Raw genomic sequence first — 55281 nt, forward strand, 5'->3', positions numbered from 1 at the left:
AGATAGGCATTCTCCGCCCGCAGATATGCCAGCTCCTCGAGCAGCTCCTCATGGGAGCGCTCACCATCGGAGGGAGGCTCGGGCGGTGGAGATGGGGGCTTCTGGGGCATCGGGCGGCGTCCCGTACGTTTCGGTTCCAAGGCGATTAGGCCACCACTATGGTACTGGCGCTCCCATCTGCCAATAGCGCCAGCGGCACGGATATCAAACAGGGCCTCGGTCTGCCGGATCGACAAGCCGTCGCGCCACATCCTTTCCAGCACCTCGCGCTTGAACGCTGGGCTGTAGTGACGGCGTGTCTGGCACAATCCTGAAGGCCCATGCTGCCGGTACTGCTCCACCCATCGCCTGACCATGGAATAGTCCAGACCAAAGTGGTGGGCGACCACTTCTAGGCCGACATCCCCATCCAGGTATTGCTGCACCACTTGCAACTTAAAGTGGTCGCTGTACTGGTTCCTCATAGAAACACCCCGAAGGTTGGATTGGGTGTCCAACTTTCGGGGTGCAGTTCACGATGGCCGGGCGCTGTCGTGTCGTCGGGTCAGTCGTCGTGCTTGGGCAGGGGGGCCAGGTGGCGGCTCAGGGGAAGCACGTCACTGGGCTCGTCACCCGGGTCGAAGCTGACTCGTGCCACGGCGGCCTTGCGCAGTGCCGGCCAGCCCTCACGCAGCTCCTCGGCCGTCACGGCCAGGGCCCGCTCGGCGATGCGGCGGTGCCGGTCGAAGGTGTTATCACCATAGGCGAGGGTGCGCCACAGGCGGTTGGTACGTCCGGCAAGGCTGGTGTCGCGCTGCATCAGCTCGTCGTGCACGGCCTGGCGGTAGGGGGCCAGGTCCTCATCGTCGAGTGCCTCGAGCCGCTTGGCGAAATCGTCCAGGAAGGCATCGATGCGGGCCTGGATCGCCTCGCTTCCGGTGTCGGGGGACTGCACCAGCAGGCTGATACCCGGCGCGTCCAGCATCGGCGAATAGCCCGCGTTGACCACGTAGCCGAGTTGCTCCTCGGTGCGCAGGCGCTGGTAGAAGGGGGTCTCCAGCAGCTGGCCCAGCACCGCCAGTCGCGCCTGGCTGTCGAGCGAGCGGTCCGGTCCCTGCAGGTAGCGCAGTACCAGCGACTCCTCCCGGGTGGTGGCCGGGGTCAGGGCGGGCAGGTCGTCCGCCCGCAGGGGGACGAGATCCGGAATCTCGTCGGCTGCCAGGGACGGAGAGAGCGCCTCGGCGACCAGCCGGGCCTCGCGCTCGGCGAGCGCGGCGTCGAGGTTGCCCACCGCCATGGCCTCCAGGTGCAGCTCGGCCAGGAAGCGCTCGCGGAAGTCGCGCAGGTCCTCCACGCCCAGCTCGCGGCTCGCCTCGAGCAGGACATCGGTGGGCCACTGGGGACGCACCAGGGCCTCGGCCAGGGTGCGGTGGGCCTGCCGGTAGAGGGCATCCTGGGGGGCGTTGCGCCATTCGCGCTGCAGGCGGTAGAGCACCCGGTCGAAGCTCCCCGCGTCGATCTCGCCCTCCTGCAGCTGGGCGAGCACCCGGGCAATCAGCCGGTCCTGGCGGTCCCGCCAGCCGGAGAACGACAGGGTGATGCCCCGGGCGTGGGCATAGGCCTCGAAGTCATGGCCGGCCAGGCGTGCCGGGTAGAGGGTCTCATTGAGGCTGTCGCCGAGCCAGCCGGCGAGCAGGCGGGAGAGCGCCGCCTCGCGGGCCTCTTGGCTGGCGGCGGGGTGCTGCAGGCTGATGCGCCACTCCACCTTGGGGGTGTCGAAGCTGGCATCCGCCTTGTGCCAGAAGCTGAAGCTCGGCTCCTCGATGCGCTTCTCGGGCACCTCGTCCTGGCCGTCGAGCAGTTCGAGGTCCTCGGCGATGTAGGGATTGGGCTCAGGCAGGGCGAGGCCCGCCAGCGGTTCGGCGTCGGTCGCGGCCTCGACCTCGCGCCATGGCGCATCGAACCAGGGCGAGACCTTCTCGCCCTCGACGTCCGGGCCGCTGTAGAGTCGCAGCAGCCGTTCGGGCCGCAGGCCATCGAGCCAGCGCACGATCTGGTCGCGATCGAAGCCGTCCATGCGGTAGGGCGCGACGTTGACATCCGCCAGCGGATAGCGTGACAGGTTCATGGCCAGCCGCATGGCATCGCTCTGCGGCGAGCCATGCTGCTGGAAGCGGAACTGCTGCTCGGCCAGGCGTGCCTGCTCCTCGTAGCGCCAGGCTTCCAGGCCGGCGTCGCGGATCTGGTCGATGGCGGCGAACAGGCTTTCCTGGATGCGGTCGAGCCGGTCGGCGCCGGCCGGCGTCAGACTGATGTCCACGGCGAACAGCGCATGGCGACCGTCGCCGCGGGTCACGCCCGCGGAGAGGCCATCGGCCCAGCCGGCCTCGCGCAGCACCGCGAGCAGGCTGCCCTCGCCCTCGTGACCGAGCAGGTGGGCCAGGTAGTCGGCCGGCTTGTGGCGGTAGGCCTGCTGGGGGTCGGGCACCGGGAACAGGAAGCTGACCCGCTGGCTGTCGCGCACCGACTGCATCTCGGCAGCGCGGGGCAGGGTCTCTTCCGCCACCAGCGGCGCCTCGATGACCGGGCGGGAGAGGCCGCGGTCCGGTATCTCGGCGAAGCGCTCGGTGACCAGTGCCTCCAGGTCATCGAGGGGCTGGGGGGCGACCACGGCCAGGTGCATCACGTTGGCACCATAGTGGTTCTCGTAGAAGTCGATCACGCGCTCGCGCAGGCTCGGCTCGCCCTCGGGGCGGTCGGCCAGGGTCTCGCGGCTGCCCACCGAGAAGCCGGTGGTCGGGTGGTCGGGGTTGAGCAGCTCGTTGAGCACGTCCTGGGCGCGGCGCCCATCCTCGCGGAGTCGGGCCTGGTATTCGGAGTGCACCACGTTGCGCTCGCTCTCCAGCCGGTCGGCGTTGAACAGCGGGGCGACGAAGAAGCGGCTGAACCGGTCCAGGGCCCCGGGCAGCGCATCGGGCTCGATGTCGAAGAAGTAGTTGGTGTCGTGGGGGGCGGTGAAGGCATTGTGGCTGCCCCCGTGGCGTGACAGGTAGGCCTGGTAGGCATCCGACTCGGGATAGGCGTCGGTGCCCAGGAACAGCATGTGCTCGAGGAAGTGGGCCAGGCCGGCCAGATCCTCCGGGTCCTGGGCGCTGCCCACGCCCACGTTCAGCGAGGCGGCGGCCTGGTCGGCCTCCGGGTCGCTGACCAGCAGCACGCTGAGGCCGTTGTCGAGGGTCAGCGCACGGTAGTCGCGGTCGTCGTGGGGGCTGACCCGCGGCGAGACGACCTTTTCGATGGCCGCCTCCGCCTCTGGCGCCTCGGCCCGGGCGGCCAGTCCCGTCATCAGGGACGCGGCCACGGCGAGCCAGGCGAGCAGGCGGACCGGCTGGCGGAAGGGGGCAGGCAAGGGCTGTGTCATCATCGCTCCTGTGGGACGGGGTGGCGCAGCATGGGCCCGATGGGATGGGCGCAGGCCGGATCCTGGTTGGCGGGGTCATTCACACGTCTTGATACCGGAAAGGCGCCAAACAGTTCCCCGGGAGCGGGCGCAAGAAGCGCCTGCGCTTCCGCCATCGGGGTCTGGGGGTCGAGCCAGCGTTGGGCCTCGGCGGGGTCGATCACCGCTGGCAGTCGGTCGGTGAGCGGGGCGAGCAGTGGCCCCGTGGGCACCGTGATCAGCGCCATGGAATCATTGTACTCGCTCAGGGTGGTATGGAAGCGGCACCAGAGTCCCGCCAGCAGCAGCGGGCCCCGGTCGACGCGGGTCACCAGGAAGGGCTGCTTGAAGCGTGGCTGCGGCTTCCACACGTAGATGCCGCTGGCCGGCACCAGGCAGCGGCGCGCGCCGAAGGCCTCGCGGAACATGGGGCGGGCCGTCAGTGCCTCGGCCCGGGCACAGTGGGGCGCATGGTCGAGCACCTTCAGCCAGGGGGGCGTGAGCCCCCAGAAGGCATTCACCAGGCGCGGCCGCCCCCCTTCCAGGCGCACGATCGACAGGGGGCGACGCGGCGCCAGATTGGCGCCGGTGACCAGGGTGGTCTCGGCGACCAGGTCGGGCAGCAGGCGCTCGAGCTCGAGGGGGGCGATGTGCAGTCGGCCGGCCATGGGGTCTCCGGGGTGGTGGGGCGTCAGGGTAACCAAGTCGACCCGGCGAGAAAAGCGGCGAACGGGCGGTGATCCTGTCCCCGGCTTGCATCGTCATTCGTGTGGGATATCCTGTCGAAAACAGTGTTCGATGAGAGTATCCTTGTCGCCCGACCCGCGATGCCCGCGACTCTTCCTGCGAGGAAACCGATGGCCCGTCCCAGACAGCATGCCCCCGAGGCACTCCATGCTCAGGTCATGGCCGCATGCGATGCCTGGCTGCAGGAGCATCCGGCCCACACGCTGTCGCTGCGTGCCCTCGCCCGGGAGGTCGGCTGTGCGCCGAGCACCCTGCTCAAGCTCTACGGCAGCTTCGGGAACCTGCTGCAGCACGTCAACATCGAGACCCTGGCGCGCCTGCGCGGGGTGATCGAGCCGCTGCTGGCCGACATCGCCCCCGAGGAGCGGCTCAAGGCGCTGGCCAGCGCCTACTGGCAGTTCGCCCGCCAGGATGCCTATCGCTGGCAACTGCTGTTCGACTATCCCCTGGCCCAGGAGGGGGAACTGGACCAGCGCCAGAACGAGATGATCGAGGGCCTCTTCCTGCGCGTCGAGGCGACCCTCAAGGAGTACCAGCCGGCGCTGGACGACCTTGAGGCACGGCGGCTGAGCCGCACCCTCTGGGGCAGCGTCCATGGCCTGGTCCAGCTGGGGCTCAACGAGCGCCTCGGCTACTGGCAGGGTGAGCCGCTGGAGGTGCGCGAGCTGCTCGACCAGCTGCTCGCGACCATCCTGGCCGGCCTCAGGCACGCGCCCGGCGTGACGTGATGACCCCCTGGCTATGGGGGGTCACGAGCCTGGCGGTAGTGGCGGGGAGCTGGCGACTGGCCAGTGCGCCCCGCCCCTTCCTGCGCTGGCTGGTCTTCCTGCTGGTCCATCTCGTCTATCGGCTGCGATTCCGCGGTCGACACCACATTCCCCCGCGTGGCCCGGCCATCGTCGTCTGCAACCACGTCAGTTTCATGGATGCCCTGGTAGTGGGCGGGGCAAGCCCCCGGCCGCTGCGCTTCCTGATGGACAAGCCGATCTACGAGTCGCCCTGGCTCAACTGGCTGTTCCGCCTGGTGGGGGCCATTCCCGTGGATGCCGACCGTCGCGATCCGGGCAGCGTGCGCCATGCGCTGGTCGAGGTCAGCCGCGCGCTGCGCCAGGGCGAGGTGGTGATGGTGTTTCCCGAAGGACGCCTGACGCCGGACGGCGAGATGCACCCCTTTCGCCGCGGCCTCGAGCTGATCCTGGCCCGGGATGCGGTGCCAGTGGTGCCCGCCGGGCTGGCCGGCCTCTGGGGCTCCTGGACCTCGCACCATGGCGGTAAGGCGCTGACCCGGCCGCCTCGCCGGTTCCGGGCGCGGGTGGCCCTCTTCTTCGGTGAGCCCATGCCGGCCGGCGAGGCGAGCCGGCGCAACGTCGAGGCACGGGTGCGGGCACTCAAGGCCGAGGCCGAGGGCTGGGCCGACAGCGCGCGGAGGTAGGGGTCAGCCGCGGCGCGGGGGGCGCCGCACCGGCTGCCAGCAGCGTGCCGCGGTGATCAGGTTGTCGCGGACCTCGAGGATCTCCATGCGCACGCTGCCGATCTGCAGGCAGGCCGGCCCGTCGGGGAAGGACTCCAGGTGCTCGAGGATCACGCCATTGAGGGTCTTGGGGCCATCCGTGGGCAGCAGCCAGCCCAGCGCCTTGTTGATGTCGCGGATGTTGGCGGTGCCGTCGATCACGTGGCTGCCGTCTTCCTGCGGATGGATCTCCTGGTCCAGGCCCGCCACGTCGGTGGTGAACTCGCCGACGATCTCCTCGAGGATGTCCTCCAGGGTCACCAGCCCCTCCACATCGCCGTACTCGTCCACCACGATGCCGATGCGCCGCTTCTGCTTCTGGAAGTTGAGCAACTGGGTATGCAGCGGGGTGGACTCGGGGATGAAGTAGGGCTCGCGGGCCTCCTGGACGATGGCCGCCTTGGTCACCTCGCCGCGGGACAGGAAGCGCGCCGCATTGCGCAGGTGGAGCATGCCGATGATGTTGTTGATGTCGCCCTTGTAGACCGGTACCCGGGTGTGCTGGCTGGTGCGGATGCGGGCCAGGATCTCCTCCAGGTCGTCGTCCAGGTCGAGGCCCATCACCTCGTGGCGCGGCACCATGATGTCGTTGACGGTGACGTTCTCGAGGTCGAGGATCGACAGCAGCATCGCCTGGTGGCGGCGCGGGATCAGGGTGCCGGCCTCGTGCACCACGGTGCGTAGCTCGTCGCGGGTCAGGTTGTCGGCGCCCCCGTCGATGTTCCTGACCCCCAGCAGGCGCAGCAGGCCATTGGAGATCGCGTTGACCAGCCATACCAGCGGGTAGAGCAGCTTGAGCAGCGGCTCGAGCACCAGCGAGGCAGGGTAGGCGATGCGCTCCGGCTTCACCGCCGCATAGGTCTTGGGGCCCACCTCGGCGAAGATCAGGATCACGATGGTGAGGATCAGCGGGGCGATGGCCGGGCCGGTCACCTCGCCGAAGAAATGGATGGCGACTACCGTGGCGATGGCCGCGGCCAGGTTGTTGACCAGGTTGTTGCCGATCAGGATCACGCCGATCAGCCGGTCGGGGCGGGCCAGCAGACGCAGCACGCGCTGGGCGGCGCGCTCACCGCTGTTCGCCTGGTGGCTCAGGCGATAGCGGTTGATCGACATCATCCCGGTCTCGGAACTGGAGAAGAAGGCGGAAAGACAGATGAGCAGAAACAGCAGGCCGAACAGCAGTCCCAGCGGGAAGTCGTCACTCAAGTCGAAGGGTCCTCAAAGGCGTATCAGGCTCGAGTTGTAGGGGGTCGGTCATCCGGTGTCAAGGCGCGTGCCGGCGTCAGCCGCGGTCGAGCAGGATCTCCAGCACGAACTTGCTGCCGAAGTAGGCGATCAGCAGCACCAGGCAGCCCCCCAGGGTCCAGCGGACCGCCCGCATGCCTCGCCAGCCCAGCCGGTGGTGGCTGAACAGCAGGGTGGCGAAGATCACCCAGGCGGCCAGCGAGAGGATCGACTTGTGGGCCAGGTGCTGGGCGAACATGTTGTCGAGGAACAGGAAGCCGCTGACGATCGACAGGGTCAGCAGGACCATGCCGGCCCAGATCAGCTCGAAGAGGATCCGCTCCATGGTGGTCAGCGGCGGCAGCGACTGGACCACGCCGCGGATATGGTGGTGGCGCAGCGCCTGGTTCTGGACGCCGAGCAGCACCGCCTGGATGGCGGCGATGGCCAGCAGCGCGAAGGCCAGCGCGGAGCTCAGGGCGTGCAGGGCGATCCCCGGTGTCATGCCGGCTCCACGCTCGGGGCTCGGCAGGCCGACGGCCAGCAGCAGGGTCAGGCCGGCCAGCGGCAGCAGGCCGGTGGCGACGTTGAGCACCGGCTTGACGAGGCTGACCACCAGCAGCACCAGGACGGCCAGGCCGCTGGCCAGCACCGCGCTGGTCGAGAGCCCGGGCAGCAGGGAGTCGCCGCGGACCAGCAGCGCAGCGGCCAGGGGCAGGTGGCAGAGCAGGCCGAGCAGGCCCAGGACTCGCACCAGCATGGCGCGGGGCGGCACTCGCCGGGCCAGGGTCAGCCCCTGCCAGGAGGCGGCACCGAGATAGAAGATGAAGGCCATGACGGCAAGTGATAGCGGCTGCATCGATCGCTGTCCGTGCGCCTTCGCCAGCGCTGGTGGTAGGGAATGGAGCCGCTACTATACCGAATCCGCTTGGCCGCGCACAGCATGTCGGTGCCCCTCGCGGGGCCGGGAATGCCCGCCATGCATGGAGACTGGCGGCCACAGGGCGTATAATTTTCGACCATTGCAGGGAGCCCCCGGTCGGTGCCGGGTAGGCTCTCCGGCCATCGTGAGTGGAGAGGCCCATGTTCCAGAATCTCAGCGAGCGTCTGTCGCAGACGCTCAAGTCTATCAAGGGTCAGGCGCGCCTGACCGAGGACAACGTCAAGGACACCCTGCGCGAGGTGCGCCGGGCGCTGCTCGAGGCCGACGTGGCCCTGCCGGTGGTCAAGGCGTTCATCGACCGCGTGCGCGAGCGCGCGGTGGGGCAGGAGGTCTCCCAGAGCCTTTCCCCGGGGCAGCAGTTCGTCAAGATCGTCCAGCAGGAGCTCGAGGCGATCATGGGCGAGGCCAACGAGGGGCTGACCCTCAAGGGCACCCCGGCCGTGGTGCTGATGGCCGGCCTGCAGGGCGCGGGCAAGACCACCTCGGTAGCCAAGCTCGCGCGCTACCTGCGTGAGCGGGAGAAGAAGAAGGTGCTGGTGGTCTCCGCCGACGTCTATCGGCCGGCGGCCATCGACCAGCTCGAGACCCTGGCCCGCGAGGTCGAGGTCGACTTCTTCCCGTCGCGCTCCGACCAGAAGCCCGTCGACATCGCCGAGGCGGCGATCAAGCATGCCAGGATCCAGTTCCATGACGTGGTGATCGTCGACACCGCCGGTCGCCTGGCCATCGACGAGGCGATGATGGCCGAGATCCAGGCGCTGCATAAGGCCGTGGTGCCCGCCGAGACGCTGTTCGTCGTCGATGCCATGACCGGCCAGGATGCCGCCAACACCGCCAAGGCCTTCCACGAGGCGCTGCCGCTGACCGGGGTGATCCTCACCAAGGCCGATGGCGATGCCCGCGGCGGTGCGGCGCTGTCGGTGCGCCACATCACCGGTAAGCCGATCAAGTTCATGGGCGTGGGCGAGAAGGTCGATGCCCTCGAGCCCTTCCATCCGGACCGCGTGGCCTCGCGGATCCTCGGCATGGGCGACGTGCTGTCGCTGATCGAGGAGGCCGAGCGCACCGTCGACAAGCAGAAGGCCGAACAGCTGGCCAGGAAGGTCAAGAAGGGGCAGGGCTTCGATCTCGAGGACTTCCGCGACCAGCTCCAGCAGCTCAAGAAGATGGGCGGCATGGGCGGCCTGATGGGCAAGCTGCCGGGGATGGGCCAGATGGCCGAGATGGCCCAGGGCCCCGGGCCCGAGAAGGAGCTGGGCAAGCTCGAGGCGCTGATCAACTCCATGACTCCCCAGGAGCGGCGCAAGCCCGAGATCATCAACGGCTCGCGCAAGCGGCGCATTGCCGCCGGGGCCGGCCTGCAGGTGCCGGACCTGAACCGCCTGCTCAAGCAGCACAAGCAGATGCAGAAGATGATGAAGAAGGCGGGCAAGAAGGGCGGCATGCAGAAGATGATGCGCGGCATGTCCGGCATGATGGGCGGCCCGGGCGGCCCGGGTGGACCCGGTGGCATGGGGGGCATGGGCGGTCCCGGCGGCATGCCGTGGCGCTGAGCCTGCCCGCCGCGGGCCGGCTCCCGCAAAAAGGTTTCCAAGTCGGGCGGTTTTCCGTAGAATGTCGCGTCTTCACTGGCAGGACCGCGATCGACGCGGTCATCGTCGTGACCGAATGACCCGAAGCCGGGCCGTCGGCCCGCTTCCCGTAGCAGATCGTCGAGGGCCAGCAGGGTATCGGTACCTCGGCCGAAACATCCGCAACTTCAACCGAAGGATAATCAACGCATGGTTACCATTCGTCTGGCACGTGGTGGCGCCAAGAAGCGTCCCTTCTACCACCTCACCGTGACCGATTCTCGCAAGTCCCGTGACGGCCGCTTCATCGAGCGCCTGGGCTTCTTCAACCCCGTGGCCCGTGGCCAGGAAGAGCGCCTGCGCGTCGACCTGGAGCGCATCAGCCACTGGCAGAGCCAGGGTGCCCAGCTCTCCGACCGCGTCGCCGAGCTGGTCAAGGAAGCCCGCAAGCAGGCCTGAAGGGCCTGACTTGCCGGCTGCAACGGTCCAGGGGTCGTCGATGAGCGAAAATGCGCAAGCGCAGCCCGCCGACGATCATGTGGTGCTGGGCACGCTGACCAGCCCCTACGGTGTCAAGGGCTGGCTTAAGGTGTACTCGTACACCAGCCCCATGGAGGGCATCCTCGACTACGCGTCCTGGGTGCTGCGCCAGGGGACGACGCTGACCCGGGTGGGCGTCGTCCAGGGGCGTCGCCAGGGCAAGGGCCTGGTGGCCCGGCTCGAGGGAATCGACAGCCGCGAGGCGGCCGAGGCCCTGGCCGGGGCCGAGATCCTGCTGCCCAAGGCGGAACTGCCCGCGCTCGAGGCTGATGACTACTACTGGTATCAGCTGGAGGGTCTCCGGGTGGTGACCCGCGAGGGACTGGCGCTTGGACACATCGCCTATCTCTTCGAGACCGGCGCCAACGACGTCATGGTCGTCAAGGGCGAGGTCGACGAGGGCATCGAGGCACGCGAGCGGTTGCTGCCCTACCTGCCCGGCGAGGTGGTGCTGGACGTGGACCTCGAGGCCGGCGTGATGACCGTCGACTGGGATCCGGATTTTTGATGGCACCAGGTTTGACGGAAACCGGTCTGATGGCACCCGATTCGACGTCGGCCGACATGTGGATCGGGGTAGTATCGCTGTTTCCCGAGATGTTCGAGGCGATCACTCGCCATGGCGTCACGGGCAGGGCGGTGGAGAAGGGGCGCATCGCGCTCGAGTTCTGGAACCCCCGGGACTATGCCACCGACCGGCATCGCACCGTGGACGATCGCCCCTATGGCGGTGGCCCGGGGATGCTGATGAAGGTCGACACCCTGCGCTCGGCCATCCACGCCGCTCGCGAGCGGGCCGAGGCGGCCACCGGGAAACGGGCGAAGGTCATCTACCTGTCGCCCCAGGGGCGCCGCCTGGATCAGCGGGGCGTGCAGGAACTGGCGTCGGGCCCACCCCTGGTGGTGGTGGCCGGACGCTACGAAGGCATCGATGAGCGGGTGGTGGAAGCCGACATCGATGAGGAGTGGTCGATCGGCGACTATGTGCTCAGCGGCGGCGAGCTGCCGGCCATGGTGCTGATCGATGCCGCGGCAAGGCTGGTGCCCGGAGTGCTGGGCCATCAGGATTCCGCGGTCGAGGACTCCTTCAACGACGGACTGCTGGATTGTCCGCACTATACGCGCCCGGAGGAAATCGATGGGCGGCGGGTGCCGGAGGTCCTGCTCAGCGGCCACCATGGCGCCATCCGGCGCTGGCGGCTCAAGCAGTCCCTGGGGCGGACCTGGCTCAGGCGCCCCGACCTGCTGGAAGGCAGGACGTTGAGTGCCGAGCAGTGCGAGCTGCTCGAGGAGTTCATCGAGGACTACGCGCTGACCAGCCGATAGGTCAGGGCGGAGGTGCAGGACGCCACGACGCCCCGAGCGGGCAGGCGGACCTGTGTCACCAACGCATTCCCGCGCTCTCGAGCTCGACTCGGGCGCCGGGATCACGGTTCGCCGGCGACCCAAGCCGACCGGCGGATCAGGTTATCAAGGAGTCAATGTCATGAGCAGCAAGAACAAGGTGATCCAGGCGCTCGAGAGCGAGCAGATGAGCAAGGAAGTGCCGGTCTTCGCCCCCGGCGATACCGTGGTCGTCCAGGTCAAGGTCAAGGAAGGCACCCGTGAGCGCCTCCAGGCCTTCGAAGGCGTGGTCATCGGCAAGCGCAACCGCGGCCTGAACTCGGCCTTCACCGTGCGCAAGATCTCCCACGGTGTCGGTGTCGAGCGGACCTTCCAGACCTACAGCCCGCTGGTCGACTCCATCGAGGTCAAGCGTCGCGGTGACGTGCGCCAGGCCAAGCTGTACTACCTCCGCGAGCGCAGCGGCCGGTCTGCCCGCATCAAGGAAAAGCTGGCCTGAGGCGAGCGCCTCTGCCGGCCCGTGGTGCCGGGGCCCCAGGCCCCGCACCCCTTGCGAAACCCCGTCACCGCTCCGCGGGGCGGGGTTTCGTGCTGCTGGGGCATGTCCGGGAGCCGTATGGAAACCACCATGGATGCGGGCACGCTGGTCGATGCCTTTCTCGACGGCCTGTGGCTGGAGCGGGGCGCGAGCGCCAATACCCTGGCCGCCTATCGCCATGACCTGAGTGCCTGGCAGGCTCGCCTCGAGGGCGTCGACCAGCGGCTGCTGGCACCGGCCGGCGGGGTGCTGCCGGCCTGGCTCGACGAGCGTCGCGACGCCGGTTACAGCCTGCGCAGCAACGCCCGTCTGCTCTCCAGCCTGCGGGGGTTCTACCGCTGGGCGCTGGCCGAGGGGCTCGTCGACCACGACCCGCTGGCCGAGGTTCGCCTGCCCCGGGTGCGCCCCTCGCTCCCCGATACCCTGGAGGAGGCCGAGGTGGAGCGCCTGCTCGCGGCCCCGGACCTCACCACCGACCTGGGCATGCGCGACAGGGCCATGCTCGAGGTCCTCTACGGGGCCGGGCTGCGGGTCTCTGAGCTGGTCGGGCTGACCACCGACGCGGTGAACCTGCGCCAGGGCGTGGTCCGGGTGCGGGGCAAGGGCGACAAGGACCGCCTGGTGCCGCTGGGCGAGGAGGCCGTGGCGTGGCTGACCCGCTACCTGCGCGGCGCCCGCGGCGCGCTGATGGTCGACATCACCCGGCCGGCGCTGTTTCCCGGGCGCGCCGACCGCTGCCTGACGCGCCAGGCCTTCTGGCACCGCATCAAGGCCCATGCGCGTACCGCGGGCATCGACCGTCCGCTGTCGCCGCACACCCTGCGCCACGCCTTCGCCACCCATCTGTTGAATCATGGGGCCAACCTGCGTGTCGTACAGCTGCTGCTCGGTCACAGCGACCTCTCGACCACGCAGATCTACACCCATGTGGCGCAGGTGCGACTGGAAGCCCTGCACGCCGACCATCATCCTCGAGGCTGACTCATGAGACGATCGATCCTTACCCTCGGCGGCGGACTGCTCGCCGCCTCCCTGGCCCTGCTGCCCGCCGCCCAGGCCGACCCGGCCGAACAACTGGCCGAGACCCTCACGGTCAATGGCCAGTCCATGCCGGTGGAGCGCGTGCGCGAGACGCCGCTGGAGGGCTTCTTCGAGGTCCGGCTGGAGAGCGGGGAGACCTTCTACAGCAACGCCGAGGGCAGCCACTTCCTGGTCGGCGACCTCTACGAGAACGGCGAGAGCGGCCTGGTCAACCTCACCGAGCAGGGGAACAATGCCGAGCGCAGCGGGCGTCTCGCCGCGGTGCCGGAGAGCGAGCGGGTGGTCTTCCGCGGCGCCGACGAGAGCCGCGCCACCCTCATGGTCTTCACCGACACCACCTGCCCCTACTGCCGTCAGCTCCATGAGGAGGTGCCGCGCCTCAACGAGATGGGTATCGAGGTGCACTACCTGGCCTTCCCGCGCAGCGGCCTGGGCTCGCCGGGGGGGCGGGAGCTGCAGCAGGTGTGGTGCGCCGACAATCCGGCCGAGGCCATGTCCGCGGCCAAGCGCGAGGAAGCGCTGTCGGGTGCCGCCGACTGCGACAATCCGGTCGAGGAACAGTATCATCTGGGCATGGAGCTCGGCGTCCAGGGCACGCCGGCGATCGTGCTGCCCGATGGTCGCCTGGTACCCGGCTATGTGCCGGCGGAGCGCCTGGCCGCCATGCTCGGCCTGAACGAGTGATGACCGACGTCGACGAACGTCGGCACGGCGGGCCCGGACGGGCCCGATCCACGCTGAGACACACGCCAGAACGAGGGGAATGACATTGAAACCGGTGAGAGTGGGAATCTGTGGCCTGGGGACCGTCGGTGGCGGAACCTTCAACGTGCTGACGCGCAATGCCGACGACATCGCCCGGCGGGCGGGGCGTCCGATCGTCATCGAGCAGGTCGCCTTCCGCAGCCTCAATCCCGACTGTGACACCACCGGCATCCGGACCACCTCCGACGTCTTCGAGGTGGCCACCAACCCCGACATCGACGTGCTGGTCGAACTGATCGGGGGCTACGACGTGGCCCGCGAGCTGGTGCTCACCGCCATCGAGCACGGCAAGCACGTGGTCACCGCCAACAAGGCGCTGATCGCCGTGCACGGCAACGAGATCTTCCGCGCCGCCCACGAGAAGGGCGTGATCGTCGCCTTCGAGGCGGCGGTGGCCGGCGGCATCCCGGTGATCAAGTCGCTGCGCGAGGGCCTGGGCGCCAACCGCATCGAGTGGGTGGCCGGCATCATCAACGGCACCGGCAACTACATCCTGACCCACATGCGCGACGAGGGGCGTGCCTTCGAGGACGTGCTCGCCGAGGCCCAGGCGCTGGGCTATGCCGAGTCCGACCCGACCTTCGACGTCGAGGGCATCGACGCCGCCCACAAGCTGACCATCCTCGCCTCCATCGCCTATGGCGTGCCGCTGCAGTTCGACAAGGCCTACACCGAAGGCATCTCGCGCATCACCGCCGACGACGTGGAGCAGGCCGACAACCTGGGCTACATCATCAAGCACCTGGGCATCTCCAAGCGCACCGAGGCGGGCCTCGAGCTACGCGTGCACCCGACCCTGATTCCCAAGGAGCGCCTGCTGGCGAGCGTCCATGGCGTCAAGAACGCCATCGCCATCATGGGCGATGCCGTCGGGCCGACCCTCTACTACGGGGCCGGTGCCGGCGCCGAGCCCACCGCCTCCGCGGTGGTCGCCGACCTGCTGGACGTGGCGCGCGACATCGCCACCGACCACCACTACCGGGTGCCCTACCTGGCCTTCAGCGGCATCGGCGAACCGGAGTGCGACCTGCCGATCATGCCCATGGAGGACATCATCACCGCCTACTACCTCAGGCTGCTGGCGGTGGACCGTCCCGGCGTGCTGGCGCGGGTGGCGACGATCCTCTCCGAGCAGGGCATCTCGATCGAGGCGCTGATCCAGAAGGAGGCCACCGAGGGCGAGCTGGTGCCGATCATCCTGCTGACCCATCGCACCCGCGAGAAGCAGATGAACGAGGCGATCCGCCTGATCGAGTCGCTGGCCGACATCGCCGGACCGGTGACGCGGATTCGCGTCGAGTCGCTGGACGAGCAGGAGTAAGCCATGCGCTATATCAGCACCCGCGGGCAGGCGCCCGCGCTCTCCTTCGAGGAGGTCGTGCTCACCGGAATGGCCAGCGATGGCGGCCTCTACGTGCCGGAGGAGATTCCGATGCTTTCCCATGACGACCTGGCGGCCATGGCGGGGCTCTCCTATGCCGAGATCGCCTTCCGGGTCATGAAGCCTTACGTCAACGGCGAGATCGACGATGCGACCTTCCGGGGCATCGTCGAGGAGGCCTATGCCACCTTCAGCCACGACGCCGTGGTGCCCCTCAACCAGCTCGACGCCAACCACTTCCTGCTCGAGCTGTTCCACGGCCCGACCCTGGCCTTCAAGGACGTGGCCCTGCAGCTGCTCGGCCGCATCCTCGATCACTTCCTGCAGAAGCGCGGCGAGCGGGCCGTCATCATGGGGGCGACCTCCGGCGACACCGGCTCGGCGGCCATCGAGGGCTGTCGCCACTGCGACAACCTCGACATCTTCATCCTGCACCCCCACCAGCGGGTCTCGGAGGTGCAGCGCCGCCAGATGACCACGGTGCTGGCCGACAACGTCTTCAACGTCGCCATCGAGGGCAACTTCGATGACGCCCAGGCCATGGTCAAGGCGAGCTTCGCCGACCAGGGCTTCCTCGACGGCACCCGGCTGGTGGCGGTGAACTCCATCAACTGGGCGCGCATCATGGCCCAGATCGTCTACTACGTCGCCTCGGCCGTGGCGCTGGGGGCCCCCCACCGGGCGGTGAGCTTCTGCGTGCCCTCGGCCAACTTCGGCAATGTCTTCGCCGGCTACATGGCCAAGCGCATGGGGCTGCCGGTGAAGCAGTTCATCATCGCCACCAACGCCAACGACATCCTGCACCGTACCCTGGCCGACAACGACTTCTCCAAGCAGGAGCTGGTGGCCACCCTGGCGCCCTCCATGGACATCGTGGTGTCATCCAACTTCGAGCGGCTGCTGTTCGAGGCCTACGAGCGCGACGGGGCGGCGGTGAAGGCCCTGCTCGAGCGCTTCCAGAGCGAGCCCTCGGCGCTGGCCGAGGCGCCGCTGGCCAGGCTGCGCGAGTCCTTCGCCAGCCACAGCGTGAGTGATGCCACCATCCTGGAGGTGATCCGCGAGGCGCATCACCGCACCCAGGAGATCCTCGACCCGCACACCGCCACCGGCTACCGTGCCGCCGAGCAGGCGCGTGCCGATGCCGCGACCCCGGTGATCACCCTGGCCACGGCCCACCCGGCCAAGTTCGCCGAGGCGGTGGTCAAGGCCGGCTTCCCGGGGGTGCTGCTGCCGCCGCACATGGACGACCTGCTGGAGCGCGAAGAGCGCTACAGCGTGCTGCCGGCGGAGCTTTCTGCCGTGCAGCGGTTCGTCGTCGAGAACCGCCGCTGAACCGCATGCCTTTAGTGCAGCGTCATCACTAGCGAGGGGCGCCGGGGATAGGCCGAAGAGGAGGTCCTATGCCAGGGATGGCATCGGTAGCGCCCAGGGATGGGTTCACAGCGCCTCCTCGCAGGCCTGTCGCCGGATCAGCCCCGAGCGGGCTGCTGCCCCCTGTTCTCAACCGTCCGCGATAACCCGCAGGAGTCAGGCTTGGACGCCGTCACCGATCCCATCGAGCTGCAGGGGCGCTTGCGCCCCCGCATCCAGCCCAGGCCCCGTGATGAGGGGCTCTATGCCCGTGCCCGCGAAGAGGGCCTGACCGAGCTTCAGGCCCGGGTGCTAGCAGGGCGGATCAAAGGCTACCAGGGTGAACTGGCGCCGCTGGTCTCGCCCAGCCTGCGCCACCTGGCCCATCCCGAGAAGCTCGCCGACGCAAGGCGTGCGGCGGAGCGCATCGCCCAGGCGGTGGTGGATGGCGAGCATATCGGCATCCTCACCGACTACGACGTGGACGGCATCACCTCCCACGTGGTGATCCGGCGCACCCTGGTCGAGCTCTTCGGGGTGCCCGAGGCGCGCCTGCACAGCCTGATCGGCCACCGCATCCATGACGGTTACGGCATCAGCCTGCCGCTGGTGGAGCGCACCCTGGCGCTCTCGCCGCGGCCGAGCCTGGTGATCACCGCCGACTGCGGCAGCTCCGACGAGCCCCGCATCGCCCGGCTCCGGGACGCCGGCATCGAGGTGGTGGTCAGCGACCACCACGCCCTGCCGGTGGAGGGCCCGCCGGCCTCGGCCTACGCCGTGGTCAATCCCACCCGAGATGACTGCGCCTATCCCGACCCGACCATCGCCGGCTGCATGGTGGCCTGGCTGGTGATGTCGCTGACTCGCGGCGTGCTGATCGAGTGGGGCGTGCTGCCCGAGGCGACGCCCAAGCTCTCGCCCTGGCTCTCCTACGTGGCGCTGGGCACGGTGGCCGACTGCGTCTCCCTGGGCGGCAGCGCCGCCAACCGCGCCGTGGTGACCCACGGCCTGGCGCTGATCAACCGCATGGAGGCCGCCTGCTGGCGTGCCATGGCGGCACGCCTGGGGGCCGACAGCGTGCCCTTCGATGCCGAGACCCTGGCCTTCCAGATGGGGCCTCGGATCAACGCCCGTTCGCGGCTCGACGATCCCTATGCGGCGCTGCACTTCATGCTCGCGGCGGATGACGCCACGGCGGCGCGGCATCTGGAGACGCTGGATCAGGACAACCAGTCGCGCAAGGCGATCGAGGCCGAGATGGCCGAAGAGGCCAGGGCCCTGGCGCTGCCGGCCCTGACGGCCGACGAGCCTGCCGTCGTCGTCTTCCTGGCGTCCGGGCATCCCGGCGTGCAGGGCATCGTCGCATCAAGGCTGGTGCAGGCCTTCGGCCGACCGGCCCTGGTGCTGACGCCGGCGGCGGCCCCCGGCATGCTCACCGGTTCCGGACGCTCCATCGAGGGGCTCCACCTGCGCGACGCCCTGCAGCGGACCTTCGAACTGGCCCCCGAGGCGCTGCCGCGCTTCGGGGGCCACCGCGGCGCCGCCGGGGTGGGGGTGCCGCGCGAGCACCTGGCGGCGTTCCGTACGGCCTTTCTGCACGCGGTGAGCGAGCAGCTTGGTGATACCGAGCTCTGTCCGCGGATCTTCACCGACGGCGAACTGGCCCCCCATCAGCTCGGCCTTGCCACCCTGGACGAGCTCGAGCGGCTGGGGCCCTATGGCCGCGAGTTCGATGCCCCGCTGTTCCAGGGCGAGTTCCTGGTCGAGGCGCTGCGACCGGTGGGGGCCGATGGCAGCCACCTGATGCTGGAGCTCTCCGCCGGGGCCACGAGCCTGAAGGCGATCTGGTTCCGTGCCCTGACCCCTGGGGAGGTGCCGCCCTTCGGCGTCGGCGACCGGCTGCGCTGTGCCTTCAAGCTCAATCGCAACCGCTGGCGGGGGCGCGAGAGCCTTCAGCTGATGGTCGAGCACGCCGAGCCACTATAAGGAAAGAGAGATGGATCCCCAGGAACTGCCCACCGACCCCCATCGCGCCCATGAGGACGTGATGGCGATGCTGGTCGGCACGCTCTTCGTCGCCCTCGGCGTCAGCTTCTATACCCAGGCGATGCTGCTCACCGGCAGTACCGCGGGCCTGGCCTTCCTGCTGCAGTACGTCACCGGCTGGCGCTTCGGCCTCGGGTTCTTCCTGATCAACTTGCCGTTCTACTGGCTGGCCGTGCGTCGCATGGGCTGGTCGTTCACCCTGCGCACCTTCGTGGCCATCGGCCTGGTCTCGGTGTTCTCGGAGCTCACCGCCGGCTGGATCCGCATCGAGTGGCTGCAGCCGCTCTATGCAGCCCTGATGGGCGGCAGCCTGATCGGCATCGGCATGCTGGTGCTGTTCCGCCACCGCACGAGTCTCGGCGGCATCAACATCCTCGCGCTCTTCCTGCAGGACCGCTACGGCTGGCGGGCGGGCTACGTCCAGCTGGGCATCGATGCGCTCATCATGCTGGTCGCCCTGCTGGTGCTGCCGATGGAGCGGGTGGGCCTCTCGGTGCTGGGCGCCGTGGCGCTCAACCTGATCATCGCGCTGAACCACAAGCCGGGGCGCTATATGGGCGTCAGCTGAGGCGTGGTGACTCAGTAGTTGGGCCAGACCCCGGGGGTGGCCAGCTCCAGCAGGTGACCGTCGGGGTCACGGTCTAATATAGAGGCAGACTCTCCCGGGAGAGCGATATCACGAGCACTGGTCTCAATAGTTGGGCCAGACGCCCGGCGTGGCCAGCTCCAGCAGGTGACCGTCGGGGTCACGGAAATAGAGACTCTCTCCCCCTCGTGGCCAGTGGGTGCGCCCCTCGATGGCGATGCCGTGGTCCTCGAGCTGGCCCTCCCAGGCCGCGAGTTCGCGGGCGGCGATGGCGAAGGCGAGGTGCACCCGGCCGCGGCCGTCGTGGGGCGGGATGGTGCCCATCTCGTCCGGCAGCACCACGGTCTCCAGCGTCTCGCCGTGCAGGAAGAGCAGCAGCACCGAGCCGGCCCCGGCGTCATAGGCGGTGAAGCGATGGTCGGCGTTGAAGGGGTCGAGCCCCATCACGCCCTCGAAGAAGCTCCGCGCCCGGGCCATGTCCTCCACGTAGAGCGCGGTCTCCAGTACACCGTTGAGCCTGGGCATGGCCACCTCCGATCCCGGTATGCGCCTTCAGTCTAGCAAGGGTCAGCGCTGGCTCCCCCAGAACCACCAGGCGATCAGGGCGATCGATGCCAGGCCGGCGAGATTGACGATCCAGTTCATCACTTGGCCTCCTCGTGTTGGTGGCTGCCGTTGTCGCCGCCCGCGACCTCGGCGGAAGGGCGGAACAGGCGCAGCCGGTTGGCGTTGCTCACCACGGTGATCGAGGAGAGCGACATGGCGGCCCCGGCGATCATCGGCGAGAGCAGGGTGCCGGTGATGGGGTAGAGCACCCCGGCGGCGATGGGAATGCCCAGGGTGTTATAGCCGAAGGCGCCCACCAGGTTCTGCTTGATGTTGCGCAGGGTGGCCCGGCTGATCTCGATGGCGGCGGCCACGCCGTGCAGCGAGCCGCGCACCAGGGTGATGCCGGCGCTCTCGATGGCCACGTCGGTGCCCTGGCCGATGGCGAAGCCCACGTCGGCCCGGGCCAGGGCCGGGGCGTCGTTGATGCCGTCGCCCACCATGCCGACGACCTCGCCCTCGCCCTGAAGGCGCTCGATCTCGGCGTGCTTGTCCTCGGGCAGCAGGCCGGCGCGGAAGTCGTCGATGCCGACTTCCCGGGCGATGGCGCCGGCGGTGTGCGCGTTGTCGCCGGTGAGCATCACCACCTTGAGGCCGTCGGCCTGCAGGCGCTTCACGGCCGCGATGGTGTCATGGCGCAGCGGGTCGCTGATGCCGAACAGCGCGGCCAGCCGGCCATCCACCGCCAGATAGACCACGGTGCGCGCCTTCTCTTCCAGTTTTCCGGCAATGTCGCGGCCGCTGGAAAGGTCGATCCCGGCTTCCTCCAGCAGGCGGGCATTGCCCAGCAGCAGCGCCCTGCCGTCGGCGGTGGTCGCCTTGACCCCGCCGCCGGTGACGGTGTCGAAGTCCCGAATCTCGCCGGGCTCGGCCTGCCGTTCTTCCGCGTGCGCCAGCAGGGCGGCCGCGAGGGGGTGCTCGGAGCCGCGCTCCAGGGCCACCACCAGGCCCAGCACCTCCCGCTCGTCGCCCTCGAGCACCTCCGATTCCGTCACCTCCGGCTTGCCCTCGGTCAGGGTGCCGGTCTTGTCCACCACCAGGGTGGTGAGCTTGCTGGCGGTCTGCAGGGCATCGCCGCTTCTCACCAGCACGCCATGCTCGGCCGCCTTGCCCACGCCGATCATGGTGGAGATCGGCGTGGCCAGGCCCAGGGCGCAGGGGCAGGCGATGATCAGCACCGTGGTGGCGGTGACCAGCATATGGATCACCCGTGGCTCGGCACCGAAGTTGAACCAGGCCAGCGCGGTGATCACGGCGATGATCATCACCGAGGGCACGAAGACGCTGGACACCTGATCGGCCAGCTGGCCGATGGGCGGGCGGGAGTTCTGGGCGCTGGCCACCTGCTCGGTGATCTGGCCCAGACGGGTGTCGGCACCGACGCGGGTGGCGCGATAGACCAGCGAACCCTTGCCGTTGACCGTGCCGGCACTCACCTCGTCGCCCTCGCCCTTGGTCATCGGTAGGGGCTCGCCGGTGAGCATGGACTCGTCGATATGGCTCTGCCCCTCGGTCACCTCACCGTCCACCGGCAGGCGTTCGCCGGGGCGCACGCGGATGTGGTCGCCCTTGCGCACCTCGTCGATGTCGACCTCGCGCTCCTCGCCGTCGCGGATCACCCGCGCGGTACGGCTCTGCAGGTCGAGCAGTCGCTTGAGGGCATCGCTGGTCCGGCCCCGCGCCCGTAACTCCAGGGCATTGCCCAGCAGCACCAGGCCGATGATCATCGCCGAGGCCTCGAAGTAGATGCCGCGGGCCACCTCGGGCAGCCAGGGCCCGAAGGCCACCACCGCCATGGAGTAGAGCCAGGCGGTGCCGGTGCCCATGGCGATCAGGGTATCCATGTTGGCCTGGTGGTGCCGGAAGTTCTTCCAGGCATTGACGAAGAAGTGGCGGCCCGGGAACACCATCACCGCCAGCGTCAGCAGGCCGATCACCAGCCAGTAGAGCCGCCCGGCCCCCACGGGGTGGGGGTGGAAGACGAACATGCTCGCCATGAGGGGCACGGCCAGGGCCAGCGACCAGGCACTCCCCTTCAGGCGGCGGCGATACTCCCGCGCGTCGCGCTCGGCGCGGGCCTGCTCGGCCTCGCGCATGTCGACGATGGGCTCGGCACCGTAGCCCACGTCCTCCACGGCACGGACCAGGGCATCCGGGTCGGCGCTGCCGCGCACCTGGGCGGTATGGGTGCCGAAGTTGACCTCCGCGCCGACCACGCCGGGCGTGCGCTCCAGGGCCTGCTGGACGCTCTTCACGCAGCTGGCACAGGTCATGCCGCTGATCGACAGCCGTCGGGTGGTGGCGCGCGCCCCGCTCTCTTCCGCCTCTGGGGCCTTGTCATGCTCCTGACCGGATGGGCACTCGGGCCCCGGCTCGGGGGATGACTGGGCCTCTGCGTCAGCAGCGTCCGTGGGCCGAGCGGGTGGGTAGCCGGCCTCTTCCAGCAGCCGGTCCAGGGTGGTGTCCTCCAGGGCAGTCTCCACCGCCAGGCGCTTCTCGTCCGGGAAGCCGACCACCTCGGCCTCCGGGTCCTCGGCCTGGATCGCCTTGCGCATCCTGCCGACACAGCCCTGGCAGCTCATGCCCGGCACGCGGCGCTCATGGTGCCATCGGCCGGCTACCGGGTAGCCGGCCTCGGCCAGCGCCTTGTCCAGGGCGTCATCGGTCAGGGTGGTGGTGACCTCGAGGCGCTTCTCGGACGGCATGCCGGTGACCTCGGCCTGGGCGTCCCGGGCCTGGATGGCCCGGCGCATGGTGGCCACGCAGCCCTGGCAGTTCATGCCGGGCACCTGGCGTTCCAGTGGCTGTCTGGCGTTCATCGGGTCTCCTCGCCGGTCTCGTGGCCGGCAGTGAGCGGTTCGGGAAAGCTCTCGATCAGGCGGCAGAGGCTGTGGCCGTCGGGGGTGCCGTCGGGCATCTCCTCCCAGGCGGCAAGGGCCTGCTCCATGCGCGAAGCCAGGGATTGCAGCTCGCGGATCCGGTCACGGATCTGCGGCAGCCGGCTGGCCAGCAGGTCGCGCACCATGGGACAGGGCGAGTCGCCATGGTCGGCGTGGTCGAGGATATCGCGGATCTCGGCCACGCCGAACCCCAGGGTGCGGGCCCGCTGGATGAAGCGCAGCCGGTCCAGATCCTTCTGTCCAAACAGCTGGTAGCCGTTCTCGGGGTGGCGCTCGGGATGCAGCAGCCCCTCGCGGATGTAGTGGCGCACGGTTTCGGCGGTGACGCCGGCCAGCCGTGCCAGTTCGCTGACCTTCATGGCGGTGTCTCTCGGCGATGTCATGGCGCAAGTGTAAAACCCTTGTGTTACCCATAGGTCAAGGGGCAGTGGAGACGCGCCTGCCGAGCTGCACGTATGTTGTCTAAGTTAATGAAAGTTCAAGGAATGAAACAGTTGTTCGACCAAAGTATTAGCGTTTTTTGTTTTCAAACGGCCGTTTGTGCTTGATCCCGGGTGGCGGATTCGCAAACACTGCGGGTACGCCAGAAGGATCAACGACAAGTACCCAGCATCACCTACCCGAAAGGATGTCGAGCCCATGCACAACAAGTTCAACAAGCTCTCCCTCGCCGTGGCCCTTGCCTCCACGGCACTGATCGCCAGCCAGGTGTCCGCCTCCGGCTTCCAGGTCCGCGAGCAGAGTGCCAAGACACTGGCCAACGCCCTCTCCAACGCCACCGCCGGTGCCGAGGACGCCAGCTTCATGGCCTACAACCCGGCCGCCATCGGCAATATCGACGGCAACCAGGTCGTCGGCGGGGTGGCCTATATCGATGCCAATTTCGAGTTGCAGGATGCCGAGGCCAGCAGCGTCGGTGGCACCCCTTATATCTCTAACGCTTCAAATCAAGGGGGCGAAAGCGCTGTGGTGCCGGCCTTTGCCGCCAAGACGCAGCTGAACGAGCAGTTCGACCTGGGCCTGGCCATCTACGCGCCCTATGGGCTCTCCACCAAGTACGACGAGGACTGGATCGGCCGCTATCACGCCATCGAGACCGAACTGACCACCATCGACTTCCAGCCGACGCTCAACTATCGCGCGACCGAGCGCCTCAATTTGGCCGTGGGGCTGCGGGCGCAATATGCGGATGCCACCTTGTCACAGGCCGTTGACACGGGGCTTAATCCATTAACTGGGCAAAGCGCTAACCCTAATGGGGATTTTGATGCCTTAGCTGAGGTAACAGGCGACGACTGGGGCTATGGCTATACGCTCGGCGCACTCTTCCAGGTCACCGATCAGACCCGCCTGGGGATCAGCTATCGTTCGGAAATCGATCTGACCCTGGAAGGTGAGGTGGACTACAGCTCTGATAACCCTCTGGTGGCAGCAGGTCTCCCGGGTAGCCAGGGGGGAACCGCAGACTTGACCACTCCTGCCAACATGAACCTGGGCATCTATCACCAGCTGACCGATCGGCTGGCACTGATGGCCAATGCCGAATGGACCGAGTGGAGCAGCTTCGACGAGCTGGTGGTCGAGTTCGAGGATGGCTCTAGCAATCCGACAACCGAGAACTGGGATGATACCTGGGCCTTCTCGGTGGGCGCCAACTATGCACTGACCCCGCAGTGGCTGCTGCGTGCCGGCCTGGGCGTCGACGAGAGCCCGATCCCCAGTGCCGAGTACCGCACCCCGCGGGTGCCGGATGCCGATCGCCAGTGGGCCACCTTCGGCGCCACCTGGATGCCCAGCCCGGAGCTCGGCATCACCGCCGGCTACATGCATGTCTTCGCCGACGATGGCGATATCGACCAGCAGGCGACCGCCACCAACGAGAATGCGAGCAGGGGCAACCTCTCGGGGACCTACGAGGTTTCGGCGGATGTCTTCGCCCTGTCCGTGGACTACCGCTTTTGAGCATCGATCCTGTACCCGACCTCGAGACCCGGCTTCGGCCGGGTCTTGTCGTTCTGGACGTCCGTCGGCGTGGGCATGGATGCGGCGCGGCGGCACTTTCGCTACAATAGGCGCCTTTTCCGTGCCGTCGGCGGCCCTGGCGCCGAGCCCGCGCCGCGGCGGCCATCGTTCCATCGCAGACTCGGATGAGCCCCATGCTGGAAACCAACCCGATTCACCACCTCATCAAGGACCTGTCTGAGCGGACAGACGTCCTGAGGGGGTATCTTTGACTATGCCGAAAAGAAGGATCGGCTAGAGGAAGTCACCCGCGAGCTCGAGGATCCGGACGTCTGGAGCGACCCGGACAATGCCCAGAAGCTCGGCAAGGAGCGGGCGACGCTGGAGGCGATCGTGGCCACCATCGACGAGCTCGGCCAGGGGCTTGGCGACAGCCGTGACCTGCTCGAACTCGCCGAGATGGAGGAGGACGAGGGCACCGTCGCCGAGGTCCAGAAGGAGCTCGAGGGGCTGCAGGCCAGCCTCGAGAAGCTCGAGTTCCGGCGCATGTTCTCCGGCGAGATGGACGAGAACAACGCCTATCTCGACATCCAGGCCGGTTCCGGCGGTACCGAGGCCCAGGACTGGGCCAACATGCTGCTGCGCATGTACCTGCGCTGGGCCGAGCACCACGGCTTCAAGGCCGAGATCATCGAGGTCTCCGCCGGCGAGGTGGCAGGCATCAAATCGGCCACCGTGCACATCCAGGGGGAGTACGCCTTCGGCTGGCTGCGCACCGAGACCGGCGTGCATCGCCTGGTGCGGAAGAGTCCCTTCGATTCCGGCGGCCGTCGGCATACCTCGTTCGCCTCGGTGTTCCTGTCGCCGGAGGTGGATGACAGCTTCGAGGTCGAGATCAATCCCTCGGACCTGCGCACCGATACCTACCGTTCCAGCGGCGCCGGTGGGCAGCACGTCAACACCACCGACTCGGCCGTGCGCATCACCCACGAGCCCACCGGCATCGTGGTGGCCTGCCAGAGCCAGCGCAGCCAGCACGCCAACCGCGACTTCGCCATGAAGCAGCTCAAGGCGAAGCTGTGGGAACACGAGATGCAGAAGCGCAATGCGGCCAAGCAGGAGGCCGAGGACTCCAAGGCCGATATCGGCTGGGGCAGCCAGATCCGCTCCTATGTGCTGGATGACCAGCGCATCAAGGACCTGCGTACCGGCGTGCAGTCGAGCAGCTGCGACAAGGTGCTGGACGGTGACCTGGACCAGTTTATCGTCGCCAGCCTCAAGCAGGGCCTCTAGCCCTGCCGCTCATGGCGGGGCGAAGGGCCCCGCCTTGGCGGTGTCCTTCCCTCGCCGCCGTTTTCCGCCCCAGCCCAACTTGATGACAGGTAGCCCTATGGCCAACGAGAGCCCCTCACCGGATAGCCCGCAGAACGACGAGAACCGTCTGATCGCCGAGCGGCGTGCCAAGCTGGCGGCGCGCCGCGAGCGTGCCGCCGAGACCGGCGAGAGCGCCTTCCCCAACGACTTTCGCCGCGACAGCCTGGCGGCCGAACTGAGCGGCGAGCTCGGCGACCGGGAGAAGGCGGACCTGGAGGCCCTGGACCGCCGTGCCGCGGTGTCCGGGCGGGTCATGCGCAAGCGCGGGCCCTTCATCGTCATCCAGGACCCGTCCGGTACGATCCAGCTCTACGTCGACAAGAAGGGGCTGCCGGGCGAGGTGCTGGAGGATGTCAAGGGCTGGGACATCGGCGATATCGTGGCGGCCCGCGGTCCGGTGCACAAGTCGGGGAAGGGCGACCTCTACGTGATGATGGTGGAGGCCAGGCTGCTCACCAAGAGCCTGCGCCCGCTGCCCGACAAGTTCCACGGTCTCACCGACATGGAGGCGCGCTACCGCCAGCGCTACGTCGACCTGATCATGAACCCCGATTCGCGCAGGGTGTTCGAGACCCGCGCCGGGGTGATCAGCGCCATGCGACGCTTCTTCGAGGATCGCGGCTTCATGGAGGTCGAGACGCCCATGCTGCAGCAGATTCCCGGCGGCGCCACGGCACGTCCCTTCGTCACCCACCACAATGCGCTGGATATCGACATGTACCTGCGCATCGCGCCGGAGCTCTACCTCAAGCGCCTGGTGGTGGGCGGCTTCGAGCGGGTCTTCGAGATCAACCGCAACTTCCGCAACGAGGGGCTCTCTACCCGCCACAACCCCGAATTCACCATGATCGAGTTCTACCAGGCCCATGCGGACCACAACGACCTGATGGACCTCACCGAGGAGATGCTGCGCAGCGTGACCCGCAAGGTGCTGGGCACCACCACGGTGGTGAATACCGTGCGCAACGGCGAGGGCGAGGTGCTGGAGACCTTCGAGTATGACTTCGGCCAGCCGCTGCGGCGCATCACGGTGTTCGATGCCATCCTCGAGTTCAACCCGGAGATCCATGCCGAGGCCCTGGCCGACGAGGCCGCCGCGCGCCAGATCGCCGAGCGCCTGGACATCGACGTCAAGGACGGCTGGGGACTGGGCAAGGTACAGATCGAGATCTTCGAGAAGACCGTGGAGCATCGTCTCCAGCAGCCCACCTTCATCACCGAGTACCCCACCGAGGTGAGCCCGCTGGCGCGGCGCAAGGATGCCAACCCCTTCGTCACCGAGCGTTTCGAGTTCTTCGTCGGCGGCCGCGAGATTGCCAACGGTTTCTCGGAGCTCAACGACGCCGAGGATCAGGCCGAGCGGTTCCGCGCCCAGGCCGCGGAGAAGGAGGCCGGCGACCTGGAGGCGATGTACTACGACGCCGACTACGTGCGGGCGCTGGAGGTCGGCCTGCCGCCCACCGCCGGCGAGGGCATCGGCATCGACCGGCTGGTGATGCTGTTCACCGACAGCGCCTCCATCCGCGACGTACTGCTGTTTCCGGCGATGCGCCCCGAGGTGGAGTGATCGGGAGTCGGAAGTGTTGGTAAGGGGCGGCCCGAGCACCCATAATGATCGTCGTTTCGACGTCGAGGAGACCGTGATGAAACTGCTCAACCGTTCCGCCCTGAGCGTCAGGCCGACCCGGCATTTCGTGGAATGGATCAATGCGCTCGAACCCACGATGGAGGGCGACGACCTGACCCTGGCCGACGTCGAACGCGAAAGTACCGTCTACCTGATCCCGGAGATGGACGCGCCCGAGGCTCTGGAGGCCTTCGTCCGCGAGCGCTACCTCGAGATCCTGGAGACCGAGCTGCGCGCCTGGGAAGAGGACGAGCGTCAGTGGCCGGAAGCCCTGGACTGGGCGCTCTTCCAGCGCTTCCTGCAGATCGAGCACAGCTACCTGGCCATCGACCTCGACGACGAGGCCGCGCTGGAGATCTCCGAGGTGGATGATGCCCTCCTCCTGGAGACGGACCAGGACTGACCCTCCTGTCCGACAGCGAACATGGGAAACCGGCTTCGGCCGGTTTCCGCGTTATGGACCCCGCAGTGATGGAAGCAGGATGAGCCGACTCTTCGCGACCCGCCCCGGCGACGACGGCCTGCCGGGCCCCGAGCGGCGCCTGGCGGTACTGGCGCTGATCCTCGGTACCCTGATGGCGGTGGTGGACACCACCATGGTCAACATCGCGCTGCCCTCCATGGCGGCCGACCTCGGGGTGTCCGCCTCCCGGGTAGTCTGGGTCACCAACCTCTTCCAGGTCGTCTGTGCCGCCTTCCTGCTGGTCTTCGCCGCCCTCAGCGAACTGGTCAGCCGCCGGCGGCTCTATGCCGCCGGGGTGGCGCTGTTCACCCTGGCGGCCCTGGGCAGCGCCCTGGCGCCGAACCTGGAGACCCTGCTGTTGTTCCGTGCCCTTCAGGGCCTCGGGGCCGCGGCGACCCTCTCCATCGGCCCGTCGCTCTACCGCTCGATCTTCCCCTCGCGGCTGCTCGGCAGCGCCCTGGGGCTCTCCGCCCTGGTGGTGGCCGGTGGCTACGCCGCGGGACCGACCATAGGCGGGCTGGTGCTCTCCGTGGCCAACTGGCCCTGGCTGTTCGCCCTGCACGTGCCCCTGGGACTCTGCGCGTCCTGGCTGGCCTGGCGGGCCTTGCCCCGGGAGGCGGGGCGGCGCGACGGCTTCGACTGGCGCGGGGCGCTCTGTTCGGTGGCCATGCTGGCCGGGCTCTTCCTCGGCCTGGATGGCCTCGGCCACGGGGCGCCGGCCTGGCAGGTACTCGGCTGGCTGGCACTGAGCCTGCTCAGTGGTGGGTTCTTCCTGCATCGCCAGCGTCGGGCCCGCCACCCGCTGCTGCCGCTCTCGCTGTTTGCCGAGCGACGCTTCACGTTGGCGGTCTCGGCCTCGGGGCTTGCCTTCGTCGGCCAGGGCCTGGCCTTCGTGGCGCTCTCCTTCCTCTATCAGCAGGAGATGGGCTTCACGCCACTGGAGACCGCCTGGATGTTCACGCCCTGGCCGCTGGCGATCATGCTGGTGGGCCCCCTGGCCGGGCAACTGGCGGACCGGGTCAACCCCAGCCTGCTCTCCAGCGGTGGCCTGGTGCTGCTGCTCCTGGGGCTTGCTGCCCTGGCCGGGCTCGATGCCGAGGCCGGCGTGGTGGACAGCCTGTGGCGCACGGCGCTCTGCGGTCTTGGCTTCGGGCTCTTCCAGCCGCCCAACAACCGCGAGATGATGGCCAGCGTGCCTCGCGAGCGCAGTGCCAGCGCCTCCGGCGTGATGAGCACGACCCGCACGGTGGGCCAATCGCTGGGGGTGGCCCTGGTGGGCGCCTTCCTGGCGGCCGGTGCGCCGGTGCAGGCGACCCTCTGGGTCGGGGCGGGGGCCTGTGTGCTGTCGCTCGCGGCCAGCCTGGGGCGGGTGTCGCTGGCCGGGCGGGCCCAGCGCGAGGCGCGGCGTGCCGAGCCGCTGCGGGCGTCGTCTGACCCGGACTGAAGGCGTACAATGGCCCCATCATTCACCCAGCATCGGAACCCCGACATGAGCATCCAGGCCACCATCGAAGACAAGCTCAGGGCCCTCGAGCCCGCCTTCCTGGCGGTGGAGAACGAGAGCCATCGGCATAACGTGCCGCCGAACTCCGAGACCCACTTCAAGGTCACCCTGGTCGCCTCCCGCTTCGAGGGGCTGATGCCGGTCAAGCGACACCAGCAGGTCTATGCGCTGCTCGCCGACGAACTCGCCGGCCCCGTCCACGCCCTGGCCCTGCATCTCTTCACCCCCGGGGAGTGGGAGGCCAGCGGCCGCTCCCGCCCCGACTCCCCCGACTGCCGGGGCGGCGGCAAGTCGTGACCCCGGAGCCGCAGCGCCTGCAGTACCTGGAGGCCATGGGCCTGACGGCCTGGGTCTCCCGCTATCGCCTGCCCAATGCCCTGCCCACGCCGCCCTGCGAGTGGGAGAGTGCCGCGCCGGTGGCCGAGGAGCGCCGCGCCCCCGGGGAGCGGCTGCATGCGCTGCTCGACGAGGCCGCGGAGGCCCAGGTCGCCACCCCGCGACCGGCCCCTGCCGAGCCGGAGCCTCGCCACCGCCCCCCGGCCGGCAAGGCCCGGGCGCTGCTCGGTGACCTGGTGCCCGCCGACGAACAGGAGGCGACGCCCGAGACGCAGGCCCCGGCCCCCGTGCGCCATGGCGAGGCGCTGCGCTTCACCCTGCAGGTCGCCTGCCTGGATGGCCGCTGGCTGGTGCTGCTGCCCCGGGAGGCGCCGCCCGGCAGCGTGGAGCTGCGCCTGCTGCGCCACCTGCTGCAGGCCGCTGGCGTGGTGCCCGAGCAGATGCCGGCCTTCGAGGCCTTCCGCTGGCCCCAGGTGGAGGGATTGCCGGTGGAGGCGCCGCTGGAAGAGGCCCGGGAGGGTCTCCAGGCCTTCCTGGCCGGTCGGCAGCGGCGAGGCTGGGTACCGGAACGGCTGCTGGTGTTCGGCGAGGACGAGACCCTCGCGGAGATCCTGACCCTCGCCGACGACCACTGCCCGCTGCTGGCGCTGCCGGCCTGGCAGGGGCCTGCGCTTGGCGAGCTGGCCGGTAGTGCCGAGGCCAAGCGTGCCCTCTGGCCGCGGCTGGCCGGGTGGCGCGACGCCTGGCAGGCGAGTCGTGAGCCCGGCTGAGGTGGTGCGTCGCCTGGTGCCGGCCGACCTGGCGACGCTGTCGGCGCTGGAGCTGGCCGCCAGCTCCGCCCCCTGGAGCCCGGATCAGCTGCAGGCGGCACTGGACGACTCCGACACCCGGGTGTTCGGCATCGAGCGTGAGGCGTGCCTGATCGGCCATGCGGTGGTGGTGCGGCTGCCCTTCGATGCGGAGCTTCAGGCGATCCTGGTGGCCAGGGAGGCGCGTGGCCAGGGGGCGGCGGGACGCCTGCTGGCGGCGGTGATCGAACAGGCGCAAGGCTGGCGCAGCGAGCGCCTGCTGCTGGAGGTCAGGGCGGGCAACGCCGCGGCCCTGGCGCTGTATCGGGGGGCGGGGTTCGGCGAGGATGGCCGGCGCCGTGGCTACTACCCGGCAGGCGCTGCCGGCCAGCGGGAGGATGCGCTGCTGATGTCGCTCCCGCTGGCCTGAGGCCGCCTCAGTTGCTGGCGGTCGTCTCGACCTCGTCGAACTTGCCCAGCAGGGCGGAGAGGCGGCGCTCCCACTCCTCGCGTTCCTGCTTCAGACGGGCGTTTTCCTCGCGCAGCTCCTCGGCTTCCATCCTCATCAACTCCAGGGCCTCGACGGCGCTGGTGACCTTCTGTTCGAGCTGGTTGAAGAGTTCGATACTCATCCTGTTCTCCTGACGACATCCTGCTGGTGGGGCGTGCCCGATGGGGGTCCTTCAGCGCGCAGCGTAACGCCGCGCTCGGGGCTCAGCAAGCGTCGCCGTGGGGCGACCCCGCGCCAGCCGGATGCCGGCGGTAGAGCCGCCCGGTGCTGTCGCCCGCACGCACCTCGCGGTGCAGTTGCCAGCTGGCGGGGACCTCGGGGGCGTGCGCCGACTCGGTTTCCACGTAGATCAGCGCCTCCTCGGTGAGCCAGCCGGCCTCCAGGGCGCGGCAGCAGGCCCCGGCGAGCCCCTGGCGGAAGGGCGGGTCGAGAAATACCAGGGAGAAAGGGGTGGGGTCGTCGGCGAGGAAGGCCAGGGCATCGGCGGTGATCAGGCATCCGCGCTCGGCGGCCCCCAGGGTCGCAAGGTTGTCGGCCAGCTGGCGCGCCACCCGGGCGTCGCCCTCGACGAACACCGCCTGCCGGGCGCCCCGCGAGAGGGCTTCCAGGCCGAGTGCCCCGGTGCCGGCGAAGAGGTCGAGGACCCGTGCCCCGGGCGTGACGGCGGTGAGCCAGTTGAACAGCGTCTCGCGCACCCGGTCCGGGGTGGGGCGGAGCCCCGGGTGGTCGAGCACCGGCAGCTGACGGCGCCGGTACTCGCCGCCGATCAGGCGCAGTCGGCCGGGGCGCTTGGCCTGGGCGGCAGCCGGCCGGCGGGGCTTGCGGGAGGGGGGGCGGCGTCGTGTCATGGGGGCGGATTGTAACCGCCGGCTTGTCCACAGTCATGGTGCGCGATGGTAGGATGAGACGATTCGTTCATCCGTGAGGCGTGATCCCCCCATGTTCGGTATTTTCAAGCGCAAGAAGAAGCAGGAAGGGCAGCAGACGACACCGGAACAGGAGGCCGAACGCCGGTCGGACGAGCAAGCGGCAGACGACGCCACCGAGCCCGCGCCGCAGGCGGAGGCCAGCGACGAGGACCACGAGGTTACCTCCGGCCGCCAGCCGGCGGAGACGAACGAGCCGGCCCGGGACGCGGCCGCCGAATCCGCCCCGACGCCAGGGGAGGCGGCCAGCGCTCCCGCCTCGACGGTGGAGGCCGGGCCGGCCGTCGAGACTGCGCCCGAACCCGAACCCGAACCCGAACCCGAACCCGAGCCGGCTCGGCCCAGGGCGGCCCTGCAGGAGAAGCCGAGCGCCGAGAAGACGGGCTGGTTCGCGCGCATCCGCGCCGGGCTTGGCAAGACGCGGGCCAACCTCACCGACGGCCTGGCCGACCTCTTCATGGGCCGCAAGCAGATCGACGACGACCTCATGGAGGAGCTCGAGACCCAGCTGCTGATGGCGGACGTGGGCATCGAGGCCACCACCGAGATCATCGACCGGCTCACCGACCGGGTCTCGCGCAAGGAGCTCAAGGAGCCACAGGCGCTCTACCGGGCCCTGCAGGAGGAGCTCGCGGCGATGCTCGAGCCGGTCACCCGGTCGTTGGCGCTGCCGCCCAAGGGTGAAGGCCCCTTCGTGATCCTGGTGGTGGGGGTCAATGGCGTGGGCAAGACCACCACCATCGGCAAGCTGACCCAGCGCTTCCAGCGCGAGGGGCGCAGCGTGATGCTGGCCGCCGGCGACACCTTCCGGGCGGCGGCGGTGGAGCAGTTGAAGGTCTGGGGCGAGCGCAACGACGTGCCGGTGATCGCCCAGCACACCGGGGCCGACAGCGCCTCGGTGATCTTCGATGCCGTGTCGGCCGCCAAGGCGCGGGGCGTCGACGTGCTGATCGCCGACACCGCCGGCCGCCTGCACAACAAGGCCCACCTGATGGAGGAGCTCAAGAAGGTTCGCCGGGTGATGGGCAAGGTCGACGCCAGTGCCCCCCATGAAGTGATGCTGGTGCTCGATGCCGGGACCGGCCAGAACGCCCTCGCCCAGGCCTCGACCTTCAACGAGGCGGTGCCGGTCACCGGCATTACCCTGACCAAGCTCGACGGTACCGCCAAGGGCGGTATCATCTTCGCCCTGGCCCGCCAGCTCGGCACACCGATCCGCTTCATCGGCGTCGGCGAGTCGCTGGATGACCTGCGCCCCTTCGTGGCGAGCGAATTCGTCGATGCCCTGTTCGACCGCGAGCCGGTGTCGCCCGGGTCATGATCGCCTTCGAGCACGTCGGCAAGCGCTACGGAGGGCGCTTCGAGGCGCTCGCCAATATCGACTTCCGGGTGCATCGTGGCGAGATGGTCTTCCTCACCGGCCACTCCGGCGCGGGCAAGAGCTCGCTGCTGCGCCTGATCATGCGCCTGGAGCGACCCAGTCGCGGCAAGGTGCGGGTGGCGGGCCATGACATCGACCGCCTGCACCACAGCCAGATTCCCTTCTATCGCCGCCAGATCGGCGTGGTCTTCCAGGACCACCAGCTGCTCTTCGATCGCTCGATCTATCACAACGTGGCCCTGCCGCTGGAGATCCAGGGGGTCGAGCATCGCGAGGCGGCGCGTCGGGTGCGGGCGGCGCTGGACAAGGTGGGGCTGCTGCACCGCGAGGCCGCGCTGCCCATCGAGCTCTCCGGCGGCGAGCAGCAGCGGGTCGGCATCGCCCGGGCGGTGGTCAACAAGCCGGCGCTGCTGCTCGCCGACGAGCCCACCGGCAACCTCGACCCCCAGCTCTCCGCCGACATCATGGCACTGTTCGAGGACTTCAACCGCATCGGGACCACGGTGATGGTCGCCAGCCATGACCTGGCATTGATCGCCCGGCTGCGACATCGCACCCTGCGGCTCCACGAGGGGCGTCTGGTCGCCGACGAGGAGGTCGCATGAGCCGCGAACCCGCCCCCTCGCCCCGCGGCGCACGCACGCACCGGCCGTCAGGCGGCGTCCGCTGGCGGGCCTGGGCGCGTCACCACCGCGCCATGGCCGTCGACAGTGCCCGCCGCCTGCTGCGCCGGCCACTGGGCAGCTTGCTGACCATGCTGGCCATTGCCATCGCCCTGGTGCTGCCGGCAGGGCTCTGGCTGACCCTGGACAGCGCCCGCCTGCTCGACGCCGAGCTTGAGGAGAGTGCGACCCTCACCGCCTATCTGGAGGCCGGGGTCGGGGAGGGCGAGGCCGGGCGCATCGAGGAGGCCCTGGCCGCCCAGGCGGGGGTGGCCGGCACGCGGTTGATCACCGCCGCCGAGGGGATGGCCGAGTTCGAGCAGGCGCTGGGGCTGCGCGATGCCCTGGCGAGGATCGAGGGCAATCCCCTGCCGGCGAGCGTGGTGGTGCGCCCCGGGGACCCCGACCCCGAGGCGGTGCGCGAGCTCGCCGAGACCCTCGAGGCCGTGGTTGGGGTCGAGGAGGTGCGCCTGGACCTCGCCTGGCTCGAGCGCCTGCGCCACCTCGCCGAGCTGGGTCAGCGGGTCACCCTGGCCCTGGGCGTGCTGTTCGGGCTGGGCGTGCTGCTGGTGGTGGGCAACACCATCCGGCTCGCCGTGGAGAATCGCCGCCAGGAGATCGAGGTGGTGACCCTGATCGGCGCCACCCATGCCTTCGTGCGTCGCCCCTTCCTCTACAGCGGGGCCTGGTTCGGGCTGGGCGGCGGCCTGCTGGCCTGGGGCCTGCTGACGCTGGGCAGCGACTGGCTCTCGGCGCCGGTCTCGGCCCTGGCGGCGAGCTACGGGGCCAGCTTCCACCTGCCGCGGCTGGGCCCCGAGGGGTCTACAATACTGCTTGCCTGTAGTACACTACTTGGCTGGCTGGGTGCCTGGATCGCCGTGAATCGGCACCTGGCGGAGATCCGGCCTCGCTGAGGCGAGTGCCGGTCGAATCCACGGGATATCGGGCATCAGCCGGAACTTTCGTCGGTCTTCACCGTCATATGCGGCAACCATGCACAGCCTTATGGGTTTCGAAGGAGACAACCTGCACATGAGCACCAGTCTTCTGCCGGTGGGTCAACTCTCCCCGGGTCATGACCTGAACGGTTACATCCAGGCGGTCAACGGCATCCCCATGCTGACCGTCGACGAAGAGCGCGAACTGGCCTTCCGCCTGCACGACGAGGGCGACCTCGAGGCGGCGCGGCGCCTGGTGCTCTCGCATCTGCGCTTCGTCGTTTATATCGCGCGCAGCTATTCTGGCTACGGCCTGCCCCAGGCCGACCTCATCCAGGAAGGCAATGTCGGCCTGATGAAGGCCGTCAAGCGCTTCGACCCCAACCAAGGCGTGCGGCTGGTCTCCTTCGCCGTGCACTGGATCAAGGCCGAAATCCACGAGTTCGTGCTGCGCAACTGGCGCATCGTCAAGATCGCCACCACCAAGGCCCAGCGCAAGCTGTTCTTCAACCTGCGGGGCGCCAAGAAACGCCTGGCCTGGCTGAACAGCGACGAGGTCGAGGCCATCGCCAAGGACCTCGACGTCAAGCCCGAGGTGGTGCGCGAGATGGAAGGGCGACTGTCGGCCCACGACGCGGGCTTCGATGCCGCGCCAGGGGAAGACGACGAGTCCGCCTACCAGGCGCCGGTGCACTTCCTCGATGATGCCAGCGCCGACCCGGCCACCCAGCTCGAGGACAGCGACTGGGAGCAGGATGCCACGCACCGTCTGCAGCAGGCCCTGGAGGCCCTCGACGAGCGCTCCCGGGACATCCTGCAGCGTCGCTGGCTGGGGGATGACAAGGCCACCCTGCACGAGCTGGCCGACGTCTACGGCGTCTCCGCCGAGCGTATCCGCCAGCTCGAGAAGAACGCCATGAAGAAGATCCGCCTGCAGATTGGTGACGCCCTGGCGGCATGACCTCCGCGGTGCCCGCATCCGCATGACGACGCCCCGACCAACGGTCGGGGCGTCGTGCGTTATGCCGCACGTTGCCGTCAGGCCGTCTGAGGGGTGTCGCGCAGCAGCTGGGCCGAGAGGAGCGCCCACTGGTCGTCCCAGTGCTCGGTAGGACGGTGGCGAAAGTCACTGCGCACGTAGCGCGAGATCTGCCCCTCGAGCTGGGCCAGCAGCAGGTTGGCGGCCGCCGAGACCGGCAGCGAGGGGCGCCGCCCCTCGCGCAGCTCTGCCTCGCGCAGCACCTGCTTGAGCTGGGTCTCGAGGCGCTCGAAGAGCTGGTGGATGCGAAGGCGCAATCGTGCCGTCTCCCCGGTCAGGGCGTCGCCGCCCAGCAGGCGGGAGAGGCCCGGGTTCTTCTCGGCGAAGGCCAGCACCAGGGTGAGGATCTGGCCGCAGCGTGGCACCGCCTCCGGCACCTCCTCGAGGATGCGGCCGATGCGCTCGAAGAGGGACTCCTCGATGAACGCGATCAGCCCCTCGAACATGCGCGCCTTGCTGGGGAAGTGGCGATAGAGTGCGGCCTCCGAGACGCCGACCTGGCGGGCCAGGGCGGCCACGGTGATGCGCTTGCCGCTGTCCTCCTCCAGCATCAGCGCCAGGCCCTGCAGTATCTGCTCACGGCGACTGGGGGTTCGTGTTTCCTGCGTCATGTCGTTATGTTCTTGTCGGTCGGGTGAATCGGGCCGGAGGGCTCAGCCGGCGTTCGGGTCCTGGGGGATGTCGGTGATCAGGGTGCCCACCCCGGCGTTGGTGAAGATCTCCAGCAGGGTGGCATGGGGCACCCTGCCGTCGATGATATGGGCGCTCCTCACGCCGCCCTTCACGGCGTCCAGGGCGCAGCGGATCTTCGGCAGCATGCCACCATGGATGGTGCCGTCGGCAATCAGGGCATCCACCTGGCCGGTGGTCAGCCCGGTGAGCACCTCGCCCTCGGCGTTCATCAGGCCGGCCACGTTGGTCAGCAGCATCAGCTTCTCGGCATCCAGGGCCTCGGCCACCTTGCCGGCCACCAGGTCGGCATTGATGTTGTAGCTGCGGCCCTTCGCATCCACGCCGATGGGGGCAATCACCGGGATGAAGTCGCGGGCGGCGAGCATCTCGATGAGGTCGGTGGAGATGTGCTCCACCTCGCCCACGTGGCCGATATCGATGATTTCCGGCGCGGTCATCTCCGGGCTCTGGTGCTCCACCTTGAGCTGGCGCGCGCGGATCTGCGCGCCGTCCTTGCCGGTCAGGCCGATGGCCTTGCCGCCGCACTGGTTGATCAGGTTGACGATGCCCTTGTTGACCAGCCCGCCCAGCACCATCTCCACCACGTCCATGGTCTCGGCATCGGTCACCCGCATGCCGTTGACGAACCGTGACTCGATACTGAGCTTCTCCAGCAGCTCGCCGATCTGCGGTCCCCCGCCATGCACCACCACCGGATTGATGCCGACCTCCTTCATCAGCACCATGTCGCGGGCGAAGGAGTCGATCAGGGTGTCCTCGGTCATGGCGTTGCCGCCGTACTTCACCACCACGGTCTTGCCGGAGAAGCGCTGGATGTAGGGCAGTGCCTCGGAGAGCACCTCCACCACCAGGCGCGGGTCGCGGGTCTGTTCGGTCATCGGTCGGGTTACCTCTCCTGTCTATGCGGCGAACCGCCCCTCAGAGGGGCAGCTCGAGCTCGGGTGACACCTGGGCGAGGGCGTCGGCGAAGCGGCCGCGGATGCGTGCGAGGGCGGCGTCGTCCTTGCCCTCGAAGCGCAGCACCAGCACCGGCGTGGTGTTGGAGGCGCGGCACAGGCCCCAGCCGTCCGGGTAGTCGACGCGGATGCCGTCCAGGGTCGTCTTGATGCCCTCCTCGCCGAAGTCGCCTTCACGAGCCAGACGGTCCACCAGCGCGAACTTGGTCTCGTCGGTGACCGTGATGTTGATCTCCGGAGTGCCGACGTCCTGGGGGTAGCGGGAAAAGAAGGTATCGGCATCATCGCCCTGCTTCGACAGGATCTCCAGCAGGCGGGCGGCGGCGTAGAGCCCGTCGTCGAAGCCGTACCAGCGCTCCTGGAAGAAGATGTGGCCGCTCATCTCGCCGGCCAGCAGGGCGCCGGTCTCCTTCATGCGTGCCTTGATCAGCGAGTGACCGGTGCGCCACATCTCCGGTGTGCCACCGGCTTCCTCGATCACCCGGGTCAGGTTGCCGGTGCACTTGACGTCGAAGATCACGCGGGCGTCGCGATTGCGCGACAGCATGTCCTCGGCGAAGGCCATCAGCAGGTGGTCGGGGTAGATCAGCTTGCCGCTCGGCGTGATCACGCCGAGGCGGTCGCCGTCGCCGTCGAAGGCCAGGCCGATGTCCGCGCCGGTCTCCTGCACGGTGCGAATCAGGTCCTGGAGGTTCTCGGGCTTTCCGGGGTCCGGGTGGTGGTTGGGGAAGGTGCCGTCGATCTCGGCGAACAGCGGTATGGTCTCGGCGCCAAGGCGCTCCACCAGCGCCGGGCCGAGTTCGCCGGCCACGCCGTTGCCGCAGTCGACCACCGCCTTGATCGGGCGGGCGAGGGTGACGTCGCCGAGGATGCGCGTGAGGTAGGCGTCGCGCACATCCTCCTGGCGCGCGCTGCCCCGGCCTTCGCTGAGCTCGCCGCTCGCCAGGCGGGTGTGCAGTGCGGTGATGGCATCGCCGGAGAGCGTCTCGCCGCCCAGCACGATCTTGAAGCCGTTGTAGTCCGGCGGGTTATGGCTGCCGGTGACCATCACGCCCGAGGCCGTGCCGTCGAGCACGTGGGTGGCGAAGTAGAGCACCGGGGTGGGGACCATGCCGATGTCGACGACGTCGCAACCCGAGGACAGCAGGCCGCGGGTCAGGGCCGCCAGCAGGCGGGGGCCGGAGAGGCGGCCGTCACGGGCCACCACCACGGTGGACTCGCCGCGGGACCGGGCCTCGCTGCCGATGGCGCGACCGATCTGCTCGACACCGGCCTCGGTCAGGGTGTCGTCGACGATGCCGCGGATGTCGTAGGCGCGGAAGATGGAGGCGGGGACTGCCTGGCTCGCTGCTTGGGTCATGGGGTCCGTCCTTATGTGGCGTATCGAGTGGTGTGCTGCCGTCCCTGGGCGTCAGTGACGACCGGAGCTGCCGAAGCCGCCGGTGCCCCGGCGGCTGGTATCGAAGGCCTCGACGACCTGCAGGTCGGCATGCACCACGGGAACAAGCACATACTGTGCCAGCCTCTCGAAGGGCTCGATGGTGAAGGGCGCGTCGCCACGGTTCCATGTGGAGATCATCAGCTCGCCCTGGTAGTCGGAATCGATCAGCCCCACCAGGTTGCCAAGCACGATGCCATGCTTGTGGCCCAGCCCCGAGCGGGGCAGGATCATCCCGGCGAGGGCCGGGTCGGCGATGTGGATGGCAAGCCCCGTGCGCACCAGCTCGCACTGACCGGGCGCCAGGGTCAGGGGGGCGTCGAGCAGGGCGCGCAGGTCCATGCCGGCGGCGCCTTGGGTGGCGTAGTGAGGCAGATGATCACGCACGCGCTCGTCGAGTAGCTTGACGGCGAGGCGCGGGCGGTCGGGGAAGGAGGGCATCGGGGATCCTCGGGTGTTCGGTGTCAGGAGGCGTGGCGGGGCGGCAGGCAGGCCAGGGCGCGGCGCACCACCGCCAGGGCGAGCAGCGCCTTGGGCTGGGGGGCGAGGCTCTCGCTGCCTTCACTGTCGCCTTCCCGCCACAGCAGCAGGGCGGCGTTGTCGTCGCTGCCGAAGCCGAGCCCGGCCCGGGAGACGTCGTTGGCGACGATCATGTCGAGCCCCTTGCGGGTCAGCTTGTCACGGGCGTAGGCCTCCAGGTCGCGGGTCTCGGCGGCGAATCCCACCACCAGAGGGCGCTGCGCCTGGGGCAGGGCGGCCACGGAGGCGATGATGTCGGGGTTCTTCACCAGGCGCAGGGTGAGGCCCTCCTCGCCCTCGACCTTCTTGATCTTGTGCTCGGCGGCCGCCTCGGCCCGGTAGTCGGCCACGGCGGCGCAGCCGATGAAGATATCACTGTCGGCGGCCAGCCGCTGGGCGGCCTCGTGCATCTCCCGGGCCGTTTCCACGTCGGTGCGCTCGACGCCGTCCGGTGTCGGCAGGACGACCGGGCCACTGATCAGCCGCACCCGGGCGCCCAGCGAGGCGGCGGCGGCGGCCAGGGCGAAGCCCATCTTGCCGGAGCTGTGGTTGGAGAGGTAGCGCACCGGATCGAGCGGTTCCCGGGTCGGGCCGGCGGTGATGGTGACGGTCAGGCCGTCGGCCTCCCGTGGCGCCTTCGGCTCGGCCGACGTATCGTGCGATGCCCCGGGGGGCGCGGCATCGGGCGCCATAGAGAGCGCGGCATCGGGCGCCATGGAGAGCAGCGCCGCCAGGATCGACTCGGGCTCCAGCATGCGCCCCGGTCCCACGTCGCCGCAGGCCTGGTCGCCGCTGTCCGGCCCCAGCAGTTGCCAGCCGTCCTCGGCCAGCTGGCGCGCGTTGCGCTGGGTGGCCGGGTGGCGCCACATGGCCTGGTTCATGGCCGGGGCCATCACCGTCTCGGCCTCGCTCGCCAGGCACAGGGTGGTGAGCAGGTCGTCCGCCAGGCCCTGGGCGAGGCGCGCCATCAGGTCGGCGGTGGCCGGGGCGATCAGGATGGTGTCGGCCCAGCGGGCGAGCTCGATATGCCCCATGCCGGCCTCGGCCTCGGGGTCGAGCAGCGAGGTGCGGACGGCTTCTCCCGTCAGGGCTTGCAGCGTCAACGGGGTGATGAAGGCCTGGGCGCCCTCGGTCATCACCACCCGCACTTCGCAGCCGGCCTGGGTGAGCAGGCGGGCGAGCTGGGCACTCTTGTAGGCGGCGATGCCGGCGCTGATGCCGAGCAGCACGCGTCGGTGGGGGAGTGTCGACATGGCGGTATCCGAGCGTGAATCCGGTCGCCTACCTTACCACCGGTGCCCGACCTTGCGTAGCCGCCGCGCCGTCTACACTGACAGTCACGGGCGTCAGGCAGGGAGGCAGGGATGTCGATTCGGGACTGGCCGGAGGGGGAGCGCCCCCGGGAGAAGCTGCTGGCGCTGGGGGTGGAGGCGCTTTCCGATGCCGAACTGCTGGCGATCTTCCTGCGCGTCGGCGTGGAGGGACGCTCGGCGGTGGACCTGGCCAGAGACCTGCTGTCCGCCTTCGGCGGGCTTCGCCAGCTGTTGGAGGCCGACCAGGCACGCTTCTGCGCCGAGCGCGGCATGGGCATGGCCAAGTACGTCCAGCTCCAGGCCACCCTGGAGCTGTCGCGGCGGCATCTCGCCAGCCAGCTCGACCGGGGCGATGCGCTCACCTCGCCGTCGCTGGTGCGTGCCTACCTCGCTGCCCAGCTGCGCCATCTCGGCCACGAGGAGTTTGCCGCGCTCTTCCTCGACAGCCAGCATCGCGTGATCCGCTACGAGTCGCTGTTCCGCGGCACCCTGGACAGCGCTTCGGTCTACCCTCGGGAGGTGGCCCGCCGCGCCCTGGAACTGGGGGCCGGCGCCATCATCTTCGCTCATAACCACCCCTCCGGCGTGGCCGAACCCTCCGATGCCGACCGGCGCATCACCGAGCGCCTGCGTGAGGCGCTGGGGCTCTTCGAGGTCCGCGTGCTGGACCACTTCGTGGTGGGCGACGGGGAGGTGGTCTCCTTCGCGGAGCGGGGATGGTTGTGAGGGCCGGGATGGATAGGAAAATCGCGCGCGGCTGGCTATAATGCCGCACCGGCTGCGCTGGGCCCCTTGGTACGGGCCACCCGCCTGTCATCGTCGCCTGCCGCGCCATCGAAGCGTGTCGCGAGGCCATGTCACGCCCCCGTCGGATCATCGCCGCGTCGCTTGCCGAATGCGGCGGTCTCTGGTATAAAGTGCAGCCTTTGAATTCCCTTGGGTCAAATGACAACGGGGTCGTCCCGGTTTGCCCGACAGGTTTTGAACACTCAGGTCTAAACACCTGGCCAAGCGGTTGGAGGCTCTCATGTCCAAAGTATGTCAGGTTACCGGCAAGCGCCCGGTGACTGGTAACAACGTTTCACACTCCCAGCGCAAGACGCGCCGTCGTTTCGTGCCGAATCTGCATTCCCACCGGTTCTGGGTGGAGTCCGAGAAGCGCTTCGTCAAGCTGCGCGTCTCCTCCAAGGGCATGCGCATCATCGACAAGAAGGGCATCGAGGCGGTGCTCGGCGACATCCGCAAGCGCGGCGAAGCCGTCTAAGCGATCCATCAGGGGAGAGAATTGTCATGCGTGACAAGATCAGAATGATATCCAGTGCCGGCACCGGCCACTTCTACACCACCGATAAGAACAAGCGGAACACCCCGGACAAGCTCGAGATGAAGAAGTTCGACCCGGTGGTCCGCAAGCACGTGATGTACAAGGAAGGCAAGATCAAGTAAGCCTTGGTCGCTTCCGCCGCAGGCAGGAGCCTGTCAGCCTGAACCCGGCCCCATGGTCGGGTTCTTGCGTATCACTGCCCCTCCGGACGAGACCATGCCCGAGCTGCCCGAAGTCGAGACCACCCGACGTGGCATCGCCCCCCATGTGGAAGGCCGTGAGATCACTGAGGTGATCGTGCGCCAGGCACGCCTGCGCGTGCCTGTGCCGACGGACCTCATCGAGCGGCTGGTCGGGGCGCGCATCGGCGTGCTTGCCCGGCGTGCCAAGTACCTGCTGGTGCCGCTCGAGGGCGAGGCGTCGGGGACCCTGCTCTGGCACCTGGGCATGTCCGGCAGCCTGCGCATGTCCCGCCTGGGCGAGCTGCCGAAGAAGCACGACCATCTCGACCTGGTGCTCGACGACGGCGCCATCCTGCGCTACCACGATCCGCGCCGCTTCGGCTTCGTCGACTGGCTTGCCGGCAGCGCGGCGCAGGATTCGCGCCTGGCCCGGCTGGGGCCGGAGCCGCTCTCCGAGGCCTTCGACGGCGAACGCCTCTTCACGCGCTCCCGCGGCCGCCGCCTGGCAGTGAAGCCCTTCCTCATGGACAACGCCGTGGTGGTGGGGGTGGGGAACATCTATGCCGCCGAGGCCCTGTTCCTGGCCGGCATCGACCCGCGGCGCGCCGCCGGGCGCATCTCCCGGGAGCGCTATGAGCGGCTCGCAGCGGCGGTGCGCGAGGTGCTGGCCGCCGCCATCACCCAGGGCGGCACCACCCTGCGCGACTTCGTCGGCGGCACCGGTGAGCCGGGCTACTTCAAGCAGCGCCTCAATGTCTACGGGCGCGACGGCCAGCCCTGCCGGCGCTGCGGCGCCGAGCTGCGCCTGGTGACCCTGGGCCAGCGGGCCAGCGTGTTCTGCGGCCACTGCCAGACCTGACGGCGGCGCGGCCCCGCCGACGCCCCTCCACCCTTTCACGAGACAGTTCCATGAACGCACTTCGCTCACTGCGCCTGAAGAAGAACGCCGACCGCCGGCTCAAGGCCGGCCACCTGTGGCTCTACTCCAACGAGATCGACATCCAGGCCACGCCGCTCAAGGAGATCGAGGCCGGGGCGCAGGTAGTGGTCGAGGCCGCCAACGGCAAGGCCATGGGCGTGGCCTACGTCAACCCGCACTCGCTGATCTGCGCGCGCATGGTCTCCCGCGACCCGGCCCAGGGGCTCGACCGCTCGCTGCTGGTCCACCGGCTCAACCAGGCACTGGCGCTGCGCCAGCGCCTCTACGACAAGCCCTTCTATCGCCTGGTGCACGGCGAGGGCGACCTGCTGCCGGGGCTGGTGATCGACCGCTTCGGTGACGTGCTGGTCGTGCAGCTCAACACCGCCGGCATGCAGGCGGTGCTGCCCGAGCTCCTGGACGCCCTGGACAAGGTGCTGTCGCCCTCGTCGGTGGTGCTGCGCAACGACACCAGCGGTCGCCGCCAGGAGGGCCTCGAGGCCGGCGTCGAGGTCGTCAAGGGCGAGTTGCCCGACCAGGTGCTGCTGGAGGAGAACGGCGTGCAGTTCGTTGCCCCGGTGCTCGACGGGCAGAAGACCGGCTGGTTCTTCGATCACCGGGTCAATCGGGCCTGGCTCAATGGCCTGGTGGCCGGCAAGCGGGTGCTGGACCTGTTCAGCTACGTGGGGGGGTGGGGCGTGCAGGCCGCGGCCAATGGCGCCCGCGAGGTGCTCTGCGTGGATGCCTCCGGTCCGGCACTGGAGCGGGTCGCCGAGAACGCCGCCCTGAACGGGCTGCACGAGCAGGTGGCCGTGGGCGAGGGCGACGCCTTCGAGGTCCTGGCGGCCCTCAAGGCCGAGGGCGAGGAGTTCGACGTGGTGATCCTCGACCCGCCTGCTTTCATCCGCAAGCGCAAGGACATCCCCAACGGCGAGCGCGCCTACGGCAAGCTCAACCGTGAGGCGATGCGCCTGCTGGGGCGCGACGGCCTGCTGCTCTCGGCCTCCTGTTCCATGCACCTGGCCCCGGAGCGCCTGGTGGACGTGGTGCGCGGGGCGGTGCGTCACCAGGACCGCCAGGGCCAGATCCTCTTCCAGGGCCACCAGGGGCCGGATCACCCGGTCCATCCGGCGATTCCCGAGACGTCCTACCTCAAGGCCCTGGGCGTGCGCGTCTTCCGGGACTAGCGCGCGGTGCTCCCCGACTACGTTCGCGCCTTCGCCCACTCCAATGCGCTGCTGGTCAGCCACGTGCACAACGTGCTGACCGCGGCCGGGATTCCCGCGGAGCTGCGCAACCTGACCCTGGGCGGTGGCGCCGGTGAGCTGCCGCTGGGGGAGTGTGAGCCGGAGGTGTGGGTGGCGCCCCACAACCTCGCGAGGGCCGAGGCCCTGATCCGCCAGACCCTGGAAGGCTCGAGTGATCGCCCGGCATGGACCTGCCCGGGGTGCGGAGAGCGCCTCGAGGGCGCCTTCGATACCTGCTGGAACTGTGGCACCCGCCGAGAACCCTGAGACGGCCCGGGGCCCGACGGACTCTGCCATGATCGACGTCGTCCGGATCGCCACCTCGGGGTGGGGTGGCAGGGTTTCCTGCAGGGATGCTGGCCAGAAGAAGAATTTCTGGACAGAAAGCCCTTTGGTGTCGATATTTCTTGTTCTTCTGCGTGGACTCTTCGTGTATGGACTGCCTGTGCTGTAATGGGGAGGAAAGCCACCCAACAACAGCGTGCAGGAGAACGTCATGCAGATCGCCGTGCCCAAGGAAATCAAGAACCACGAGTACCGCGTTGCCCTGACCCCCACCGGGGCCCGGGAACTGGTCGGTCGCGGCCACACGGTCACGGTGCAGGCCGGCGCCGGCGAGGGTGCCGGCTTCGCGGACGCCGCCTATGAGGCCGCCGGGGCGCGCCTCGAGGCCGACGTGGCCAGGGTCTGGGAGGGCGCCGAGCTGATCCTCAAGGTCAAGGAGCCGCAGGCCGAGGAGGTCGCACGCCTCAAGGCCGGCCAGACCCTCTTCACCTATCTCCACCTGGCCGCCGAGGAGACGCTGACCCGAGGCCTGATGGAGAGCGGCGCCACCTGCATCGCCTACGAGACCATTACCGACCGCCAGGGCGGCCTGCCGCTGCTCGCGCCGATGAGCACCGTGGCAGGGCGCATGGCCATCCAGGCCGGCGCCCACAGCCTGGAGAAGGCCCAGGGCGGTGCCGGCGTGCTGCTGCCCGGGGTGCCCGGGGTGGCGCCGGCCAAGGTGGCCGTGATCGGCGGCGGCGTGGTGGGCGAGAATGCCGCCCGCATGGCGCTGGGCCTCGGCGCCGAGGTCACGGTGCTCGACAAGTCGATCCCGCGCCTCGAGACCCTGGACGACCGCTACCAGGGCCGCATGAAGACGGTCTTCTCCACCGCCGATGCCATCGACGAGGCGGTGCGCGAGTGCGACCTGATCGTGGGTGCCGTGCTGATCCCGGGAGCCGCCGCCCCCAAGCTGATCACCCGCGAGATGCTCGCCGAGATGAAGCCCGGCAGCGTGCTGGTGGACGTGGCCATCGACCAGGGCGGCTGCTTCGAGACCAGCCGGGCCACCACCCATACCGACCCGACCTACATCGTCGACGGGATCGTGCACTACTGCGTGGCCAACATGCCGGGCGCCGTGGCGCGCACCTCCACCCAGGCGCTGACCAATGCCACCCTGCCGTTCGTGATCGCCCTGGCCGACAAGGGCTGGCAGCAGGCCCTGGCCGATGACCCGCATTTCCTGCCGGGGCTCAATGTCCATGACGGCCGGGTGACCTACCAGGCGGTGGCGGATGCCTTCGGCCTGGAGAGTGTCGATCCCGCCAGCTTGGTGAAATAAGGCAGCCTCGTTGGCTGGAGGCCAAGAGCCAGAGCGGCGCCGGCGGCAGGGCGAAGCGGAGGTCCTTTTCCAAGGATGGACATGGGAACGCCCAGGGAAGGGGGGCACAGCGCCTCCGCCCAGCGCTGTCGCCAGTAAGCCGCGCTTAGGGGAGCCTTGCTCGCCCCGGTCGCCTTGACCGGGGCCTCGCGTTACCATAGCGGCCATTTCCGAACAGCAGAGTCCGCTATCCCCATGAGTGCAGCTTCCGAGAAGACCCGGGTTCTCACCGGCATCACCACCACCGGCACCCCTCATCTGGGCAACTACGTGGGGGCGATCAAGCCCGCCATCGCCGCGAGCCAGGACCCGAGCGTCCAGTCCTACTACTTCCTCGCCGACCTGCACGCGCTCATCAAGTGCCAGGATCCGCGCCGGGTGCAGGAGTCGCGCCTGGAGATCGCCGCCACCTGGCTGGCGCTGGGCCTGGATACCGACAACGCCATCTTCTATCGCCAGTCGGACGTGCCCGAGATCACCGAGCTCACCTGGATGCTCTCCTGCGTCTGCGCCAAGGGGCTGATGAACCGCGCCCATGCCTACAAGGCGGCGGTAGCCGAGAATGAGGCCGCCGGCAACCAGGACCCGGACAAGGGCATCACCATGGGGCTGTTCGGCTACCCGGTGCTGATGGCCGCCGACATCCTGATGTTCAATGCCAACAAGGTGCCGGTGGGCCGCGACCAGATACAGCACATCGAGATGGCCCGCGATATCGCCGGACGCTTCAACCACCTCTACAAGGGGCAGTACTTCACCCTGCCCGATGCCGTGGTGGACGAGCGGGTGGAGGTCCTGGGCGGCCTGGATGGCCGCAAGATGTCCAAGAGCTACAACAACACCATCCCGCTGTTCGTCTCCGAGAAGAAGCTGCAGAAGCTGGTGCGCAAGATCAAGACCAACTCCCTGGAGCCCGGCGAGCCCAAGGATCCCTCGAGCTGTACCCTGTTCCAGATCTACTCGGCCTTCGCCACGGTCGGCCAGACCGAGGCCATGCGCACCGAGTACGCCAATGGCATCGGCTGGGGCGAGGCCAAGAACCGCGTGTTCGAGTTGCTCAACGAACAGCTGCGCGAGCCTCGCGAGCGCTACCAGGCGCTGATGGAGGACCCCGGCCATATCGAGCAGGTGCTGATCAAGGGGGCCGAGCGGGCCCGTGCCGAGGCGGCGCCCCTCATGGATCGCCTGCGCCAGGCGGCGGGGCTGGGGCGCTTCGTCTGAGTCGCGGCCGCAGCATGCCGATAGCGCCTGTGGTCGTTGAGGGATGACTCTTATTCTTTAAAGCTATTGATCATTTCTTTTAAATGCTTTTACGTGCTTTTTGAGAGTGGCTATCATGCCCGGTCTACCGGGCGTCATGCCCCTGATGACTTCGAGAGAGCACGCCATGAGTGAACTCGCCCTGACCCAGCGCTCCCGCCTACCCGTCTCCGCCGTGGCGGCCGGTGCCTTGCTGCTGGGCGCCCTGGCCGTGGGCGCCGCCTTCGGCGCACGCCTCGGTGCCCTGATGGTGGTGGGGGGCCTGCTGGGCATGGTGCTCTACCATGCCGCCTTCGGCTTCACTGCCGCCTGGCGGGTCTTCATCACCGAGCGGCGTGGCCGCGGCCTGCGTGCCCAGATGGTGATGCTGACCCTCGCCGTGTTGCTGTTCTTCCCGGCGCTGGGTGCGGGCAGTCTCTTCGGCCAGTCGGTGAACGGCTTCGTGGCCCCCATCGGTATCTCGGTGGTGGTCGGCGCCTTCCTGTTCGGCGTGGGCATGCAACTCGGCGGCGGGTGCGCCTCGGGGACCCTGTTCACCGCCGGCGGTGGCAATGCCCGCATGTTGATCACCCTGCTGTTCTTCATCGTCGGCTCGCTGATCGGCACCGCCCACTTCACCTGGTGGCAGGGCCTGCCTGCCTTCCAGCCGGTGTCACTGGTCAAGACCGCCGGCGCCGGGGGCGGGATCGCCATCAGCCTGGCGCTGTTCGCCGCTATCGCCGCCTTCACCGTGGTGATGGAGAGGCGCCGCCACGGCGAACTGGAGCCGACCCCGACGATCGATGCCGGCAGCAGCCGCTGGCTCACCGGTCCCTGGCCGCTGCTGGCCGGGGCCGTGGCCCTGGCCCTGCTCAACTTCGCCACCCTGGCACTGGCGGGTCGCCCCTGGGGGATCACCTCTGCCTTCGCGCTGTGGGGGGCCAAGGGCTTCGAGGCCCTCGGTGGCGACGTCAGCCAGTGGGGCTACTGGCAGTCATCGTGGAATGCGGCCGCCCTGGAGGCCACCCTCTGGCGCGACATCACCAGCGTGATGAACATCGGCATCCTGCTCGGGGCGCTGGTGGCAGCGTCGCTGGCCGGCAAGTTCGCGCCCAACTTCCGTATCCCGGCGAAGTCGGTGCTGGCGGCGGTGATCGGCGGCCTGATGCTTGGCTACGGGGCCCGCCTGGCCTTCGGCTGTAACATCGGCGCCTACTTCAGCGGCATCGCCTCGGGCAGCCTGCATGGCTGGGTGTGGCTGGTGGCCGCCTTCGCCGGCAACATGCTCGGAGTGAAGCTGCGTCCCTTCTTCTTCCAGGGCGAGGCAGGCCGGCTGCCCGCGGCGAAGGGTTGCTGAGCCGCATGGCAGACCGCGAGACAGGCGCCCCGGCCCCAGGCCGGGGCGCCGTCGTTTGCGGCGTGCTAGAGTTGGCGGCAAGGTGCCGACAGAGCGCCAACGGCCCGTTCCAGTCACCGTATCGAGGCGAGAGATGACCATCGACCAAAAGCGTCCCCTCTATATTCCCTATGCCGGCCCGCCGCTGCTCGAGATGCCGCTGCTCAACAAGGGCAGTGCCTTCACCCGCGAGGAGCGCCTGGAGTTCAACCTGATCGGCCTGCTGCCGCAGAATGTGGAGACCATCGAGGAGCAGGCGGAACGGGCCTATCGCCAGTACAGGCAGTGCCGAAACGACCTGGACAAGCACGTCTACCTGCGCGCCATCCAGGACGACAACGAGACCCTCTACTACCGGCTGGTCGCGGAGCACCTCGAGGAGATGCTGCCGATCATCTATACCCCTACGGTGGGCAAGGCGTGCGAGGAGTTCTCCAACATCTACCGCAACCACCGGGGGCTGTTCATCGCCTACCCGGACCGCGACCGCATGGATGACATCCTGCGCAGCTCCACCAAGGACAAGGTCAAGGTGATCGTGGTCACCGACGGTGAACGCATCCTGGGGCTCGGTGACCAGGGCATCGGCGGCATGGGCATTCCCATCGGCAAGCTGGCGCTCTATACCGCCTGCGGCGGCATCAGCCCGGCCTACACCCAGCCGATCATGCTCGACGTGGGGACCAACAACCAGGCGCTGCTCGACGATCCCATGTACATGGGCTGGCGCCACCCGCGGGTCTCCCAGGAGGAGTACGATGCCTTCATGGCGGAGTTCATCGCCGCGGTGAAGCGGCGCTGGCCGGGGGTGCTGCTGCAGTTCGAGGACTTCGCCCAGGCCAATGCCCTGCCGCTGCTCGACCGCTATCGCGACGAGCTCTGCTGCTTCAACGACGACGTCCAGGGGACCGCCTCGGTGGTGGTGGGTACCCTGATGGCCGCCTGCCAGGCCCGCGACGAGGGTATCGGCCAGCAGAAGGTGGTCTTCGTGGGGGCCGGGTCGGCCGGCTGTGGCATCGCCGAGCAGGTGGTGGTGACCATGCAGGCCGAGGGTCTGACCGAGCGGGAGGCGCGCTCGCGCATCTACATGGTCGACCGCGAGGGGCTGGTTACCTCCGAACAGACCTGGCTTCGCGACTTCCAGGGCCGCCTGGCCCACGACCCCGAGATGGTGGCCGACTGGGGCGGCCAGTCGCTGCTCGAGGTGGTGCGATGGATCGAGCCCACGGTACTGATCGGGGTCTGCGGCATGCCGGGCATCTTCACCGAGGAGGTGGTGCGTGCCATGCACGCGGGCTGCGAGATGCCGCTGATCATGCCGCTCTCCAATCCCACCTCCCGAGCCGAGGCCGTGCCGGAGGACGTGATCCGCTGGACCGATGGCCAGGCCCTGGTGGCCACCGGCAGCCCCTTCCCGCCGGTGGAGTACGGCGGCCGCCGCATCCCCATCGCCCAGTGCAACAACGCCTACATCTTTCCGGGGATCGGCCTGGGCGTGGTGGCCGCCGGGGCTAGGCGTGTCACCGATGCCATGCTGATGGCCTCGTCCCGGGCGCTGGCGCGCGAGGCGCCGCTGGTCAAGCAAGGGGTGGGGGCCCTGCTGCCGCCGCTCTCCAAGATCCGCGAGCTCTCCAAGGCGATCGCCTTCGACGTGGCCGCCCAGGCCCAGGGCGAGGGCGTGGCGCTGAAGACCAACGGCATCAAGCTGCGGGAGGCCATCGAGCGCAGCAGCTGGACGCCGGAGTACCGGCGCTACCGTCGCCGCTCCTTCTGAGCTTGCCACAACCACAACAGGGCCCGGGCGGTTTGCCCCGCCCGGGCCCTGTTGTGACACACGACAAGAGCACACGGGGGCGGCAGGGACTGTCATTGCGCGCCTATACTCCGCGCAGATGGGTTATCAACGCGGCGCAGGGAGGTCGGCAATGACAGCATCGACGGTCAAGGGGATTCGTCCGGAACACGAGGTGATGACCCGGCAGCGTCTGCCCTACTTCGTCGGCATCTCGGGGCAGACCGTGGGTGCCACGGGGCTGTCCATGCACCTGGTGGTCATTCCGCCGGGTGGACGTGCCGATCCTCATCTCCATGTCGGCTATGAAACCGGCATCTATGTGCTGGAGGGCCGGGTGTGCACGCGCTGGGGCGCGTCGCTCGAGCGAGAGACGATCAGCGAGGCCGGGGATTTCCTGTTCATCCCTCCGGGTGTGCCCCACGAGGCCATCAACCTCAGCGATACGGTGCCGGCCCGCGCCGTCGTCGCCCGTAACGATCCGGCGGAACAGGACAGGGTCGAGCCTTATGCCCCCGGGCGCTAGTGCCACCCGAGTGACATGAGGGGCGGTGGGGTTCGCTAGCCCTGCAGCGAGAGGAAGGTCACAGAGGCGAAGGCCCCACCGGGAAACCGGTGGGGCCTTTCGGTCAGTGGCTGATGATCGGGCCGCTTGTGTCGTCCTGATCAGGGTGCCCCTGTCATGCCGACCCGATCATCTTGCGCAGCACGTAGTGGAGGATGCCGCCGTGGCGGTAGTACTCCAGCTCGTTGGCGGTATCGATGCGGCACAGCGCCTCGAGCGTCTTCTCGCCCTTGTCGGAGGCGATGGTCACCTTGACCTTGCCGCCCGGTGTGAGCTCACTGAGCCCCTCGATGGAGACTGTCTCGTCGCCGGTCAGGCCCAGCGTCTTGCGGCTCTCGCCTTCCGGGAACTGCAGCGGGACCACGCCCATGCCGATCAGGTTGGAGCGGTGGATGCGCTCATAGGACTCGGCCAGTACCGCTCGCACGCCGAGCAGGCGGGTGCCCTTGGCGGCCCAGTCGCGGGAGGAGCCCGTGCCGTACTCCTTGCCGGCGATCACCACCAGCGGCGTCCCCTCCTGCTGGTACGTCATGGCGGCGTCGTAGATCGCCATCTGCTCACCGGAGGGCACATGGCGGGTCTCGCCGCCGACCACGCCATCGAGCATCTCGTTCCTGATGCGCACGTTGGCGAAGGTGCCGCGCATCATCACCTCGTGGTTGCCGCGACGCGACCCGTAGGAGTTGAAGTCCACCGGCTTCACGCCCCGCTCCTGAAGGTAGCGCCCGGCGGGGCTGTCGGGCTTGATGGCGCCGGCCGGCGAGATATGGTCGGTGGTCACGGAATCGCCCAGCATGGCGAGTACCCGGGCGTCCTTGACGTCCTCGATGGCGGGAGGCGTGCGTCCCATGCCCTCGAAGAAGGGGGGATGCTGGATGTAGGTGGAGTCCTTTGACCACTGGTAGACCTTGCTCTGCGGCACCTCGATGGCCTGCCAGACCTCGTCGCCGTCGAACACCTCGGCATACTGCTTGCGGAACATGGCGGTGTTGACCTGCTCCACGGCCTCGGCGATCTCCGCCTGGCTGGGCCAGAGGTCCCTGAGATAGACCGGCTTGCCGTGATGGTCGATGCCCAGGGGATCACGGGTCAGGTCGAGCTGGACGTTGCCGGCCAGGGCATAGGCCACCACCAGCGGCGGCGAGGCCAGCCAGTTGGTCTTGACCAGCGGGTGCACCCGGCCCTCGAAGTTGCGGTTGCCGGAGAGCACCGAGGCCACGGTCAGGTCGCCCTCCTCGATGGCCTCCTCGATGGGGCCCGCCAGGGGGCCGGAGTTGCCGATGCAGGTGGTGCAGCCATAGCCCACCAGGTTGAAGCCCAGGGCATTCAGGTCATCCTGCACACCGCCGGCGACCAGGTAGTCGGTGACCACCTTGGACCCCGGTGCCAGGGAGGTCTTCACCCAGGGCTTGGTGTGCAGGCCCTTCTCGCGGGCCTTCCGGGCCAGCAGGCCGGCGGCCATCATCACGCTGGGGTTGGAGGTGTTGGTGCAGGAGGTGATGGCGGCGATCACCACGGCCCCCGGATTCAGCCGGAAGGCCTCGCCGTCGAGGTCCACGTCCTTGCTGTCATGGTGTTCGTAGCTCTCCTCGACGCCCACGGCAGTCTGGCCGCCCTCGGACATCAGCTTGCCCTTCTCGGTGGTGGAGAGCGGCTTGCCGTCGTCTTCCATGACCTTGGCGAAGACCGACTTCATGTCCTTGAGCGCCACCCGGTCCTGGGGCCGCTTGGGGCCCGCCAGGCTGGCCTCGACCTCGGTCATGTCCAGCGCCAGGGTGTCGCTGAAGACCGGCTCGTCGCCGGGCTCGCGCCACAGCCCCTGGGCCTTGCTGTAGGCCTCCACCAGTGCCAGCTGGGCGTCCTCGCGGCCGGTGAGGCGCATGTAGGTCAGCGTCTCGTCGTCCACCGGGAAGAAGCCGCAGGTGGCGCCGTACTCCGGGGCCATGTTGGCGATGGTGGCGCGGTCGGCCAGCGGCAGGTCCTTGAGGCCATCGCCATAGAACTCGACGAACTTGCCCACCACGCCGTGATTGCGCAGCATCTGGGTCACCGTCAGCACCAGGTCGGTGGCGGTGATGCCCTCGCGCAGCTTGCCGGTGAGCTTGAAGCCCACTACCTCGGGAATCAGCATGGAGACCGGCTGGCCCAGCATGGCGGCTTCGGCCTCGATGCCGCCCACGCCCCAGCCGAGCACGCCCAGGCCGTTGATCATGGTGGTGTGGGAGTCGGTGCCCACCAGGGTATCCGGGTAGGCCAGCGTCCTGCCGTCCTGCTCTTTCGTCCAGACGGTCCTGCCCAGGTACTCGAGGTTGACCTGGTGGCAGATGCCGGTGCCGGGCGGCACCACGCGGAAGTTGTCGAAGGCCTGCTGGCCCCAGCGCAGGAACTCGTAGCGCTCGTGGTTGCGTTCCATCTCGATGGCCACGTTGTCCTTGAACGCCGTGGGGTTGCCGAACTTGTCGACCATCACCGAGTGGTCGATGACCAGGTCCACCGGCGACAGCGGGTTGATGCGGGCCGGATCCTCGCCGAGGGATTCCACCGCGGCGCGCATGGAGGCCAGGTCGACGACCCCGGGCACGCCGGTGAAGTCTTGCATCAGCACCCGCGCCGGGCGATAGCCGATCTCGCGGTCGGAGTGTCCCTGTTGCTGCCAGTCGACCAGCGCCTGCATGTCCTCGCGGGAGACGCTCTCGTCATCGGCGAAGCGCAGCTGGTTCTCCAGCAGGATCTTCAGGGTCTTGGGCAGGCGGTCGATGTTGCCCAGTGCGTCGGCGGCCTTCGCCAGGCTGTGGTAGTGGTAGGTCGTGCCGCCGGCGTCCAGCGTCTGCAGGGTATCCGGTGTGGACTCGTTGCTCATGCTGTCTGTCCTCCTTTCGCATCGCGGGGAGTGAGGGCACCATCCTGGCACCTTGCTGATGACATGGTCATGATAGTTGGCCTTTTCAAGCGCCGCCTGGGAGCGTGCCGATCGGGTGCCCTTGAAATGCCGGCCCCGCCCCCGCATATTGCTGCAATACGGCATGATGGTCACGGGAGGCCGGATGCACGAGGAAGAGCTCGAGTCGCGGGCAGTGCACTGCCCCTACTGCGATACGCCGTTCGAACTGCTGGTCGACCTCTCCCAGGGCAGTCATGCCACCTGGGAGGACTGCCCGCAGTGCTGTGCGCCGATCCAGCTGCGCATCGAGGTGTCGCCGGCCAGTGGCGAGCTGGTCTCCCTCGACCTGGGGCGTGATGACGATGTGCTCTAGCCCGGCACGACCCGCGAGATTCGGGCCTGGGCTCCGCCTCGCCTGACAGCATCCTAGCCCCGCGCCCTCGCCGCGGGCTGCGCCATGCCGGCTCGTGTCGGCATCGCCCAGTCCACTGCGCCATTCCCGACTCCACGAGGTCATTTCATGAGCGACGCGCGTCACGAACGCCTGATCATCCTGGGCTCCGGCCCCGCCGGTTACACCGCGGCCGTCTATGCGGCCCGCGCCAACCTGAAGCCCCTGCTGATCACCGGCATCCAGGCCGGCGGCCAGCTGACCACCACCACCGATGTGGACAATTGGCCAGGGGACGAGTCCGGCGTCCAGGGCCCCGAGCTGATGGAGCGCATGAAGCGCCATGCCGAGCGCTTCGATACCGAGGTGCTCTTCGACCATGTCCACGAGGTGGAACTGCGCCAGCGCCCCTTCACGCTCAAGGGCGACAATGGCACCTACACCTGTGACGCCCTGATCATCGCCACTGGCGCCAGCGCCCGCTACCTGGGCCTCGAGTCGGAGCAGAAGTTCATGGGGCAGGGGGTCTCGGCTTGTGCGACCTGCGACGGTTTCTTCTACCGCAACCAAGAGGTGGTCGTGGTGGGCGGCGGCAATACCGCCGTGGAGGAGGCGCTCTACCTCTCCAACATCGCCTCGAAGGTGACCCTGGTGCACCGCCGGGACAGCCTGCGTGCCGAGAAGATCCTCCAGGACAAGTTGTTCGAGAAGGCCGAGAACGGCAACGTGGTGCTGGAGTGGAACCAGACCC

Annotated in this window: 54 protein-coding genes (1 of these 54 only partly in view); 38 read left to right on the plus strand and 16 right to left on the minus strand. The window is 68.7% G+C overall.

The window, feature by feature from the left end:
- From QLQ83_RS03130 to QLQ83_RS03140, 3 genes are all read right to left on the minus strand, one after another.
- Nucleotides 1-464, minus strand: a 464-nt coding sequence (locus tag QLQ83_RS03130) for a transposase (protein ID WP_282733626.1), incomplete at its 3' end; no start/stop codon positions are given.
- Nucleotides 465-544: 80 nt separating this feature from the next.
- Nucleotides 545-3403, minus strand: a complete 2859-nt coding sequence (locus QLQ83_RS03135) for an insulinase family protein (RefSeq protein WP_282734109.1) — start codon at nt 3401-3403, stop codon at nt 545-547.
- The gene (locus tag QLQ83_RS03140; protein WP_282734110.1) at nt 3400-4086 is read right to left on the minus strand and encodes an SOS response-associated peptidase; all 687 of its coding nucleotides are present in this window, start codon (nt 4084-4086) and stop codon (nt 3400-3402) included. Before QLQ83_RS03140 ends, QLQ83_RS03135 begins: the two co-directional genes overlap by 4 nt.
- Nucleotides 4087-4275: 189 nt before the next feature.
- Here QLQ83_RS03140 and QLQ83_RS03145 point away from each other — a divergent pair, with 189 nt between their 5' ends.
- Together QLQ83_RS03145 and QLQ83_RS03150 are read left to right on the plus strand one after the other, a co-directional pair.
- A complete protein-coding gene (locus tag QLQ83_RS03145) occupies nt 4276-4893 on the plus strand; it encodes a TetR/AcrR family transcriptional regulator (protein WP_282734111.1) in 618 nt (205 codons plus the stop codon).
- The gene (locus QLQ83_RS03150) at nt 4893-5597 is read left to right on the plus strand and encodes a 1-acyl-sn-glycerol-3-phosphate acyltransferase (protein ID WP_282734112.1); all 705 of its coding nucleotides are present in this window, start codon (nt 4893-4895) and stop codon (nt 5595-5597) included. The genes QLQ83_RS03145 and QLQ83_RS03150 overlap by 1 nt, the downstream gene beginning before the upstream one ends.
- A gap of 3 nt (nt 5598-5600) precedes the next feature.
- Here QLQ83_RS03150 and QLQ83_RS03155 read toward each other — a convergent pair whose 3' ends face one another.
- The gene (locus QLQ83_RS03155; RefSeq protein WP_282734113.1) at nt 5601-6884 is read right to left on the minus strand and encodes an HlyC/CorC family transporter; all 1284 of its coding nucleotides are present in this window, start codon (nt 6882-6884) and stop codon (nt 5601-5603) included.
- 76 nt (nt 6885-6960) lie between these two features.
- Complete coding sequence (locus QLQ83_RS03160) at nt 6961-7761, minus strand: cytochrome C assembly family protein (RefSeq protein WP_282734114.1); 801 nt, start codon at nt 7759-7761, stop codon at nt 6961-6963.
- Nucleotides 7762-7985: 224 nt separating this feature from the next.
- Here QLQ83_RS03160 and ffh point away from each other — a divergent pair, with 224 nt between their 5' ends.
- The 11 genes from ffh (at nt 7986) to QLQ83_RS03215 (ending at nt 18989) form a co-directional block, all read left to right on the plus strand.
- Nucleotides 7986-9398 carry a signal recognition particle protein gene (gene ffh / locus QLQ83_RS03165; RefSeq protein WP_282734115.1) on the plus strand — a complete coding sequence of 471 codons (1413 nt, stop codon included), beginning with the start codon at nt 7986-7988 and terminating at the stop codon, nt 9396-9398.
- 228 nt (nt 9399-9626) lie between these two features.
- On the plus strand, nt 9627-9875 hold the full coding sequence (rpsP, locus tag QLQ83_RS03170) for a 30S ribosomal protein S16 (protein ID WP_133637530.1): 249 nt from the start codon (nt 9627-9629) through the stop codon (nt 9873-9875).
- A 40-nt stretch (nt 9876-9915) separates the two neighbouring features.
- Nucleotides 9916-10464, plus strand: a complete 549-nt coding sequence (gene rimM, locus QLQ83_RS03175) for a ribosome maturation factor RimM (RefSeq protein ID WP_282734116.1) — start codon at nt 9916-9918, stop codon at nt 10462-10464.
- A 56-nt stretch (nt 10465-10520) separates the two neighbouring features.
- Complete coding sequence (trmD, locus tag QLQ83_RS03180; RefSeq protein ID WP_282734263.1) at nt 10521-11282, plus strand: tRNA (guanosine(37)-N1)-methyltransferase TrmD; 762 nt, start codon at nt 10521-10523, stop codon at nt 11280-11282.
- Between the two features lie 160 nt (nt 11283-11442).
- A complete protein-coding gene (rplS, locus tag QLQ83_RS03185) occupies nt 11443-11799 on the plus strand; it encodes a 50S ribosomal protein L19 (RefSeq protein WP_282734117.1) in 357 nt (118 codons plus the stop codon).
- A 129-nt stretch (nt 11800-11928) separates the two neighbouring features.
- Nucleotides 11929-12819: a site-specific tyrosine recombinase XerD gene (xerD, locus tag QLQ83_RS03190; RefSeq protein ID WP_282734118.1), complete on the plus strand. Its 891-nt coding sequence runs from the start codon at nt 11929-11931 to the stop codon at nt 12817-12819.
- Between the two features lie 3 nt (nt 12820-12822).
- Nucleotides 12823-13563, plus strand: a complete 741-nt coding sequence (locus QLQ83_RS03195) for a DsbC family protein (RefSeq protein WP_282734119.1) — start codon at nt 12823-12825, stop codon at nt 13561-13563.
- Between the two features lie 85 nt (nt 13564-13648).
- Nucleotides 13649-14965: a homoserine dehydrogenase gene (locus QLQ83_RS03200; protein ID WP_282734120.1), complete on the plus strand. Its 1317-nt coding sequence runs from the start codon at nt 13649-13651 to the stop codon at nt 14963-14965.
- Between the two features lie 3 nt (nt 14966-14968).
- Nucleotides 14969-16357: a threonine synthase gene (gene thrC / locus QLQ83_RS03205; protein WP_282734121.1), complete on the plus strand. Its 1389-nt coding sequence runs from the start codon at nt 14969-14971 to the stop codon at nt 16355-16357.
- Nucleotides 16358-16558: 201 nt separating this feature from the next.
- Nucleotides 16559-18361 (plus strand): single-stranded-DNA-specific exonuclease RecJ, encoded by a 1803-nt coding sequence (locus QLQ83_RS03210; protein WP_282734122.1) that lies wholly within the window; start codon nt 16559-16561, stop codon nt 18359-18361.
- Between the two features lie 10 nt (nt 18362-18371).
- On the plus strand, nt 18372-18989 hold the full coding sequence (locus QLQ83_RS03215) for a YitT family protein (protein ID WP_282734123.1): 618 nt from the start codon (nt 18372-18374) through the stop codon (nt 18987-18989).
- A gap of 123 nt (nt 18990-19112) precedes the next feature.
- Here QLQ83_RS03215 and QLQ83_RS03220 read toward each other — a convergent pair whose 3' ends face one another.
- The 3 genes from QLQ83_RS03220 to QLQ83_RS03230 all read right to left on the minus strand — a co-directional run bounded on the left by QLQ83_RS03220 (nt 19113) and on the right by QLQ83_RS03230 (nt 22872).
- Complete coding sequence (locus tag QLQ83_RS03220; protein WP_282734124.1) at nt 19113-19532, minus strand: VOC family protein; 420 nt, start codon at nt 19530-19532, stop codon at nt 19113-19115.
- Between the two features lie 119 nt (nt 19533-19651).
- Nucleotides 19652-22432, minus strand: coding sequence for a heavy metal translocating P-type ATPase (locus tag QLQ83_RS03225; protein WP_326521398.1), 2781 nt, complete (start codon nt 22430-22432; stop codon nt 19652-19654).
- Complete coding sequence (locus QLQ83_RS03230) at nt 22429-22872, minus strand: MerR family transcriptional regulator (RefSeq protein ID WP_282734125.1); 444 nt, start codon at nt 22870-22872, stop codon at nt 22429-22431. Before QLQ83_RS03230 ends, QLQ83_RS03225 begins: the two co-directional genes overlap by 4 nt.
- Before the next feature lie 280 nt (nt 22873-23152).
- Between QLQ83_RS03230 and QLQ83_RS03235 the strand changes: the two genes are divergently transcribed.
- From QLQ83_RS03235 to QLQ83_RS03270, 8 genes are all read left to right on the plus strand, one after another.
- The gene (locus QLQ83_RS03235) at nt 23153-24475 is read left to right on the plus strand and encodes an OmpP1/FadL family transporter (RefSeq protein WP_282734126.1); all 1323 of its coding nucleotides are present in this window, start codon (nt 23153-23155) and stop codon (nt 24473-24475) included.
- Nucleotides 24476-24669: 194 nt separating this feature from the next.
- Nucleotides 24670-25768 (plus strand): peptide chain release factor 2 gene (gene prfB, locus QLQ83_RS03240; RefSeq protein ID WP_411971111.1). Its coding sequence is split into 2 segments (ribosomal slippage): nt 24670-24744 and nt 24746-25768, totalling 1098 coding nucleotides; the frame shifts between segments, so codons are not numbered across the junction.
- Nucleotides 25769-25865: 97 nt separating this feature from the next.
- Nucleotides 25866-27416, plus strand: a complete 1551-nt coding sequence (lysS, locus tag QLQ83_RS03245; RefSeq protein ID WP_282734127.1) for a lysine--tRNA ligase — start codon at nt 25866-25868, stop codon at nt 27414-27416.
- 76 nt (nt 27417-27492) lie between these two features.
- The gene (locus QLQ83_RS03250; protein ID WP_282734128.1) at nt 27493-27879 is read left to right on the plus strand and encodes a hypothetical protein; all 387 of its coding nucleotides are present in this window, start codon (nt 27493-27495) and stop codon (nt 27877-27879) included.
- Nucleotides 27880-27958: 79 nt separating this feature from the next.
- A complete protein-coding gene (locus QLQ83_RS03255) occupies nt 27959-29383 on the plus strand; it encodes an MFS transporter (protein ID WP_282734129.1) in 1425 nt (474 codons plus the stop codon).
- A 45-nt stretch (nt 29384-29428) separates the two neighbouring features.
- Nucleotides 29429-29740 carry a BolA family protein gene (locus QLQ83_RS03260; RefSeq protein WP_282734130.1) on the plus strand — a complete coding sequence of 104 codons (312 nt, stop codon included), beginning with the start codon at nt 29429-29431 and terminating at the stop codon, nt 29738-29740.
- Nucleotides 29737-30549 carry a hypothetical protein gene (locus tag QLQ83_RS03265; protein ID WP_282734131.1) on the plus strand — a complete coding sequence of 271 codons (813 nt, stop codon included), beginning with the start codon at nt 29737-29739 and terminating at the stop codon, nt 30547-30549. Before QLQ83_RS03260 ends, QLQ83_RS03265 begins: the two co-directional genes overlap by 4 nt.
- On the plus strand, nt 30536-30997 hold the full coding sequence (locus QLQ83_RS03270; protein ID WP_282734132.1) for a GNAT family N-acetyltransferase: 462 nt from the start codon (nt 30536-30538) through the stop codon (nt 30995-30997). The genes QLQ83_RS03265 and QLQ83_RS03270 overlap by 14 nt, the downstream gene beginning before the upstream one ends.
- A gap of 7 nt (nt 30998-31004) precedes the next feature.
- On the opposite strand, the gene QLQ83_RS03275 is transcribed toward QLQ83_RS03270, so the two are convergent.
- Entirely contained in the window at nt 31005-31199 is a 195-nt protein-coding gene (locus QLQ83_RS03275) for a cell division protein ZapB (protein WP_282734133.1), read from the minus strand.
- 82 nt (nt 31200-31281) lie between these two features.
- Entirely contained in the window at nt 31282-31926 is a 645-nt protein-coding gene (rsmD, locus tag QLQ83_RS03280) for a 16S rRNA (guanine(966)-N(2))-methyltransferase RsmD (RefSeq protein WP_282734134.1), read from the minus strand.
- A 91-nt stretch (nt 31927-32017) separates the two neighbouring features.
- Here rsmD and ftsY point away from each other — a divergent pair, with 91 nt between their 5' ends.
- The 4 genes from ftsY to rpoH all read left to right on the plus strand — a co-directional run bounded on the left by ftsY (nt 32018) and on the right by rpoH (nt 35946).
- Entirely contained in the window at nt 32018-33325 is a 1308-nt protein-coding gene (gene ftsY / locus QLQ83_RS03285; RefSeq protein WP_282734135.1) for a signal recognition particle-docking protein FtsY, read from the plus strand.
- A complete protein-coding gene (ftsE, locus tag QLQ83_RS03290; protein WP_282734136.1) occupies nt 33322-33990 on the plus strand; it encodes a cell division ATP-binding protein FtsE in 669 nt (222 codons plus the stop codon). Before ftsY ends, ftsE begins: the two co-directional genes overlap by 4 nt.
- Nucleotides 33987-34961, plus strand: coding sequence for a permease-like cell division protein FtsX (gene ftsX / locus QLQ83_RS03295; protein ID WP_282734137.1), 975 nt, complete (start codon nt 33987-33989; stop codon nt 34959-34961). Before ftsE ends, ftsX begins: the two co-directional genes overlap by 4 nt.
- Nucleotides 34962-35079: 118 nt before the next feature.
- Nucleotides 35080-35946 carry an RNA polymerase sigma factor RpoH gene (gene rpoH / locus QLQ83_RS03300; protein WP_282734138.1) on the plus strand — a complete coding sequence of 289 codons (867 nt, stop codon included), beginning with the start codon at nt 35080-35082 and terminating at the stop codon, nt 35944-35946.
- A gap of 77 nt (nt 35947-36023) precedes the next feature.
- Here rpoH and slmA read toward each other — a convergent pair whose 3' ends face one another.
- Genes slmA through coaBC form a run of 5 tightly spaced genes read right to left on the minus strand, consistent with a single transcriptional unit; the run spans nt 36024 to nt 40883 of the window.
- Nucleotides 36024-36635, minus strand: coding sequence for a nucleoid occlusion factor SlmA (gene slmA, locus QLQ83_RS03305; protein ID WP_282734139.1), 612 nt, complete (start codon nt 36633-36635; stop codon nt 36024-36026).
- Nucleotides 36636-36677: 42 nt separating this feature from the next.
- A complete protein-coding gene (gene argB / locus QLQ83_RS03310; RefSeq protein ID WP_282734140.1) occupies nt 36678-37595 on the minus strand; it encodes an acetylglutamate kinase in 918 nt (305 codons plus the stop codon).
- A gap of 40 nt (nt 37596-37635) precedes the next feature.
- Complete coding sequence (locus tag QLQ83_RS03315) at nt 37636-39033, minus strand: phosphomannomutase/phosphoglucomutase (protein ID WP_282734141.1); 1398 nt, start codon at nt 39031-39033, stop codon at nt 37636-37638.
- Nucleotides 39034-39084: 51 nt separating this feature from the next.
- Entirely contained in the window at nt 39085-39552 is a 468-nt protein-coding gene (gene dut, locus QLQ83_RS03320) for a dUTP diphosphatase (RefSeq protein WP_282734142.1), read from the minus strand.
- Between the two features lie 23 nt (nt 39553-39575).
- Complete coding sequence (gene coaBC, locus QLQ83_RS03325; protein WP_282734143.1) at nt 39576-40883, minus strand: bifunctional phosphopantothenoylcysteine decarboxylase/phosphopantothenate--cysteine ligase CoaBC; 1308 nt, start codon at nt 40881-40883, stop codon at nt 39576-39578.
- Nucleotides 40884-40994: 111 nt separating this feature from the next.
- Between coaBC and radC the strand changes: the two genes are divergently transcribed.
- The 11 genes from radC to QLQ83_RS03380 all read left to right on the plus strand — a co-directional run bounded on the left by radC (nt 40995) and on the right by QLQ83_RS03380 (nt 51219).
- The gene (radC, locus tag QLQ83_RS03330) at nt 40995-41669 is read left to right on the plus strand and encodes a RadC family protein (RefSeq protein WP_282734144.1); all 675 of its coding nucleotides are present in this window, start codon (nt 40995-40997) and stop codon (nt 41667-41669) included.
- A 301-nt stretch (nt 41670-41970) separates the two neighbouring features.
- The gene (gene rpmB / locus QLQ83_RS03335) at nt 41971-42207 is read left to right on the plus strand and encodes a 50S ribosomal protein L28 (protein WP_040184989.1); all 237 of its coding nucleotides are present in this window, start codon (nt 41971-41973) and stop codon (nt 42205-42207) included.
- 26 nt (nt 42208-42233) lie between these two features.
- Entirely contained in the window at nt 42234-42389 is a 156-nt protein-coding gene (gene rpmG / locus QLQ83_RS03340) for a 50S ribosomal protein L33 (protein ID WP_089712818.1), read from the plus strand.
- 94 nt (nt 42390-42483) lie between these two features.
- Complete coding sequence (gene mutM, locus QLQ83_RS03345; protein WP_282734145.1) at nt 42484-43308, plus strand: bifunctional DNA-formamidopyrimidine glycosylase/DNA-(apurinic or apyrimidinic site) lyase; 825 nt, start codon at nt 42484-42486, stop codon at nt 43306-43308.
- A 50-nt stretch (nt 43309-43358) separates the two neighbouring features.
- Nucleotides 43359-44555: a class I SAM-dependent rRNA methyltransferase gene (locus QLQ83_RS03350; RefSeq protein WP_282734146.1), complete on the plus strand. Its 1197-nt coding sequence runs from the start codon at nt 43359-43361 to the stop codon at nt 44553-44555.
- Between the two features lie 6 nt (nt 44556-44561).
- The gene (locus QLQ83_RS03355; RefSeq protein WP_282734147.1) at nt 44562-44882 is read left to right on the plus strand and encodes a putative signal transducing protein; all 321 of its coding nucleotides are present in this window, start codon (nt 44562-44564) and stop codon (nt 44880-44882) included.
- A 229-nt stretch (nt 44883-45111) separates the two neighbouring features.
- A complete protein-coding gene (gene ald / locus QLQ83_RS03360; protein ID WP_282734148.1) occupies nt 45112-46227 on the plus strand; it encodes an alanine dehydrogenase in 1116 nt (371 codons plus the stop codon).
- 234 nt (nt 46228-46461) lie between these two features.
- A complete protein-coding gene (gene trpS / locus QLQ83_RS03365) occupies nt 46462-47487 on the plus strand; it encodes a tryptophan--tRNA ligase (RefSeq protein ID WP_282734149.1) in 1026 nt (341 codons plus the stop codon).
- Nucleotides 47488-47653: 166 nt separating this feature from the next.
- Nucleotides 47654-48862: a YeeE/YedE family protein gene (locus QLQ83_RS03370; protein ID WP_282734150.1), complete on the plus strand. Its 1209-nt coding sequence runs from the start codon at nt 47654-47656 to the stop codon at nt 48860-48862.
- A 133-nt stretch (nt 48863-48995) separates the two neighbouring features.
- A complete protein-coding gene (locus tag QLQ83_RS03375) occupies nt 48996-50675 on the plus strand; it encodes an NAD-dependent malic enzyme (protein WP_282734151.1) in 1680 nt (559 codons plus the stop codon).
- 151 nt (nt 50676-50826) lie between these two features.
- On the plus strand, nt 50827-51219 hold the full coding sequence (locus QLQ83_RS03380) for a cupin domain-containing protein (RefSeq protein WP_282734152.1): 393 nt from the start codon (nt 50827-50829) through the stop codon (nt 51217-51219).
- 154 nt (nt 51220-51373) lie between these two features.
- On the opposite strand, the gene acnA is transcribed toward QLQ83_RS03380, so the two are convergent.
- A complete protein-coding gene (acnA, locus tag QLQ83_RS03385) occupies nt 51374-54118 on the minus strand; it encodes an aconitate hydratase AcnA (protein ID WP_282734153.1) in 2745 nt (914 codons plus the stop codon).
- A 184-nt stretch (nt 54119-54302) separates the two neighbouring features.
- Between acnA and QLQ83_RS03390 the strand changes: the two genes are divergently transcribed.
- The gene (locus QLQ83_RS03390) at nt 54303-54512 is read left to right on the plus strand and encodes a CPXCG motif-containing cysteine-rich protein (RefSeq protein ID WP_282734154.1); all 210 of its coding nucleotides are present in this window, start codon (nt 54303-54305) and stop codon (nt 54510-54512) included.
- A gap of 147 nt (nt 54513-54659) precedes the next feature.
- Nucleotides 54660-55281, plus strand: partial view of a thioredoxin-disulfide reductase gene (trxB, locus tag QLQ83_RS03395; protein ID WP_282734155.1) — the 5' portion only. It continues 329 nt past the right edge of the window; 622 of the gene's 951 nt are visible here — the first part of the coding sequence; its start codon is at nt 54660-54662; its stop codon lies off the right edge, out of view.

Origin of the sequence: Halomonas rhizosphaerae (assembly GCF_030010555.1) — a bacterium.
Lineage (GTDB): Bacteria > Pseudomonadota > Gammaproteobacteria > Pseudomonadales > Halomonadaceae > Halomonas > Halomonas rhizosphaerae.

Excerpts from the sequence above, each read along its gene's own strand:
- QLQ83_RS03275 (WP_282734133.1), bottom strand. The coding sequence starts at position 31,199 with ATGAGTATCGAACTCTTCAACCAGCTCGAACAGAAGGTCACCAGCGCC.
- trmD (WP_282734263.1), top strand. The coding sequence starts at position 10,521 with ATGTGGATCGGGGTAGTATCGCTGTTTCCCGAGATGTTCGAGGCGATC.
- QLQ83_RS03260 (WP_282734130.1), top strand. The coding sequence starts at position 29,429 with ATGAGCATCCAGGCCACCATCGAAGACAAGCTCAGGGCCCTCGAGCCC.
- coaBC (WP_282734143.1), bottom strand. The coding sequence starts at position 40,883 with ATGTCGACACTCCCCCACCGACGCGTGCTGCTCGGCATCAGCGCCGGC.
- argB (WP_282734140.1), bottom strand. The coding sequence starts at position 37,595 with ATGACCGAACAGACCCGCGACCCGCGCCTGGTGGTGGAGGTGCTCTCC.
- dut (WP_282734142.1), bottom strand. The coding sequence starts at position 39,552 with ATGCCCTCCTTCCCCGACCGCCCGCGCCTCGCCGTCAAGCTACTCGAC.
- ffh (WP_282734115.1), top strand. The coding sequence starts at position 7,986 with ATGTTCCAGAATCTCAGCGAGCGTCTGTCGCAGACGCTCAAGTCTATC.
- QLQ83_RS03140 (WP_282734110.1), bottom strand. The coding sequence starts at position 4,086 with ATGGCCGGCCGACTGCACATCGCCCCCCTCGAGCTCGAGCGCCTGCTG.
- QLQ83_RS03350 (WP_282734146.1), top strand. The coding sequence starts at position 43,359 with ATGAACGCACTTCGCTCACTGCGCCTGAAGAAGAACGCCGACCGCCGG.
- ftsY (WP_282734135.1), top strand. The coding sequence starts at position 32,018 with ATGTTCGGTATTTTCAAGCGCAAGAAGAAGCAGGAAGGGCAGCAGACG.
- QLQ83_RS03250 (WP_282734128.1), top strand. The coding sequence starts at position 27,493 with ATGAAACTGCTCAACCGTTCCGCCCTGAGCGTCAGGCCGACCCGGCAT.
- QLQ83_RS03375 (WP_282734151.1), top strand. The coding sequence starts at position 48,996 with ATGACCATCGACCAAAAGCGTCCCCTCTATATTCCCTATGCCGGCCCG.
- QLQ83_RS03135 (WP_282734109.1), bottom strand. The coding sequence starts at position 3,403 with ATGATGACACAGCCCTTGCCTGCCCCCTTCCGCCAGCCGGTCCGCCTG.
- QLQ83_RS03145 (WP_282734111.1), top strand. The coding sequence starts at position 4,276 with ATGGCCCGTCCCAGACAGCATGCCCCCGAGGCACTCCATGCTCAGGTC.
- mutM (WP_282734145.1), top strand. The coding sequence starts at position 42,484 with ATGCCCGAGCTGCCCGAAGTCGAGACCACCCGACGTGGCATCGCCCCC.
- QLQ83_RS03220 (WP_282734124.1), bottom strand. The coding sequence starts at position 19,532 with ATGCCCAGGCTCAACGGTGTACTGGAGACCGCGCTCTACGTGGAGGAC.
- radC (WP_282734144.1), top strand. The coding sequence starts at position 40,995 with ATGTCGATTCGGGACTGGCCGGAGGGGGAGCGCCCCCGGGAGAAGCTG.
- thrC (WP_282734121.1), top strand. The coding sequence starts at position 14,969 with ATGCGCTATATCAGCACCCGCGGGCAGGCGCCCGCGCTCTCCTTCGAG.
- rpmG (WP_089712818.1), top strand. The coding sequence starts at position 42,234 with ATGCGTGACAAGATCAGAATGATATCCAGTGCCGGCACCGGCCACTTC.
- QLQ83_RS03235 (WP_282734126.1), top strand. The coding sequence starts at position 23,153 with ATGCACAACAAGTTCAACAAGCTCTCCCTCGCCGTGGCCCTTGCCTCC.
- QLQ83_RS03380 (WP_282734152.1), top strand. The coding sequence starts at position 50,827 with ATGACAGCATCGACGGTCAAGGGGATTCGTCCGGAACACGAGGTGATG.
- rsmD (WP_282734134.1), bottom strand. The coding sequence starts at position 31,926 with ATGACACGACGCCGCCCCCCCTCCCGCAAGCCCCGCCGGCCGGCTGCC.
- rpsP (WP_133637530.1), top strand. The coding sequence starts at position 9,627 with ATGGTTACCATTCGTCTGGCACGTGGTGGCGCCAAGAAGCGTCCCTTC.
- xerD (WP_282734118.1), top strand. The coding sequence starts at position 11,929 with ATGGATGCGGGCACGCTGGTCGATGCCTTTCTCGACGGCCTGTGGCTG.
- QLQ83_RS03315 (WP_282734141.1), bottom strand. The coding sequence starts at position 39,033 with ATGACCCAAGCAGCGAGCCAGGCAGTCCCCGCCTCCATCTTCCGCGCC.
- QLQ83_RS03150 (WP_282734112.1), top strand. The coding sequence starts at position 4,893 with ATGACCCCCTGGCTATGGGGGGTCACGAGCCTGGCGGTAGTGGCGGGG.
- ald (WP_282734148.1), top strand. The coding sequence starts at position 45,112 with ATGCAGATCGCCGTGCCCAAGGAAATCAAGAACCACGAGTACCGCGTT.
- acnA (WP_282734153.1), bottom strand. The coding sequence starts at position 54,118 with ATGAGCAACGAGTCCACACCGGATACCCTGCAGACGCTGGACGCCGGC.
- rimM (WP_282734116.1), top strand. The coding sequence starts at position 9,916 with ATGAGCGAAAATGCGCAAGCGCAGCCCGCCGACGATCATGTGGTGCTG.
- trpS (WP_282734149.1), top strand. The coding sequence starts at position 46,462 with ATGAGTGCAGCTTCCGAGAAGACCCGGGTTCTCACCGGCATCACCACC.
- ftsE (WP_282734136.1), top strand. The coding sequence starts at position 33,322 with ATGATCGCCTTCGAGCACGTCGGCAAGCGCTACGGAGGGCGCTTCGAG.
- QLQ83_RS03390 (WP_282734154.1), top strand. The coding sequence starts at position 54,303 with ATGCACGAGGAAGAGCTCGAGTCGCGGGCAGTGCACTGCCCCTACTGC.
- QLQ83_RS03370 (WP_282734150.1), top strand. The coding sequence starts at position 47,654 with ATGAGTGAACTCGCCCTGACCCAGCGCTCCCGCCTACCCGTCTCCGCC.
- lysS (WP_282734127.1), top strand. The coding sequence starts at position 25,866 with ATGGCCAACGAGAGCCCCTCACCGGATAGCCCGCAGAACGACGAGAAC.
- QLQ83_RS03215 (WP_282734123.1), top strand. The coding sequence starts at position 18,372 with ATGGATCCCCAGGAACTGCCCACCGACCCCCATCGCGCCCATGAGGAC.
- slmA (WP_282734139.1), bottom strand. The coding sequence starts at position 36,635 with ATGACGCAGGAAACACGAACCCCCAGTCGCCGTGAGCAGATACTGCAG.
- QLQ83_RS03230 (WP_282734125.1), bottom strand. The coding sequence starts at position 22,872 with ATGAAGGTCAGCGAACTGGCACGGCTGGCCGGCGTCACCGCCGAAACC.
- rplS (WP_282734117.1), top strand. The coding sequence starts at position 11,443 with ATGAGCAGCAAGAACAAGGTGATCCAGGCGCTCGAGAGCGAGCAGATG.
- rpmB (WP_040184989.1), top strand. The coding sequence starts at position 41,971 with ATGTCCAAAGTATGTCAGGTTACCGGCAAGCGCCCGGTGACTGGTAAC.
- ftsX (WP_282734137.1), top strand. The coding sequence starts at position 33,987 with ATGAGCCGCGAACCCGCCCCCTCGCCCCGCGGCGCACGCACGCACCGG.
- QLQ83_RS03195 (WP_282734119.1), top strand. The coding sequence starts at position 12,823 with ATGAGACGATCGATCCTTACCCTCGGCGGCGGACTGCTCGCCGCCTCC.
- rpoH (WP_282734138.1), top strand. The coding sequence starts at position 35,080 with ATGAGCACCAGTCTTCTGCCGGTGGGTCAACTCTCCCCGGGTCATGAC.
- QLQ83_RS03225 (WP_326521398.1), bottom strand. The coding sequence starts at position 22,432 with ATGAACGCCAGACAGCCACTGGAACGCCAGGTGCCCGGCATGAACTGC.
- QLQ83_RS03160 (WP_282734114.1), bottom strand. The coding sequence starts at position 7,761 with ATGCAGCCGCTATCACTTGCCGTCATGGCCTTCATCTTCTATCTCGGT.
- QLQ83_RS03255 (WP_282734129.1), top strand. The coding sequence starts at position 27,959 with ATGAGCCGACTCTTCGCGACCCGCCCCGGCGACGACGGCCTGCCGGGC.